Source organism: Bifidobacterium sp. UTCIF-38 (genome assembly GCF_006454495.1).
In the GTDB taxonomy this organism is placed as follows: domain Bacteria; phylum Actinomycetota; class Actinomycetes; order Actinomycetales; family Bifidobacteriaceae; genus Bifidobacterium; species Bifidobacterium callitrichos.
This window is the reverse complement of sequence record NZ_JFAL01000028.1, coordinates 1-57671: the sequence shown is the minus strand read 5'-3', so window position 1 is coordinate 57671 and position 57671 is coordinate 1. Positions and strand designations below refer to the sequence as shown.

Below are 57671 nucleotides of genomic sequence, written 5' to 3'. Positions count from 1 at the left end.
CCGCTTCGCCGCCGAGAACGCCGAGGCGATCTTCGTGACCGGGCCGACGCCGGAACTGGTGGCCCCGACCGTCAGGCAGATCCGCGATTCGCTCGAGGCCGCCGGTCGCGGCCGCTACGATGCGCGCATCTTCATGATGCTCACCGCGATCACCGCCAACACCGAGCAGGAGGCGTGGGACAAGTACCACGACTACGAGCGGTACGCCTCCACCGAGGGCGCGCTGACGCTGTACTCGGGCTGGATCGGCACCGACTTGTCGAAGTACGATCTCGACCAGCCGCTGGACGACATCGAATCGAATGCCATCCAGTCGACCGCCGCCAACATGCAGAAGGTGACCGGCGACGACGGCAAGCGATGGACGGTGCGAGACATCGCCATCAGGCGCGCCATCGGCGGCAACAGCCCGGTGGTGGTCGGCTCGGGCGAGCAGGTGGCCGACGAGCTGCAGCGCATCGTCGAACTCACCGACGTGGACGGGTTCAACCTCGCCTACGTGACCAATCCGGGCACGTTCGAGGACATCATCGACTACGTGGTGCCGATCCTGCAGGAGCGTGGCGTCTACCAGACCGAGTACGCGCCCGGCACGCTGCGCAACAAGCTGTTCGGCGCAGGCGATCATCTCAAGCCGACGCATCCGGGGTACCGGTACAAGGTTTCGAAGTGAGGCCGTAATCGGCTGAATTTCGGCTGAATTTCAAGGGCTGATAAGGGGTTCAAGATTTTAGGTCTAGTCAATCTCCCGATTTCGGCCCGTCATGGCAGTGCGGATGCGCGATACTGGAGGCTACACGCGGTCAGGTTGGGGTTTGACCGCGGCGTAATCCACATCTACGAAAAACAATCACGGGCCGTCACGGCTCGAACGCATAGAAACACCACATATCGGGGGAACAAGGGGAATGAACGCATCCACGAGATCATCTCTGGCAGGCAGAGTCATCAAGGCGGCGGCCACGGCGGTCGCTCTGGTCATGACGCTGGCCGCCTGCTCGAGTCCGAGCGCGCTGATCGCCAACGCGAGCGACAAGTCGAAGGGCAGCAACAGCGGCAGCACCACGACCGTGCGCATCGCCGCACAGCCGTACCCGCTGTATTCCGACATCTGGGTCGCCTACGAGGAGGGGTATCTGAAGGAGGAGCTTGCCAAGGCCAAGGCCAGCTTCACATGGGATTCGTTCAAGAGCGTCCCGCTGGTCAACGAGGCGGTCGCGGCCGGTAACGCGGACGTCGGCTACATGGCCGACCTGCCGGCGATCATCGCCAAGTCGACCGGCCAGGACATCAGTATCGTCTCCAACGTGGCCTACGGCGAGAAGGCGCTGGCCGTGCTGGTGCCGAAGGACTCTCCGATCAAGTCGGTCACCGACCTGAAGGGGAAGAAGGTCGGATACGCCGTCGGATCCTACGCCGAGCATCTGCTCGCCCTGCTGCTGAGCAAGGACGGCCTGACGCTGAACGACGTCACCTCCGCGAACCTGTCGGCCGACGATCAGGTCGCCGCCCTGCAGAACAAGAGCGTCGACGCGATCGTCATCTGGGAGCAGTACATCACCAAGCTCGAGGATGACGGTACGGCCCGCGTGCTGGCGGACGGCACCGGCATCAAGCGCGGCAACATGATCACGTACTTCACCACCGACTACGCCAAGCAGCATCCCGAGGTGGTCAAGGCGTACAACCGCGCCGTGCAGCGCGGCGCCGACCTCATCAACAAGGATCCGGACAAGGCCGCCGCCGCGGTTTCCAAGGACTTCGGCGTGAGCACCGATCAGCTCAAGAAGATCTGGACCCGTCTGACGTTCACGACCAAGCTCGAATCCGCGGACATCGACGCGATCAAGCAGGTCGAGGACTTCGCCTGGAAGAACGGCATTCTCAAGTCCGAGGTCGACGTCGACAAGCTGATCGACACCAGCTATCAGAACTGACTGCTCCTCCCCGCGAAGCGGGACTGAGGAACAGTCAACAGAGCGCAATGAACGAAAGGTGGAAGTGCAATGGTGGAGAAGGTAATCGCCGGGTTGCCGGCATGGGTGCACGGACGCTCCGGGCGTCCGGAGGCCGTCGGTGAGGTCGTGAGCGGCAAGACGGCACAGACCGGGACCATGGGGGCGAATGAAACGGCCGCAAAGACGGCCGCTCGCAGACGACGCAAGGCGTCGACGCTCGGACTGACCGGCGTGACGGGATGGCTGCTGTATCTGGTGCTGCCCATCGCCATCGTGGCCCTGTGGTCGCTGTACGGCTCGGCCGGTCAGACGCAGTCCTACTCCATGGCCACTCCCCAGCAGATCGTCGCGGCGGCGGTCGAATACGCCACCGACGGCGAACTGCTCATCAACATTCTGGTGAGCTTCACGCGTGTGCTCGAAGGATTCCTCGTGGCACTCGTCGCGGCCGCCGTACTGGGCGTCGCCGCCGGCATCTCCCGCAGGTTCGAGCGCTTCATCGACCTGGTCATGCAGGTTCTGCGCCCGATTCCGGGCATCGCGTGGATTCCGCTGGCGATCCTGTGGTTCGGCATCGGCGAGAACTCGAAGATCTACATCATCTTCATCGGCGCGTTCTTCCCGATGTTCGTCAACATCGTCGACGGCATCAAGGGCATCGACAAGCGCTACTTCGAACTGGGCGAGGTGTACGAGATCCCGAAGTGGCGGTTCATTCGTCAGGTGGTGATCCCCGCGGCCCTGCCGCAGATCCTCACCGGCATCCGCCTCGGCCTGTCCGGCGCGTGGATCTGCGTCGTCGCCGCCGAGATGATCGGCGCGACCTCCGGCGTGGGCTTCATGCTCTCCGACGGCCGTTCGATGTCCCGCCCCGACGTGGTGATCCTCGCCATGCTCCTCATCGGCGTGATCGGCAAGCTCATGGACGACGTCGTCGAATGGCAGCGTCGACGCATCGTCAAGTGGCTGTGAGCGTGTGTGCATGACTGACGACATCATCGACATCCGTCACCTCACCAAGGTGTTCCACACCGACAACGGTGACGTGGAGGCGCTGCACGACGTCACGCTCAACTTCCCGCGAGGCGGATTCACGTCGATCATCGGACCGTCCGGCTGCGGCAAATCCACGCTGCTGCGCATCATCGGCGGACTCGACACCGACTACGACGGCGAGGCGCTGATGGACGGCCAGCCGATCCCCGGACCGGGGCGCGACAAGGGCTTCGTGTTCCAGGATCACCGCCTTCTGCCATGGCTGTCGGTGCGCGAGAACATCCGCTTCGCACTGCCGCCCGAACACAAGAAGGACGACGAGCTGATCCAGTCGAACATCGATCTGGTGGGTCTGACCGGCTTCGAGGACGCGCTGCCCAAGCAGCTGTCCGGCGGTATGTCGCAGCGCGTCGCCATCGCGCGTGCGCTCGCCAACCGGCCGAAGATCCTGCTGCTCGACGAGCCGTTCGGCGCACTGGACGCGATCACCAAGATCAAGCTGCAGGATCAGCTGCTGCGCATCTGGCAGAGCGAGCACATCACGATGGTGATCGTCACCCACGATATCGATGAGGCCGTGTATCTGGGGCAGACCGTGGTCGTGATGAAGCCGCATCCCGGCGAGATCAAACGCGTCGAGCACATCGACCTGGGCTGGCCTCGCCAGCGCATCGGTGAGGCGTTCAACACCGCCAAGGATTCGATCTACCAGGAGTTCTTCGCCACCAACTGACTGTGTTCGTTATGCACACGGGCATGCCGCTATTGATTCCTTCGATAGCGACATGCCCGTTTTTGCTGTAATGGCGAGCTTGCCGGCGGCGGAATCGCCCGCTTAGAATCAAACCAACACGACGTAGTCAAGCGCATCGGAACCATGAAAAGGATGTCGGGGGACATCCGGAACCGATACAGGCGGTCGGCGAACCCAGCCGACCGACGGGGCAGACGCCGTGGAACGTCACCATTCGAAGTCAAGCAGAGGGGAAGAATATCGTGACCGCATCAACCGTACCGTCGACCGCTACAGCGGCGTCGACGAAGCAAACGCAGAAAACCAAAGTGAAGGAAGCCGTACCGGCCGCCGCCGAGGGCAACAAGATCCTCGGCAGCGAGGACTGGTGGGCCGTGTTCATCGGCCTCGGCATCGTCGTGCTCGGCTTCGTGCTGTGGGCGGCGGGCAGCTCGCTCAACCTGTTCGCGGCGAAGATCCCCGGTTGGGGAACCTGGTCGTTCCTGTTCGGCGGCGGCGACGTGACCAAGAACGGCGCCACCACGCACGCGGCCGGTCTCGCCGAACGCTGGCCGAACATCGTGCTGCTGTTCGTCCTGTTCGCGGCGGTCTTCGGCATCGCCGCCTACTTCCTCAAGCTCAAGGTCTCCGCCTTCCTCGGCGGATTCCTCGCGCTGTTCATCCTGAGCTTCGCGGTCAACGTGTTCAGCACCTCGAAGTTCGCCTCCTCGTACAACCTTGAGGCCCCGCTCGTCGCGCTGGTCATCGGCCTGATCATCGGCAATATCGTCAACGCGGAAGGCTTCTTCGGCGGCGCGCTGCGCACTGAACTGTATGTGAAGGTCGGCATCGTCCTGCTCGGCGCGACGCTGCCGTTCACCACGATCCTGTCGGCCGGCCCGGTCGCGTTCCTGCAGGCCACGTTCATCGCCGTCTCCACGTTCCTCGTCATCTACTTCGTCGCCTCGAAGGGCTTCGGCCTCGACAAGCGATTCGCCGCGACGCTCGGCGCGGGCGGCTCGATCTGCGGCGTCTCCGCCGGCATCGCCGTGGGTTCCGCCGTCAAGAGCCGCAAGGAACACGTCTCCGCGGTGATCTCGATCGTCGTGGTCTGGGCGATCATCTCCATCTTCCTGCTTACGGGCCTGTCCAAGGCGTTCGGTCTGCCCGACGGCGTGGCCGGCGCGTGGATCGGCACCTCCGAGTTCGCCGACGCGGCCGGCGTGACCGCCGCCTCCAGCTTCGGCGAGCAGGGCATCGCGGCCTTCACCCTGATGAAGGTCGTCGGCCGTGACATCTTCATCGGCGTGTGGTGCCTGATCCTGGCGTTCATCGCCATCACCTACTGGGATCGTCAGGATCGCGTCGCCGAGGCCAAGGCCGCCGGCAAGGACGTGAACGCGCTGCCCAAGCAGAAGCTCGACGTCTCCCAGATCTGGCACCGCTTCCCGAAGTTCGTCATCGGCTTCTTCGTCGCCTCGATCTTCCTGACCATCGTCATCGCCACGGCCGGTGCGGGCTCCTCCGCGAGCATCAGCAACGACCTGATCGCGCCGGTCAAGGAGCTGCGCACGTGGGCGTTCACGTTCACGTTCCTCTCCATCGGCCTGACGACCCGATTCAAGCAGCTGTCCTCGCTCGGTTGGAAGCCGATCGCCGCCTTCAGCATCGGCGCCGTGGTCAACATCATCCTCGGCTTCATCCTGTCCGCGGTGCTGCTGCCCGGCTTCTGGTCCACCATCTCCGTCGCCGCCTGACGTTCGGCCTCAATCAACCAACCAAACGGCACCGGGAGCTCCTCCGGATTCTTCCGGACAGTTCCCGGTGCCGTTTCCACATCTTCCCAATCCCGTAAGGAGCCCACATGTCCTTCACTGATCTGCTTGCCCGCCCGCGCGAGGCCGATACCTCCGGCACCACCTCCGACTCCGGTCTGCCCGTCGTGTGGCATGTGATCGTCGACATCCCGTTCGCGAACTGGACGCTGCGCCGCACCGGCGTCACGCTGGAGGACGCCGCCGAGGATCTACGCCTTCGATCGGTCCGACTGGCCCGCGCGCAGGCGGTGCTCGCCACGCTGCGCCGCGTCAGCGACTCCGACGACTGGCAGGTCTCGATCACACAGCACGGCATCCGCGCCGAACGTGACGGGGAGCCCTTCGAACAACTTGACCGGCAGCTTACCGACGCCGGATTCACCGCCGACGACTTCATCGTCCACGTCGAATACGCCCGCTCCTGGGGCATGCTCTAGTCCGCAAGCAGGCGTTCGATGGCCTCCTGGAGGACATCGTCACGCGAACCGGGAGACACCGCCGTTCCTCCGTCGGCTTCGACCGCCGCGGTGGTGCTCGGGCCGAGCGTGTAGTACGCGGGGTCTGCCGCAAAGCACTGCGGGATTCGCTGCATGATGGACCGAAGGCGTCGGTAGGCTGAGGGGCTCGTCACGAGGATCCGGTTGATGCGGCGGTTGGCGATCGGCGATTGCTGGGCGTTCTCGTCATTGAGATCTGCGTTGAGATCTGCGGTGTCCTCGGTGCGATTCGGGTCGGGTGCAATCGCCGCGTCAATCGCTTCGCATGCATGCGATGCGCATTCGTCATCCCAATGATTCTCGTAGATCCGCACGCGTTCGACGTCACCCGGCAGCGCGCTGTTCGCCACGGACAGCGAACCGCACAGATGCACCGCATGCCGGTATCGCATCCTCTTGAGCAGCGCTGCAACTCCGCGCTGGTTCTCCTCCGTCGGAGTGAGAATGGTTGCCTTCGTGCCGGCAGTGCCGGTGACCGTGCCGACGGCCCTTGCGGTCGCCGCCATGCGCTCGCTGAGTACGATCAGCGTGGGGGAAGGCGCATCTTCGCCAGTGCCATCTTCGCGCCACTCGGGGTGGGCGAGATAGATGTTGAGCGCGAAGCCGCTGGTGATCACGATGACGTCCGCATCGCGGATCGCACGCAGACCGGCGTCGCCCGGATCCGCGGCGCGCAGCTCCTTGAGCGGACAGTACACGGGTGCCGCGGTCGAGGCGGCCGCCAGTCGACGCTGCTGTTCCCGATCGACCCGCCGTTGTTCGATGGTGAGCAGGATCGATCCCGATGCCGATGAGTCATGCACAATGATGATGATACGTTTGCGGATGCGTCGATATATGTCGCATACGGCGATCGGTGAGACGGATGTTGAAGCGCGATGAGCCCGCCCAGACACGACTGGACACGACTAGACACGACAGAAAGAAGGGGTACACGGCAATGAGCGATGGATTGGTGTCGTTGGTGGGGGCCGGCCCGGGCAGCGTGGACCTGCTGACCCTGCGCGGCAAGGACCGCATCGAGAAGGCCGACGTGATCGTCTACGACCGCCTCGTCAACCCCGAACTGCTCGACCTCGCCAAGCCCGACGCGCAGCGCATCGACGTGGGCAAGTCCGCGCATCATCACCCGGTCAAGCAGCGTGAGATCAACGATCTGCTCGCGCGCCTCGCCAAGGAGGGCAAGCGCGTGGTTCGGCTCAAATCGGGCGATCCGTTCGTCTTCGGCCGCGGCGGCGAGGAGCGCGAATACCTCAAGGCGCAGGGCGTCGAGGTGGAGGTCGTACCCGGCATCACCAGCGCGATCGCCGGTCCGGCGGCGGTCGGCATTCCGGTCACGCATCGCGACTACGCGTCGAGCTTCCACGTGATCGCCGGACATCGCAAGCGCGAGGGGCACGAACTCGACTGGGACAACATCGCCCACATGGAGGGCACGCTCGTGTTCCTGATGGGCATGGAGTCGCTGGGGCGTATCGTCGAGAACCTCGTCGCCAACGGCATGCCGGCCACGACGCCGGTCGCCGTGATCCAGTGGGCCACGCGCGCGGACCAGCGCGCCGTGGGCGGCGACCTCGCGACCATCGAGCAGCAGGTCGAACAGGCCGGACTCGGCGCCCCCGCCCTCATCGTCGTCGGCGGAGTCGCCTCCCTCCTCGACGCGTGACTACACTTGGAAATCGTTGTGGGATGTATCGGAATGCAACGGAAACGAGTGTGGACAATGACTACTGTGAACGCGAACGATAACGCAACCATGAACGCGGCCAACGACGAGGACGAGCCGCTCACCGCTCCGGGCACGAGCCCGTATCCGGTCGACCTGCGCGTCGCCGGCGAGCCGGCCGTCGTGGTCGGCGGCGGCAGGGTCGCGACCCGCAAGGTCACGCACCTGCTCAACGCCGGCGCGAAGGTCACGGTGATCAGCCCAGAGCTGGACGAGGCGCTCGCCGAGCGTGCGAAGAACGGCGAGATCGCCTGGCAGGCCAAGGACTACGAGACCGGCGACCTGGCCGACGCCCGCGTGGTCATCGCCTGCACCGACGACCGGGACGTGAACCATCAGGTCGTGGCGGACGCGAAGCCCGGTCAGCTGGTCAACAACACCGCCGACCCGCAGGAATCGGACTTCTTCAACGTGGCGGTCATCGAGCAGGGCAAGCTGATCGTGACCGTCTCCAGCAAGGGCGTCGACCCGGCTCTGGTGCGCCGCGTCAAGCAGCGTCTGGCGGGTGTTCTGCCGGATCTGCTCGCCGGCGAGGAGTGATCGACCGGATCGGGCCAGATCACTCCCGCTCGAGCGACGGGTAGCGCAGCACGAAGTTCGTGTCCATCACCACGCCGCTGATGTCGCCACCGGTCACCGACTGCGACACGCTCTGCAGCAGCGGCAGGATCGGCAGGTCCTTCGCCGCCACCTGCTGCACCTGCTCGATCGTGTCGAGTCGCTGCGATTCGTCGGTCTGACCGGCCTGCGCCTTGAGCAGCGCGGCCACCTGAGGATTCTCATACCCGTTGCTCACGAACCCGTCCGGCGCGAAGTACGGGATCAGATAGTCGGACGGATCCGGGTAGTCGGGCGCCCAGCCGATCTGATAGGCGGGGAAGTCACCGTCCTGCGAATCGGTGACGACGCGCTGCTTCGAATACTGCACCCATTCGGTCTGCTGCACGTCCACGGAAAACAGTCCGCCGTCCTCCAGCTGCGTCTTGATCGCCGCGTACTCGTCGGCGGACGACGGTCCGTAATGATCCGTGTTGTACTGGATGGAGAGCTTGACCGGCGTCGTCACGCCCGCGTCAGCCAGCACCTTGCGCGCCTTGGCGACGTCCGGCTTGCCCGATCCGTCGCCGTACGCGCCGGTGAGCGTGTCGACGAATCCGGCCTGCCCTGCGGGGATGAACGAGTACAGCGGCTTGTACGTGCCCTGATACACGTTCTTCGCGAGCGCCGCGCGATCGACCAGATCGGCGACCGCCTGACGCACCGCCTTCGCCTTGTCCGCGTTGGCGTTCTGCTGCTTCGAGCCGTACGGCTGGGTGCGCAGGTTGAACACGAGATAGCGTCCGCCGCCGCCGTTGCCGGTGACGACCTTGAGCTTGCCGTCCTTCTTCAAATCGGTGATGTCCGTGGGCGTGAGCGAACGGTACGCCACGTCCACGTCGCCCTGTTGCACGGCCAGTTTGAGGTTCGACGAATCCGCGTAGTATCGGGTCGTCACCTGCTTGTTGTGCGCCGGTTCGATGCCCTGATAGTCGCCGTTGCGCGTGAACAGCGCATGGTCGTTGCTCTTGTACTCCTTGAGCGAGTAGGCGCCGCTGAATCCGTTGTCCTTGACGACCTCGTCGTCGGTGGCGAGCTTGTCCTTGGCGTACGACTGCTCGTCGACGATGCCGGCCGCGGTCATGCTGAGCACCGGTTTCAATGTCACGTCGTCCTTGACTGAGGTCGTGAAGACGACGGTGGTCGGGTCCGGCGCGTCCACCTTGGTGATGTTCGCGAACACGGACACCGGTCCGTTCTCGGAGTTGATCTCCTTGATGCGATCGATGCTGAACTTCACGTCGCTGCTGGTCAGCGCGTGGCCGTTGGTGAATTTGAGGCTCGGCTTGAGTTTGACGGTGAACTGCGTGCCGTCGGCGTTCCACGTGCCGTTGTCGGCCGCGAGGTTCGGCACGATGTCGGCTTTGCCGTCGTGTTGGGCGAACAGCGGCGCGTAGATCTGGTACGCGGTCTGGATCGACCCGAGTTCGGAGATGCCGGCAGGGTCGAGGCTGACGACCTTGTCGGTGGTGCCGACGGTGATTTCGGACGACTGCCCGGTGGCCTTCGATCCCGTGGTGATGTCGGCGTTCGCGCCGCCCGATCCCGTACCGTTCGTCGTCGTGCCCCCACACGCCGCGAGCCCCGTGACCAGCAACGCCGCGATCGCGCCGGTCGCATAGCGCCTGATGCGCCCTATGCGACGAATCGTGTTGGAATCATTGTGAGATGACATACTTCCCCCTACTCTTTGATTTGCTGTTGACCTCTCCATGCACGGGTATGAGCGCGGTCATACGCCCCCAACGCGCTCATACGTTCAACTCTACCCGTCTTCGATCGTCGAATGCCCCGGCCTCTATCGCAATCGCGCGGTTTTGGTCATTCCAAAAACCGATAACGGGCTCAAGTTCGGTTTGTGACCCATCCGGTTGCGTCCGATCCTATAGCGGGGATCCGGCGGCGTGGAGGTCGCGGATGACGGAGGCGATGAGCTCCTCAGGTGTGGCGCCGGTGTGCTGGGTGGCTGTCTCGACGGTATGGCTGGCGGACGAATCGGCGGTGGCGCGGTAGACGTGCGAGCCGTCGGGGGTGGCGATCATCGCGTCGAGTGTCAGGGGAGCGCCTGCGGCTCCTGACACGGCACGGCCATCCGCCGACGCCGCGAGACGTTCCGGATGCAACGGCGTCCGTCGCGCGTACGCGCCGATGGGCAGCGTGCAGTTGCCGCCGATCGCGCGCATGAATCTGCGTTCGAGCGTCACCGCCTCGCGCGTCGGCGCATCGTCGATCCGCGCGAGCAGTTCGAGCGTCCTCGCGTCGTCGGCGCGACATTCGACCGCCATCGCCCCCTGACCGGCGGCCGGCAGCAGCGTGCCACGCAATGAGAGGCGATTGAGCCCGGTCGTGTCCGGTTCGAGGCGATTGAGTCCCGCTTCGGCGAGGACGATCGCGTCAAGATGCTCCGACGTGATCTTGCGGATGCGGGTGTCGATGTTGCCGCGGATCGGCACGATCTCGAGATCAGGGCGCAGGTTGAGCAGCTGCGCCTGACGCCGCTGGCTGTTCGTGCCCACGCGCGCGCCGGTCGGCAGATCGTCGACCGATCGTAGCGGCAACGGGCTCAGCAGACAGTCGAACGGCGAATCGCGCACCGGCGTGCAGCCGATCGTCAGGCCTTCGGGCAGCTGGGGTTGCACGTCCTTGAGACTGTGCGCGGCGAAGTCGATGGTCCCGTCCTCCAGCTCGCGTTCGATCTCCTTGACGAACACGCCCTTGCCGCCGATGACGTGCAGGCTGGACGTACGATCGCGATCGCCCTGCGTGACGATCGGCACCACCTGGAACTCGACGTCGGGCACGCGTGCGCGCAGCATCCCGATGATGAGTTCGGTCTGGCGCATCGCCAGCAGACTTTTGCGGGTGCCTATCTTGAATGTTGTGGTCATGAGTGCGGGTTACTTGCCCTGCTTTCCGGCATTGCCGGCCCTGCGGGCCTTGCTGCGGTGACGGTGATCGACGAACGCCTTCGACCCGCGGTCGGACAGCTGCGAAACGATCGCGCCGAATGCGGCCGAGGCGGCGGCGAACGCGAGACTAGAGACGAAGCCCTGCGGGGCGTCGGCGGCGAGACCGCGCGCGAGGTTGCGTTTGCTGGTTCCCTGATCCCAGAGCATCTGGAACGCCTTGCCGGCGACGAGGCCGATGACGGACGGGAACGCCCACTTGAAGAGCTTGTCGAGCAGGGAATCGGGGTCGTTCAGTCTACGTTCGCGCATGTCGTTCACTTTCTCGTCGATGCGATGCAACGCCTCGACGGCCTCGTCGGCGGTCGAGGAGGAGTAGTTGGAACCTGTGCGGGCGGCGTGGGCGGCATGCCTGCCGGTGGTACCGGCGTCCCCCGTGCCGGTGCCGTGCGTCTCATCGTTCAACGTCTCGCTCATAGCGTCCAGTCTAGTGTCTCGGCTGCCGCACCGCTCGCATTCCGACGTGACGCGGGAAATCGGCGGATGTGACGGCGACTTGGCGAACCGCGGTGGAACCGAGAGCGTTCACGGGCTAGAGTGAAGGTATGAGCGAACACATTACTGACGGCACTGTGGCCGTCGACGCCCGTGGTGGCGCCGGCTTCCTAGTCCTGCTGCGTCACGGACAGACCGCCTGGAGCCAATCGGGCCAGCACACCGGACGTACGAACATCCCCCTGACCGATGCCGGACGCGAACAGGCGCGCGCCGCTGGCGAACGCCTTCGCGCCGCCTTCCCCGGCGGATTCGACGACTCGTGCGTCTTCTCCAGCCCGCTGATCCGCGCGCAGCAGACCGCGGAACTCGCCGGATACCCGAATCACGGCGTGCTGGACGGCATCGCCGAATGGGATTACGGCGGGGCCGAGGGCCGCACCCGCCAGCAGGTGAGCGACGAGAGCGGTTTCGCGTGGGACGTGTGGCGCGACGGCCCGCAGTCGCTGCCCAAGTCGCTGCAGGGCGATTGGACCGAGACGCTGCCGAGCGGCGAGACCGTGCCGGTGCACGCCGGTCCCGGCGAGACAGTCGAGGAGGCTGCCGCCCGCGCCCGAGGCGCGATCGAGGAGGTTACGCCGCTGCTTGAGGCCGGGCACAACGTGCTGCTCGTCGCCCACGCGCACATCCTGCGCATCCTCACCTCGCAGTGGCTCGGCGTCGACCCGCACTTCGCGAGGCTCCTGCGCCTCGACACGGCCCACTACTCGATCCTAAGCCGCTACAAGGGCGACAACGTCATCGAGCGCTGGAACTGCTAGCGGACGTATCGCAATTGCCTAAGTGACGGGGAGAGACCGGCTTTAGGCCATCACCGGCACCGCGACCGGCGTTGCGGCCGGCACTGCAAACGATAGGCACGGCGTGTCGCGCAATCGCGCGAAAACATGCCGTGCCTATCGTTTTTGGCGCCAAAATCGATGTGAGCGCTCTCATTGTTGCGAACGCTTGCATTGCTGACAATTCAAACAATCGCCGGAATCGCGCGGTTTTATAGACAGATGATGGCGATATGTCATTTCTGACGCGATGAAACACCCCGAATACTGCCATCGTTTGCAAAAACGGCGAACATGCGTCATAATGAATCGCGTCGGAACAAACTTCGGGGCGCCAAAGCCGACGCCACCAACCCCGGTCGGCCACACCGTCCGAGGAGCAACAAGGAAAGAGAAAGGTTCGATGATGAATCGCACACTGAAGTCGACGATTAGCATGGTTGCCATCGCAGCAATGTCCATCGGAGCGCTCGCCGCGTGCGGCTCCAGCACGTCGGGCGACGACGCCAAGGGCAAGGTCTACTACCTCAACTTCAAGCCGGAGGCGGCCGACCAGTGGACCGCGCTCGCCAAGGAGTACACCAAGGAGACCGGCACCGAGGTCAAGGTGCAGACCGCCGCGTCCAACACCTACGAGCAGACCCTGAAGTCGGAGATCGCCAAGACCGAGGCGCCGACCCTGTTCCAGGTCAACGGCCCGGTCGGCTACCAGAATTGGAAGCGCTACACCGCCGACCTGTCCGGCACCGACGTGTACAAGGAGCTCACCAACCAGGACGTGGCCCTGAAGGACGGCGACAAGGTCGTCGGCGTGCCGTACGTGATGGAGACCTACGGCATCATCTACAACAAGGACATCCTCAACAAGTACTTCGCGCTCGACGGCGCCAAGGCCAAGTCCGTCGACGAGATCGACAACTTCGACACCCTCAAGGCCGTCGCCGACGACATGCAGGCCCGCAAGGACGAGCTCGGCATCAAGGGCGCGTTCACCTCCGCCGGCTTCGACTCCAGCTCCGACTGGCGCTTCAAGACCCACCTCGCCAACCTGCCGCTCTACTACGAGTTCCAGAAGGACAAGGTCACCGAGCAGCCGGCCACGATCAAGGGCACGTACCTGCCGAACTACAAGAAGATCTTCGACCTGTACATCACCGACTCCACCACCGACCGCACGCAGCTGAGCGCCAAGACCGGCGACGACGCCAACTCCGAGTTCGCGCTCGGCGAGGCCGCCTTCTACCAGAACGGCACCTGGGCGTGGACCGACCTCGAGAAGGCCGGCATGAAGGCCGAGTCCGTGGGCATGATGCCGATCTACATCGGCGTCAAGGGCGAGGAGAACCAGGGCCTCGTCACCGGCTCCGAGAACTACTGGTGCATCAACGACAAGGCGTCCGACGCCGACAAGAAGGCCACCGAGGACTTCCTCAAGTGGGTCATCACCTCCGACACCGGCAAGAAGGCCCTCTCCGAGGACATGGGCTTCACCACCCCGTTCAAGACCTTCGATGACGTGAAGTCCGACAACCCGCTGACCGAGGCCGCCGTTGAGGACCAGAAGTCCGGCAAGACGCAGGTCAGCTGGAACTTCACGATGATGCCGTCCGAGGAGTGGAAGAACAAGCTCGGCCAGGCGCTGCTCGAGTACGCGCAGGGCACCGGCGACTGGAACGCCGTCAAGACCGCGTTCGTCGACGGCTGGGCCTCCGAGTACTCCGCGACCCACTGATCGTCTCTGATCCCTGATTCCCAACCTGATGCCCCGGTGACGGCCGTTCTCCTCCTCGGCCCGTCACCGGGGCATCGTCATGTCCGGGCTTGATGAGCCGGGCGTCGGGCGGGCCGCCGCACCGCCGGCTCAGCGCCGGCGCGCGGTGCTCGATCGCACCACCAGCTGCGCCGGCACCTTGCGCAGCGGCTCCCTCACCTCGCGCCCGTTGATGAGATCCATCGTCATGCGTGCGGCCGCGCGGGCCATCTCGACCGGGTCCTGACGGATCGTCGTCAGCCCGATGTCCGCGGTGTAGAAGCTGTCGTCATAGCCGATCAGCGTCACGTCGCCCGGCACGGACAGCCCGTTGCGTTCGAGCTGGAACATGAGCGGCAGGGCGATGCCGTCCTCCTGGCATGCGATCGCCGTCGGCATCGTGCCGAGGCTCATCAGCTGCGTCACCACATCGCCGATCTGGTAGTGTCCGTCGGCGTCGACCTTGCACACGATGACCTGCGGCTCGATGCCCTCGCGCCGGCAGCAGTCCATGAACACGTCGAATCGGCCCCGCACCGAGAAGCTCAGCGAGATGTCGCGGTCCGTGCTGATGTACGCGATGTCGCGATGCCCGAGGTTCATCAGGTGACGCGCAGCCAGCGTCGAACCCTGCTCGTCATCGATGTTGACCGCCGCCGCGAACCCGTGGGCCGACGACTTCGCCGTGTTGATGCCGATGATCGGCACGTCCACGCTGGCCAGCTGCCTGGTCTCCTCGTCGTCGATGTCAAACGAGACGACGATCACCGCGTCCGCGTTGCGGCGCACCGGCAGCATCTCGAAGAACTCGCGGCGCTCCTCGATCGAGGAGATCTGGAAGATCGAGATGTCATAGCCCTCCGCGTGGAAGACGTTGTTCAGTCCTTCGATCACGGATGCGGTGAACCACAGGCGGATGTGGCCGCTCATCAGCACGGCGACGCGCAGCGCGCGCCCGGACTTCAGCGCCGCGGCCGAACGGGAGAGCGAGAAGTTGAGCTGGCCGGCCATCGCCAGCACGCGCTCGCGGGTCTTCGCCGAGACCAGATCGGGCCGCGTGAAGACCCGCGACACCGTCGAGATGGAGACGCCCGCCGCCTTGGCGACGTCCTGGATGCTGCTGCTCATGAAACCACCTTGTCGTTCGGATGTGTGGGGCGTGCCGCGCCGGCCGGGGCGCCACGGCCGATGGGGCGTACCGGCCGATCGCGCCGGACGCCCGGTCGCCGCACTTACTGCACGTTTACTGCGCGCTTGCTGCGCTTACTGCAAAGACTTCCCGCGTAGGAAAACCGCGTATCGTTCAGCTTACACGGCGCAGACCGTCGACTCGCGATGACGACGATTGCATTACAAACGTTTGCAAAAACAGGTAAGAATAGGGAAAATCGCAAAAAATAGCCAATGCATAGCGATGAACGACTATTGCTGGGGTGATTGACGGGGCAATGCGAAACGCCGCAAATGACAACGTTTGACATCGCGGCGCCGTGCGGTTACGATGTCACTGCAACAACGGATTCGTTCGTCGGCCGTGGGTCGGCGGAAGTCGTGGCACGCAGCGGTGCACGGCGCTCAAGGAGGAGGATTATCCATCATGGTTAGCATGGCCGGCAAGGCGATACGGAAGTGGTGGGCGATATTCGCGCTACCCACGTTCGCCGCGTTCATCATCGGGTTCGTGGTGCCCTTCATCATGGGCGTCTACTTGAGCTTCTGCGAGTTCACCACCGTGACCGACGGCGAGTTCGTCGGCCTCAAGAACTACGTCAAGGCACTCGGCGACAAGGAGTTCCTGCACGCGCTCGGCTTCTCCACCGCGTTCACGATCGTCACCACGATCGTCATCAACGTGGTCGCGTTCTTCATCGCGTACATGCTCACGAAGGCGATCAAGGGGTCGACGATCTTCCGCTCGGTGTTCTTCATGCCGAACCTGATCGGCGGCATCATCCTGGGCTACATCTGGCTGCTGTTGCTCAACGGCATCCTCGCGCACTGGTCGCGCGCCCTGACCTACTCCGCCACGTACGGCTTCTGGGGCCTGGTCATCCTCGTGTGCTGGCAGCAGATCGGCTACATGATGATCATCTACATCGCCGGCATGCAGGCCCTGCCCACGGACGTGCTCGAAGCCGCGCAGGTGGACGGCGCGAGCGGCACGCAGACGATGTTCAAGATCATCATCCCGCTGATGATGCCCTCGATCACCGTGTGCTCCTTCCTGACCGTGACCAACGGCTTCAAGCTCTACGACCAGAACCTCGCCCTGACCAACGGCGCCCCGAGCAACATGTCCGAGGGCCTTGCGATGAACATCACCCGCACGTTCTACGGCCGCATGGGCTGGGAGGGCGTCGGCCAGGCGAAGGCCGTCCTGTTCTTCATCCTGGTGGCGCTCATCGCGCTCATCCAGAACAAGCTCACGACAAGCAAGGAGGTGGCGGCCTGATGAACGCCGACAAGGTCAAGCACGGAGGGCTCTGGACCGCCCTGTTCACCGTCGTCTCGCTGGCATGGGTCTTCCCGATCGTGCTGGTGGTCATCAACTCGTTCAAGCAGAAGGCGTACATCTCCAAGAACGCCTTCTCCCTGCCCGCCGGCAAGGCGTTCGTCGGATTCGAGAACTACGTGCGCGGCGTGGAGACCACCGACTTCTTCGCGAGCTTCGGATGGACGCTGCTCATCACCGTCGGATCGGTGCTGCTGATCCTCGTGTGCACGTCGATGTGCGCGTGGTGGATCGTGCGCGTCAACAACTGGGCCGCCAAGCTGCTGTACACGCTGTTCCTGTTCAACATGATCGTGCCGTTCCAGATGGTCATGTTCACGCTCTCCAAGATCGCCGACATGCTGAAGCTCAACACCCCGTGGGGCCTGTGCATCGTGTACCTCGGCTTCGGCGCCGGCCTCGCGGTGTTCATCTTCACCGGTGTGATCAAGGGCATCCCGGTCGAGCTGGAGGAGTCCGCGATGATCGACGGCGCGTCCGTGCCGCGTATCTTCTTCCAGATCGTCGTGCCGATCATGAAGCCGTCGATCGTGTCCGTCGCGATCCTCGAGGCCATGTGGATCTGGAACGACTACCTCCTGCCGTACCTGACCCTCGACCTCGGCAAGTACAAGACGATCTCGGTCGCCGTGCAGTACCTCAAGGGCGGCTACGGCTCGGTCGACATGGGCGCCATGATGGCCTGCCTGGTTCTCGCGATCATCCCCATCATCATCTTCTACCTCATCTGCCAAAAGTACATCGTCAAGGGGGTCATGGCTGGTGCCGTCAAGGGATGATGACTCGTGTCATCATCCCTTGGATGGAAGCCCGGTGGGCTTCCATCAGGCGCCAGGCCGAGGTGCGGTAGCGCCGAGGCTGGTGTTGGGTCTCGCCGTAAGGCGAGTCCGTTGTTCTGGAGGGAGCGGTGAAGGGGTGAGCTCATAACCTCCATTGGTCTGCCGTACGTCGATCGAGACTAATGGCGGGCAGCCCCCGGAGAACGTACTGTAGCCGTGCGTTAGCGTACGCTCCTCGTGGCTAAATCCGTGTTCGCCCGTGTTCTCGTACGCTGACCACAAGCAGGAGTACGAGAACACGGGCAAACACGATTATCATCCCGGGCGACGTACGCTGACAGTAGCCAGGCGTACGTCGCCCGTGTGCAGGTGCTTTTTCGCCACGCTTTTCGTACTCAGCACTTCATCGGGTTTCTATCGGCACTCCATCGGGTTCCCGGAATATGCAAGAACCGTGGCACACTCCCCGTCTCAATCACAATGGGCCTCCTTCGGGATCCGTTTCTTATCAGAACAGTCGGTGTTCTGGTACAGGACGAACTCCGAAAGAGGCCCATACGTCCATATGCCGTTAGTGTTCCTCGATTACCGTCGGGAAACTAACGAGTCGTTCGGGCGTCAGCGCTCGATGCCGTACTCCATGTACGCGTAGTTGTCGAAGAAACGGTCGTCGTCGCGATCGGTGCTGGAATGGTGGATGTTGTTCTCCTGCATGATGGGCTCCTTTCACCCGTATTGCACTGTTGACTATGGTCTACTGCTCTGTTGTGTCGTCTGTGTATGCCTCCGGAAAACGGCGGATGAACTCGTGCGAAACGCTTGTTGCGGCGTACGTTGCGGAGGATGGGGGCTTCCGCCGGGGCGGGGTGGGATCCGGAATCGTGATGACGAGGTGTGGCGTTGAGGACGGCACGTGAGCGCATGAGAGAGGGCCGTTGCAGTTTTCTGCATAGGTGACCGGGGACATGTCTGCGATGGATAGCATCGGCGTTGATGGCTGGACGCGACAGTCGATCCGGTCGTCTGATGCTCTATCGACAGAAAGGAAGATCATGAAGGTCAGGATGCGACGAGTGCATGTGCTATCCGCCGTTATGGCCGTGATGGCATTGCTGGTTGGAATGGTGCTGGCGGGGAACGCCCATGCGAGCACCGATGCAGATGAGTATATTCGCATCGGCAATGTGGAGGTTGCGCGCTCGCTGGGGGTGACTACTGAGGCTCAGCTTCAGCAGCGTTACAGCGAAGGCTATCTGAGCGTCGATTTCAACGAGAAGGCGGAAATCACTGCGATAAGGCCGCTGAACGCCGAAGAGATGAAGGAGATGCAGCTGACCGAGAACCAGCCTGGTGTAGTTAACGAGACACGTGTTCCCCTGCCGCGCTTCTTTCGCCGGTAGTGGCTCCACATACCAGAGGAGATCATAAGGGGAATACTATTTCGAAAGTTACTATTATACAATAACTGATGTATAATAGCGTGAATAGTTCTCGGGGATATTCTGGCATGGTCAAGTGTTAGGATATCCCAAATGTCCGAAAGTGGGTGTCAATGAGTTCGAATAAGAGGCGATTGGCAGGTTTGTTCATTCTGGCAATTGTATCTCTTATGGGTTCATGTCTATATAATTATATTGACAATACATCGTATATAGTCGTTGATAACGTAAAAGTTGCCCGATCGATGAAAATCAAGAGCAAAAATCAATTGGAATCAAGGATTAAATTAGGCTATATTGATGTTGTTTTTGATGAGCGGGCTGAAATAGTTGTTGTTCGTCCTTTGCCGTCTATAGAAAATGCTGGTCCACAAGGTTCTTGTTCCGTGTACTATCGCTGGATTTGTGGATAATATCGTCCGTGTTGTTATGCTGTTGTTTCAAGCATAAAAAGATGCATTATTGCTGTTTTGATGGTGCTGGTTCGTTGTTGTGACGTTGGGGAGTATGGGAAGAGCGTTTTTTGGTTGGGATTATCATTGACCTAGAAAAATAACAGAAAAGTTCCTGATGAATAGTTTACAGTTAAAAATTGTTGCTTGCTTGTTTATGGTAATTGACCATTGTGCGGTGTTTGCTTCGCCTTTCATTGCACTTCCGATGCATTGGATTGGTAGGCTTGCAGCTCCTGTATTTGTGTATTTGTGCGTGTGGAGTTGCAAGTACACGAGAAATATCTGGAAATATGTGTTCAGCTTATATTGCGCAAGTGTTATAATGATCGCTGTAGATGCGCTGATTAATAGCACGTCGAATGTGTTTAACATGCTGTTTCAAATTGCTTTAGTAATAGCGATTTTCTCACTTAGCAAAGTTATTTATAGGGTCTTTCTTTTATTATTCTACATAGTATGGCAGGTTTTGTCATCTCTGTTAGTTATATCGATTTTGCCTGTTTGGGGAGATGCTGCTCAGTATGTTCTCTCTATTGTCCTTGGTAACTTAGTGGATGGAGGCTATTTTTGGGTTTTGTTTGGGGTTGCTTTATTTTACTGCCGTGGAAATGATGTTGTCGTCTCAATGTGTGTTATGACGTTCTCAATTATTGCTTTCTTTACTCAGAATCTAGGATTCGAACTTATGTCTTTAGTGGGGCAAAATTCTCCTGTGATTGGTGTTGTTCAAACTTTTGGATATTTTGGACATTGGGGGCCTTTGGTCAGTAATCAGTGGATGATGGTTTTTTCATGTCCTCTGTTATGTCTATATAACAATGAGAGGGGATTATATTCAAAGTTTGTGTTTTACTTCTTCTACCCAATTCATTTGATTATTATTCACGCGTTCATGGTTATGTATAATGTATCTCTTGGAGCATAAATATTAAAGTTGACTAGAATGGAATTGAGGCTTGTATTGACCAAATGCCTTTGGTTCGAACTTCTAGTGTTCCGTTCATCGCGGTAATGATTTCGCTGTATCTTTTCAGTCCTGAATTCATCCCTTTCATATGCATCTTCTCAATAGGTTCATGTGCGGGATGATCACTCAATTCAAGTATTACTTGATTGTTGGTGGTTGAGATGATCAATGTGTATTCATATTTTGGATCTGAGTGTTTTGTAATATTGCCAAATAGTTCATGAATAAAATCGATAAGGAACCGTTGTATATGTTCAGGTAATGTGTCCATATTTCCTATGGTGATAATTTCGCCATGATAACCCACGTTCTCGATACGGTTTTTCTGTTCCTCGATCTCTTCTTCAATAAGTTTTTCTTTTTTGTCATTATTTTGAGAAGTATGTATCTGAGTTGATTTGGTATCTGACAAAGTAAATGTGCTGTCTAAAGTTGTTATCGATTGACGTGTATGTTGTAATGCATTCGCTGCTAGATCGCGAATTGTCAGTAAATCTTTTGTCCGGTTACTTATGTTATCCAGCGTTTTGTCTGTTATTGGGATATTATTGTCTTCAAGTCGTTTATTGATGATCATGATAATGTTTGTTAAATCATTCGTCGTATGATCATGTAACTCTCTTGCGATTTGCATGTTGTGCTGTAAAGTTATGTTTTTCTGATGCTCTTTAATGTGTTGTGCATTGATTCTAAAGCCGTGGCCGATTCCTGCGCCTATTATAATAAACGCAACAAAGGTGTATGCACTTCCTGCTCCCATTATCCCTGTCGGACGTATGATGCCGTCAAGAATCATTATGAATGCGTATAATATCGCCATTGCATAACCCATTAATGGTTTGCTGTAAGTGGAAACCGCTATTGCGGATATTCCTAGTACAAGCAAGGATAACGGCGCAGGATCGAGAATAGTTTCTCCTAGTGCTGTAATCCAAAGTACTGCGTATGAAGCAGAAATAGGGTATCTAATATAATAAACTATTATTATCGTTGTTGTGATCAATAGAGCTGTAGTGAATACCAGTTCTTTTGTTGAAGGTTCCGTTGCTTGCAGTAGAATCTGATAATTTATGAATTCTACAATTGCTGTTGTTCCTATAATAAATGCTATTAGTGAAAGATATGGGTGTGCAAATTGTTTTACTACCTTCTTAATCATCTATCTGACCCTTTACACGATATGCATGGATCGACAGTAATCCATTGCTTCCAGCCAGGTATCAACGCCGAGCTTGCGTTTGATGTTTCTTCTGTGTGATGAGACCGTGTCCGCGGTGATGCCCATGCGTGCGCCGATCTGCTTGCTGCTGAGCGCGCCTAGACTGAGAGCGACGATGGAGCGTTCGATGTCGCTCAGTGGCTTCGTGACGTGGCCGTGGACGTTGACTGTTGGTGACATTTCTGCTGCGGTCTGTTGTTTATCGGCTATCTTCTCGATGGTGTCAAGGAGTCCATGCCCGAAGGTCGCCTTGTCAAGTAGCGTGACAATGCCGGCGTGTGCCGCGGCCTGTCGGTAGGTGTCGAGATTGTACGAGGTCATGCCGATGATCACGGTATGTGGCGATCGACTGAGTATCAGCGAGGCGATCTGAGGTCCTGTCACACCGTTCAACGCCATGTCGATAAGCAGTATGTCGGTCTTATCCTGGCCATTTCCGGTCATGCGACATTCCTGGATCGCATAGGCGGGGGACGTGGTTGACCAGATCGTCACTCTACGGCGCAACCTACGACTCTGTGACTCCAGCATTCGCGTGATACTGTCCAAAGCGAGCGCATCGTTGTCCAGTATTCCGATGCGAAGCGGCGAATCCGTAACTGCCGCGGCTGTCGTCGAAGTGGTGTCTGCTCCCGTGCTTGCGGCTTGGCTGGCGTAACCCATGATCTGAGTATATGCAGTGCGGGGAAAGGGCGAGGAGGGCCTTTGCAGTTTTCTGCAAAGACCCTCCTGTTGGTTGTTAAAGCCGCTTGGTAGCCTGCCGGCGACTGCCGCCTGTCAGCGCACGAGCCAGGCGGTGGCGTCCTGCGGGAGACGGTCGTCGTCGGTGAGCGGAGCGGAGGCGAGAATCACCGCGCCGTCGGGCAGGGCGACCGGCTCGGTGCCGAAGTTGGTCACCGAGGTGAGCGTGCGGCCTTCGGTCGCCGGGCGCGCGTAGGCGATGACGTCGTCGTAGCCCTCATCGCCGTCCAGCCAGTCGACCGTCGAAGTGTCACCGGTCGCGGTGAGCAGCTTCGCGCGCAACGCCAGCGCGCGGCGGTAGAGGTTGAGCATCGACCCCTCGTCGGCGGCTTCGACGTCGGCCGCGAAATCCTTGAACCACAACGGCTGCGGCAGGTGCGGCTCGGCCGCGGGCGTGCCGTCGGCGCGAGTCGCGGGGGAGAAGCCGAACGACGTTCCGGCAGCGAAGTCGGCCGACCACGAGGCCGAGGCCATCGCATCATCCGCACGGTCATCCGAGACCCACGGCAGCGGCACGCGGCAGCCGTCGCGGCCCTTGTCGGTGAAGTTGCGACGCGTGTTGAACGGCGCCGGGTCCTCGAGGCGATCCCACGGAATGTTCGCGACCTCGAACAGGCCCAGCTCCTCGCCCTGATAGACGTACACGGCGCCGGGCAGCGCCAGCTCCATCAGCGCGGCGGCGCGGGCACGACGCGTGCCGAGCTCGCGATCCTCGGTGTACGAGGTGCCGTCGCGCAGCAGCCAGTCGTGTGCGAGCTGATGGTAGACGGGGCCCTTCACCTGCGGTAGGCCGTAGCGCGACGGGCTGCGCGGCACATCGTGGTTGTTCATCACCCACGTCGTGGTCGATCCATCGGTTTCGGCGGCCGCCTCGAGACCGTGGCGGATCGCGGAACGGAACTCGTCGACATCCCAGTTCGCCTCGGCGAACTCGAAGTTGAACACCTGACCGAGCTCGGCGGTGTCGGCGTACAGGTGCTGATGCTCCGGCACCACCCACGCCTCGCCGACCGCGAAGCGCGGCGGGTTGTACTCGTCGAACACTTCACGCCACTCGCGGTAGGTCTCGTGCACCTCGCGGCGGTCCCACAACGGGCTGGTGAAGTCGTGGCACAGCACCTGCTGCACGGTGTCGGCGGGCATGTCCTCGAGCGGCGTGCTTTCGAGATCCTTGGCCAGGCCGTGGGCCACGTCGATGCGGAATCCGTCCGCGCCGTGATCGGACCAGAATCGCAGCGTCTTCTTGAACTCCTCGTGCACGTCCGGATTCTTCCAGTTGAGGTCCGGCTGCTCCTTGGCGAAGATGTGCAGGTACCACTGGCCGTCGTCGACCTGCTGCCAGGCCGGCCCGCCGAACAGCGACTGCCAGTCGTTCGGCGGCAGCTCGCCGTGCTCGCCGCGGCCCTCGCGGAAGATGTAGCGGTCGCGTGCGGCCGATCCGCGGCCGGCGGCCAGCGCCTCCTGGAACATGACGTGCTTGTCGGCCGTGTGGTTCGGCACGATGTCGACGATCACCTTGATCCCGGCCCCATGCGCGGCGGCGACCATCCGGTCGAAATCGTCCATCGTGCCGAGACGCGGGTCGACGTTGCGGTAGTCGATCACGTCGTATCCGCCGTCGGCGAGATCCGACGGATAGAACGGCGACAGCCAGATCGCGTCCACGCCGAGATCCTTAAGGTAATCCATCTTCTCGGTGACGCCGGCGATGTCGCCGAGTCCGTCACCGTTCACGTCCTTGAAGCTGCGCGGGTAGACCTGATAGACGACGGCCTGCTTCCACCAGTCGTCGCGTTCGTTGTTCGCGGTCATGCTGTTCCTTTCCTTTTTCGTGATGACAACGATATCATTGAGAACGTATGCAATAAGATGTGATGTCCGCGGCGAAGCGGGCGCGCGAGTGATCGACGGAGGTTCGACGATGCGATTCCTGTCACCCGATTCCGGACTCATGCGAGGTCTTGGCGACCTCGTCGACGCGATCTGGATCAACATCCTGATGCTGGTCACCAGCCTGCCGCTGGTCACGATCGGTGCCGCGCTGTCCGCGGGATTCAACACGGCGCGGCGGTCGCTGGCAGGCGAGGGCGGCGGCGTCACCCGCAACTATTTCCGCGCGTTCCGTGCGAACTTTGTCAAGGCGACCGCCCTGTGGCTGCCGTTCCTCGTCATCGGCGCCGGAGTCGTCTACTCGTGGGTCGTGCTGCGGATCACGCCACTGCTCGTGCCGAAATTCGGCCTGACCGTGCTGTGGGTCATCGGCTTCGAATGGACGTTCGCGCTGCAGTCGCGATTCGAGAACTCGGTCGGCCGGACCCTCGCCAACGCGTACGTGTTCGGTGTGACCCGATTCGGCTACACGCTGGCGATGGTCGCGATCGACGCGGTGTGGATCGCCCTGCTCGTCGCCTGCTGGTTCTACCTGCCGCAGGGGCTGTTCCTGCTCGTCGTGATGGGGTACGGCACGGCGACGATGCTGCACGTGCCGGTGTTCGAGCGGGCGATGAAGGCGTTTCTCTCTAGATGAATGACTACCCCTCAGACCCGCTTCGCGGGCCAGCTCGTCCCGCAACTGCGGACGCGCTGCGCGCGCAGCTGACTGGCTCGCATGTCGGCTCGCACGTTGCCTACAAACAGCATTGCTGTTTGTTTTCACGGCAACGTCCTGACAAGGGGAACCGAGATGGGCTAGTTGTTCATCACCCGGGCCAGCGAGAGCACGCGCGGATCGGCGAAGACCTCGTCGGTGTGCACCACACGCCCCGAGGCGTCCCGCAGCGGGATGCGCCAGTTCGGGTACTGGTCCGACGTGCCCGGCTGGTTGACGGTCGCGTGCTGGCCGGTGCCGTCGACCAGCGCCGCCTGACGCAGCAGGGAGGGCGTGGCGGTCAGCATCGCGTGCATCGCCTCGACGATCTCCTGCTCATGGCCCGGCACATCCGCGGCGGCCTCGGCGCCGAGCCGGCCGTCCTCGACCAGACGATCCAGCATCGCCTGACGTTCCGCGCGCGCCGAGGCGGCGAACACCTCGACCGGTTCGGTCAGCAGATGCAGACGTTCGCGCAGCTGGACGTGCTCGAATTCCAGATAGCCCGCGGTCGGCGGCAGATCGTGCGTTGTGACCGACGCCAGCGCCTGACGACGGTAATCGGTCGGAGGCTTGTACGGGTCGCCCGCGTTCGGCGAATCGTCGACGCGCGCGAACCACTCCACATCGGTGCCGAGCACGCCGCGATCGGCCAGGATGCGACGCACGTAATCAGGAACCGTGCCCAGATCCTCGCCGATGACCATGCCATTCGCGCGCGTCGCCTCGATCGCGAGCACGGCCAGCATCGCCTCGTGATCGTACATGACGTACGCGCCGCCCTTCGCACCCCTGCCGCGCGGAATCCACCACAGACGGAACAGGCCGAGCACATGGTCGATGCGCACCGCGCCGGCGTGCGCGAAGATCGACTGGACCATCTCGCGGTACACGCGGTATCCGGTGCGCTCGAGATAGCGCGGGTTGAACGGCGGCTGACCCCAGTCCTGACCCTGCTGGTTGTAGAAGTCCGGCGGGCAGCCGACCGTCACCGAACCGACCGCGAACCGCTCCGGGCTCCACCACACGTCCGCGCCGAGCGCGTGCACGCCGACCGCCATGTCGAGCATCAGCCCCAGCGCCATGCCCGCGTCCTTCGCGGCCGACTGCGCGGCGGTGAGCTGCTCGTCGGCGATCCACTGCAGCCAGCGGTTGAACTCGAACAGGTCGCGATGCTCCTCGACGAGGGCCGTGACCTCGGGCGATTCGCGGTTCGTGCGGCCGAACCACGAATCCGGCTCCCACGGCGCGCCCCACACCTCGAAGGCGACGCACCACGTCGCGAACGCATCGAGGTCCGGGCCGGCGTGACGCTTGAACTCCTCGAACGCCTGCTCGCGCTCCGGCGTGCGCGGCGCGTCGAAGATCAGACGCAGCGCCTCGCGCTTCGCGGCCCACGAGGCGTTGAGATCCATCGGATTCGGGTCGTCGTTGCGGTCGGCGACCCGCGCGTGCAGGGCGTCGATGCGCTCGCGGTCGGCGGGGGTGAGGTCGGCGTACTCCGGCACGTCCTGCGGGCGGATGTACGTGACGTTGAGGAATCGGCGCGATTCCGGCAGGTACGGCGACGGCTCGAGCGGCGGGATCGGCGCGCCCGCGTGCACCGGGTTGATGAGCATGAAGTCGGCGCCGGATTTCGCGGCGGCGTCGGCGGCGAGGCGCTTCAGATCGCCGTAGTCGCCTACGCCCCACGAGTCGCGCGAGCGGACCGAGTACAGCTGCGTCATCCAGCCCCAGCGCTGGCGGGTCCTGACAGCCTCGGGTAGGGCGATGCGCCTCGGGGCGACGATGAGCGTGGCGTCGGCTGTCTGCCCGGCCATCTCGACGTGCAGGGTGTGGTAGCCGATCGGCAGGTCGACCGGCAGCGTCAGGATGCGGTCGCCGCTGTTGAAATCGGGCAGGATATCGGCGGGGTCGCTGTGGAGTTCGCTGCCGTCCTCGAGGGTGATGGTGACGGTCGGCTCCTCGTCGGCGTCGGTGTCCGGGTTGGTGCCGGCGGTTTCCGGACGATGCAGACGGATGGTGGCGGGGCTGAGCGTGGGGGCGCCTGAGCCACCGTCCGAGTCATCGTCCGAGTCGCCGACCGGCCCGTCGACCGTGACGACGATGGTCGACGACGGGAGCAAACGTTTGCTGTTTTCCTCCGCGATTGCCGCCTGTGACCGCGCGATCGCCTCGTCCGACGTGGCGTCGACGCCAAGCGCGCCGAGCACGTTGACGAGCACGTCATCGTCGATCTCGACGTAGGTGCCGAGCTGGTCGATGTACGAGGTTGCCACCCCGCTCGCCTTCGCGAGCCGGATCAGCGGGCGGGCCAGCCGCTCGGCGCTTTCAGTGCGCTGGTTGCCTGTTGATTCCTTGCGGTTGGCGGTGTCGACCGTGGTCTGCGTGTCATCGAACGGCGGGGTTGATGGATCGATGATCGTCTGTTCGCTCATTGGACGTGCTCCTTCTGGGTGCGGCCCCGGACACGCTGCGTCGCGCGTCGGCCGTCGTGCCGCGGCTTCGCGACACGACGGCATCCGGGGGTGGATTGCTGCTGTTGTATACGACCATACCGCGTATTGACATCGTTTGCAATACGGCGGGTGTGGCACGGGCGAAGGCACGGGGTGCGCAAACAGTTATCGCAGGATCGCGAGGGATTGGGGCGGCAGAACCAGCTCGTCCGCCTCGATCGTCGGCTCGCCAACCGCCAGTTGGATGATGCGGGTGCGGTCAGAGTCGTCGAGATGCAGGCGCAACGTGTCCCGACCGGGGTTCATTGCCACGATGACGCAGTTCGCGGTGTCGGCTGCCGTGCGGCGGTAGGCGAAGAGCCTCCCGTCGCCAGACAGCACCTCGAAACCGGCGTCGGAGGTCAGGGCTGGCGTGGTGTGGCGGAACCGAAGCACGGTCTGCATCCAGTGCCACAGCGAATCCGTATCGGCCATGCGATCCGCGACCGTCACCGGCACGGACGGGCCGTCCTCGACCGGCAGATACAGGTTGGCTGGATCGCCCGCCTCGGAGAACCCGAGGTTCGCCATCCTCGCGTCCCACTGCATCGGCGTGCGGCTGCCGGTGCGCACGTAGCCGCCCTCCTTGGTGGGCAGCGGGCGGTAGCGCATCGCGATCTCGTCGCCGTAGTAGACGAACGGGCATCCGGGCATCGTCAGCAGCATGCCGTACGCGATCTTGAGCTCGCGCTCGGTCAGGCGCTGGCCGACGCGCAGGGTGTCGTGGTTCGACGTGATGAGGTCGAAGCGGCCGCCCGCGCGTTCGCAGTCGCGCAGCTGCGGCTCGTACTGCTCGAGGAAGGCGCGGATCGACTCGCCCGAATCGGCGTTGAAGTAGCTGTGGTCGCCCTCGCGCACGAGCGGCGTATTGGTGTTGCGCAGCAGCATGTTGTAGCCGTTCGGATTGCCATCCCAACGCCAGTCGAGGTAGAAGTCCATGTCGAACCCGGCCTGCATCGACTCGTTGGGTCGGCCCCATTCGGAGACGAACGCGGCTTCGGGGAATTCGGGGCGGATCTTCGAGAACATGTACTGCCAGGTGCGGATCGTGAGGGGCTTGCCCCAGTCGTCATGCTTGACGAGGCTGTCGGCCATGTCGACGCGGAAACCGTCGGCCCCGCGGGAGAGCCAGAAACGCATCACGTCGACCATCGCGTCGCAGGTGGCGAGCGCGTCGGGGCCGAGCGCGGGCTTCTGCCAGCCCTGCTTCGGATGCGCGAAGCCGTAGTTCAGGGCCGGCTGGCATTTGAAGAAGTTGAGGATGTACGTGCCGTCGCGTTCGGTCTCGCCGCCGATGAACGGCAGGCCGTCGCCGCCGGAGATCCAGCAGTCGGTCCAGATGTAGCGTTCGGAGACGTTCTCGCCGGCCGCTTCGTCGGCTCCACCCGCAACGATGCGATCGGCGGGATCGGGCTGCGCGCTCGCGCGGAACCACGCGTGCTCCTCGCTGGTGTGGCCGGGTACGAGGTCGAGCAGGACGTGCATGTTGCATTCGTGCGCGGCGTCGAACAGGGCAATGAGGTCGTCGTTCGTGCCGTAGCGCTCCGCGACCTTGCGATAGTCGCGCACGTCGTAGCCGGCGTCCTTGAACGGGGAGTCGTAGCAGGGGTTGATCCACAGCGCGTTGCAGCCGAGGTCCCTGATGTAGTCGAGTTTCGCGGTGATGCCGGGGATGTCGCCGATGCCGTCGCCGTTCGAGTCGTTGAATGACTGCGGGTAGACCTCGTAGAAGCAGGCGTCCGCAAGCCATGCGGGGTGGCCGTGCTCGCCGCCGTCGGGGTGATCGTCGTGCTGATTGGTGATGTCGCTCATCGTGCCCTCCTCATTGAACAAGCCGTTTGGCGAGTTGCCGTGCCTGCGCCCGTCGCCGTCTCCAGTGTCTCGCGGCTTCCTGAGACGACTGTCAGGATACGCAAGTAATGCGAACCTTGTCAATACGGCAAGAAACGCCGTAAAACGTTGAAAAATCAACATAAACACACCGACACGCGCGAAAGAAACGCAAGAAGTTTGCATACGTATGCAAAAACTCGTACACTAGTCCTCAACACGATGCAAGGTCCGGCAAGGTCGGAGCCGACGTGGGGAGTCGCATGGTGGGCGGCTCCGAAGGAAAGGAATCAACGATGATTGCACGATGGAAGAAAACCCTTGCGGCCGTCACAGCGTGCGTGCTGTCGTTCGGCATGCTGGCCGCATGCGGTAGCGGCACGGCCGGCGCCGGCGCGAACGGCGGCGAGGTCGAGCGCATGACGCTCGTCGTCTGGGCCTCGCAGGAGGACCAGGTCGACTCCGACTCGTGGCTGCAGACCATGGAGAGCGAGTTCGAGAAGCGTCACCCCGAATACGACATCACATGGAAGAACCAGGTCGTCGCCTCGGCCGACGCGGCCACGATCGCCGAGCAGGACCCGACCGTCGCCGCGGACGTGTACACGTTCGCCTCCGACCAGTTCGGCACCCTGATCGACGCCGGCGCGGTCGGCCAGGTCAGCGATCCGACCATGAAGCAGCTCAAGAAGCAGACCGCCGGCAACGAGACGATGCTCAACACCGTCACCGCGCCCGACGGCAACGTGTACGGCGTGCCGCTGGCCGGCAACACCTGGTTCATGTACTACCGCAAGAGCAAGTTCACCGAGCAGGACCTCACCTCGCTCGACGCGATGCTCGCCAAGGGCAAGGTCTCCTTCCCGCTGACCAACTCGTGGTACCTGCCCGCCTTCTACATCGGCGCCGGCGGCACCCTGTTCGGCGAGGACGGCACCGACGCCGAGTCCGGCGTCCAGTTCGGCGGCGAGATCGGCGCGGCGGTCACCAACTACCTGGTCGACCTGCGCAACAACAAGAACTTCGTCAACGACAAGAACTGCTCCGGTCTGGCCGGCCTCAAGTCCGGCAAGGTCGACGTGGTCTTCACCGGCAACTGGGACGCCGCCACCGTGCGCGAGAACCTCGGCGACGACTGGGGGGTCGCCAAGCTGCCGAGCTTCAACCTCAACGGCAAGCAGGTGCAGATGCGCGCGTTCGCCGGCTCCACCGTCTACGCGTGGAACCCGTACACCAAGCACCCCAAGGCCGCCGACCAGTTCTCCGCGTTCCTGTCGAGCACCTACTCGCAGAAGCGCCACTACGAGATGCGATCGGTCATCCCCTCCGACGTCGAACTCGCCTCCGAGTCGGACATCAAGAAGGACGCCGTCGCCCAGGCCCAGATGGACACCATCGCCGACACGTCCGTCGTGCAGCCGTCCATCGCCCCGATGAACAACTTCTGGGGTCCGTGCGAGAACTTCGGCAACTCCATCTACAACAAGGAAGTCACCCACGACAACGCGGCCAAGCTGACCGAACAGTGGATGAAGTCCTACGAGAACACGCTCTGACGCCGCGGACGGCCCAGCCCGCAGCAACCCTAAGTCAAGGTAGACAAGGACAAGACAAGGACAACAATCATGGAAGCAACCGTTTCCCCAACCAAGAGCGGCAGGCGCGCCCGCCGCAGGCCGGCGGACTACATTCCGCCGTCCCGCTACACCATCCGCGGCGCGGCCGGGCAGGGCGACGCCCTGACCCGACTCTCGTTCCTCGTGCTCGGCGCCGGCAACATCGCCCGTAGGCAGATCGCCAAGGGCGTCCTGTTCCTCGCCGTCGAGATCGCGTACATCGCGTACATGGCCGTCTCCGGCGTGCCGGCGCTCGCGAACCTCGTCACGCTCGGCTCGCGCACGCAGACCAAGCAGAAGATCGACGGCTATTGGTACTACGATCCGGGCGACAACTCGGTGCTGCTCATGGTCTACGGCATCGCCGCCGTGTTCATCACCGTGCTGTTCGTCGTGTTCTGGTCGTACGCCGTGCGCAGCGCGTACAAGGCGCAGCTGCTGGCCGCCGAGACCGGTTCGGCCCCGACGTTCGGCGACGATCTGCGCAACATCACCGACCGCAACGGTCAGGTGGCGTTCATGGCGCTGCCGGTGGCGGGCATCCTCGTGTTCACCGTGCTGCCGACGCTCATCATGATGTGCATCGCGTTCACGAACTACGACTCCGACCACGTCCTGCTGTTCGACTGGGTCGGCTTCAAGAACTTCGGCCAGCTGTTCAGCGCGACCGGCGAGGTCAACGCCACGCAGTTCACCTCCGTGCTCATCTGGACGCTGGTGTGGGCGTTCTTCGCGACGTTCCTCAACTTCTTCCTCGGCCTGTTCCTCGCGATGGTCATCAACCGCAAGACCACCCGGTTCAAGGGATTCTGGCGCGCGGTGTTCTCCCTGTCGATCGCCGTGCCGCAGTTCGTCTCCATGCTGGTCATCAACCAGATGCTCCAGCCCGAGGGTGCGATCAACCGTCTGCTCATCGAATGGGGATGGATCGATCAGGCGCTGCCGTTCTTCACCGACACCACATGGGCGCGCGTGACCGTCATCGTCGTGAACCTGTGGATCGGCATCCCGTTCACGATCATGCAGATCACCGGCATCCTGCAGAACATCCCGGCCGGGCAGTACGAGGCCGCGAGGCTCGACGGCGCGAACTGGTGGCAGGCGTTCACGCAGATCACCATGCCGTACCTCGTGTTCGTGCTCACCCCGTACCTGATCACTACGTTCACCGGCAACGTGAACAACTTCAACGTGATCTACCTGCTCTCCGGCGGCAACCCCACGCCCGTGGGCGACACGGCCGGCAAAACCGACCTGCTGATCACGTGGCTGTACAAGCTCACCGTCGATCGCGGCGACTACAACCTCGGTGCCGTCATCGGCATCTTCACATTCATCACGCTTGCGGTGGTCTCGCTGATCACCTACCGTTCCAGCGCTTCCTACAAGGATGAGGGAGGATTCCGATGAGCAGCAACATGAGCGGCAACCGTTCCGATATCACCGTTACCAAGCCGGCAGGCAACCCGTTCTGGCACGACCAGCGCAAGCGTCGCATCGTCGGCGACGTGCTGAGCCATCTGCTCCTCGCCGTGCTCGCCGTGATCTGGGTCATCCCGATCGTGTGGGTGTTCCTCGAGAGCTTCAACAAGAACCCGGGACCGTACAACGAGACGTTCTTCCCGACCGAGTACACGCTCGACAACTACGTCAAGCTGTTCACCGACAACCACGTGCTCAACTTCCCGCGCATGTTCATGCACACGTTCGTGATCTCCGTGTTCACCTGCGCGATCAGCGTGTTCTTCGTGCTGTGCGTCGCGTTCTGCATGAGCCGCATGCGCTTCCGCTTCCGCAAGTCGTTCATGAACATCGTGCTGGTGCTGGGCATGTTCCCGGGCATCATGTCCGTCGTCGTGATCTACTTCATCCTGAAGTCCCTGGGACTGACGCAAGGCGTGGGCGTGACGATCGCGCTGATCCTCGTCTACTCCGCCGGCGCCGGCGCGGGCTTCTACGTGATGAAGGGCTATATGGACACGATCCCGATGTCCCTCGACGAGGCCGCGTACCTCGACGGATGCACCCGCTGGCAGGTGTTCACCAAGATCATCATCCCCGTGTGCAAGCCGATGCTCGTCTACCAGGCCCTGACCTCGTTCCTCGGCCCGTGGCTCGACTTCGTCATGGCCAAGGCGATCGCCCGCACGCAGGACAACTACACGGTGGCCCTCGGCCTGTACCAGATGCTCTCCCGCGAGTACCTCAACGACTGGTTCGCCCGCTTCGCCGCGGCCGCCGTGGTCATCTCCGTCCCGATCGCGATCCTCTTCATCATCATGCAGCGCTTCTACCAGGAGTCGATGACTGGAGCGGTGAAGGGATGACACCCGTGTCACTGCCGCTGGCCGTGGTCGATGCGACGAGCGCCGAGCCGGCGATGCCCTGCCCTGATTACCCCGTGTACACCGGCGACGACCTCGGTGCGATTCCCGACGCGCACGGCACCACCTTCCGCGTGTGGGCGCCGAGCGCCTCCGGCGTCACCCTGCGACTGTTCGCCGCCGGATCGGACGGGGAGGCGGTCGAATCCGCCGAACCGTTCGAGACCCACGAACTGACCCCCGGCGCGGACGGCACATGGCTCGTACGCTGCGACGGCGTCGGCCACGGCGACTACTACGACTACCTCGTGCGCTTCCCGAACGGCGAGACGCATCGCACCGCCGATCCGTGGGCGCGCGCCGCCGGCGTGAACGGCCGGCGCAGCATGGTCGTCGACCTCGCGCGAACCGACCCGGAAGGCTGGGCCGACGATCGTCGCCCGCACGTCGCCGCCAAGGATCTCGTCATCTGGGAGACGCACATCGGCGACTTCAGCGCCGACCCGGCGAGCGGCATCCCGGCCGAACACCGCGGCACGTACCTCGCGTTCACGCACGAGGACACGAGCGTCGAGAGCGAGGGCGACTTCCCGACGTGCGTCGCGTACCTGAAGCACCTCGGCGTCACCGCAGTGCAGCTCATGCCGTTCTACGACTACGGTTCGATCGACGAGTCGATTCCCCGCGACGACCCGAACCGCGGCTTCAACTGGGGCTACGATCCGCTCAACTACAACGTTCCCGAAGGCTCATACTCGACCGACCCGTTCCACGGCGAGGTGCGCATCGAGGAATGCAAGCGCATGATTCAGGCGCTGCACGCGGCCGGCATCAAGGTGATCATGGACGTGGTCTACAACCATCTGTACTCGCCGGACAACTGGTTCGAGCGCATGATCCCCGGCTACGCGCTGCGCCGCCTGGCCGACGGCACCTTCGCCGACGGCTCCGGCTGCTCGAATGACGTGGCCAGCGAACACCCGATGATGCGCAGGTACATCGTCGACTCGGTCGTCCATTGGGCGCGCGAATACCACGTCGACGGCTTCCGCTTCGACCTGATGGGCCTGATCGACGTGGACACGATGAACGCGGTCCGCACCGCGCTCGACGCCCTGCCCGACGGCGCGTCGATCCTCATGCACGGCGAGCCGTGGTCGGCCCGCGAGACCGCGCTCGACCCGAACCCGGATCACCCGGTCATCCTCGCCGACAAGCGCGGCCTGCCGTACCTCGACCCGCGCATCGGCGCGTTCTGCGACTCGACGCGCGACGCGGTCCGCGGTCACGTCTTCTACCAGAAGGAGCCCGGGTATCTGACCGGCGCCGCCGACGACTTCGCCGACGACATCCGCCGCGCGGTCGACGCGTGGCGCGGTACGTCGCGTGAAGGCGCGAGCGTGGGTCGGGTGATCCAGTACGTCTCCGCGCATGACGATCTGACCCTGTGGGACAAGCTGTGCGCGGCGATGCGCCGCATGCCGGGGGAGCGCGACTACGCGGCCGGCGGCTCGGCCGCCTGCCCGGCCGGCTCGTGCGACGATCTGATGCGCGCCAACCGTCTCGCCGCCGGCATCGTCTTCTCCTCGGCCGGCGTGCCGTTCCTGCTCGGCGGCGAGGAGTTCGCACGCACCAAGCACGGCGTCTCCGACTCGTACAAGAGTCCGGTCGAGCTCAATCGGCTCGACTGGCGTCGCGCGCGGCGCCTATCCGGACTGGTCGACCACTATCGCACGCTCATCGCCCTGCGACACGGCAACCCCGCGTACTTCGGCGGCGCGCGCATGGTCGTCGAGCGCGACGACGCGGCCGTCGTCTTCCGCGTCGGCGACGACTGCATCGCCATCAACCCGACCGGCAGGGCCCTGACCCAGCCGACCGTCGATCTGGAGACCCCCGGGCCGTACGATGAGGTCACACGGATCGCCCCCGACGAATGGGCGTGCATCTACGCCTCGATCGGCGCGGACGGCGATGCGGGATCCCGCCCCGCGCTCGCCGGCAGAGCCATGCCCCTGCCGCCCTACAGCTTCGCCGTCTGGCGCCGCCGCAAGTGATGTAAGGAGAGATGACGATGAATCAGCCGAACCGGTCGCGTGCGTCGCGCGGACTGACCTCGTTCCGACTCAAGGTGATCGGTGCGGTGTTCATGGCGTTGTCGATCGCCTCGACCACGCTCATGCCCGCGATCCTCGGCGTCTCACTCGACCCCGGCGCCGGCATGGCGTCGATCTCCTCCGCCGACATGGTCTCCCTGACCGAAATCGTCCTGTGCGAGATCATCTCCTGGTGCGCCGTCCCGATCTACGCATGGCTGCTCGTCGACGGCTATCGTCACACGCGCGGCGCGTGGGCGTACGTCGGTCGCCTCGCCGCGCTCGCCGTCGTATGCGAGGTGCCCTACGACCTCGCGACCTCCGGCAAGGCGTTCGACATGTCGTCGCAGAACCCGGTGTGGGGATTGGTCATCGCCCTGATCGTGCTCGTCCTGCTCGACTGGACGGCGACGCGATTCGGCCGTGCGACCGGCGCGGCCGCGCGCCTCCTCATCTGCCTGGCGATCGTGCTGGCCGGCATCATGTGGAATCTGCTGATGAACGTCGGTCTGCGCCAGCACGTCATGTACGCGGGCGCGTTGACGCTCGGCTTCGCACTGATCTTCCGATATCTCGCCGCCCGCGAGAACACGATGATGATCACCGCCGGATTGCTCGGCGCGATGATGCTCATCGTGCCGGCCGTCGGCGTCATGTTCCTGCACTGGCGCAACGGCGAGGCCGGCTATGCGCGGCCGTGGACCAAGTGGGTGTTCTATGCCCTGTATCCGATCATGCTGCTGGTCGGATGCGTGTTCACCGTGCTGTAGCCGGGCGCCTAGTGTCCTCCGTCATTAATTCGTTTATTATGTCTGGTATGATGGGCGCATGGCGAGAACGGGTCGGCCAAGGGCCGAGTTGACATTGACCGACGACGAGCGCGACCAGCTGGAACGCTGGGCCAGACGCCGCAGGTCGTCGCAGGCGCTGGCGCTGCGTTGCCGGATCGTGCTGGCGTGCGCGGAGGGCCTGTCGAACAAGGAGGTGGCCGGACGGGTCGGCGCGAGCCTGCCGACGGTGGGCAAGTGGCGCCGGCGGTTCCTTGAGTCGAGGCTGGACGGCCTGTCGGACGAGCCACGGCCGGGCAGGCCTGCGACGATCACGGACCGGATGGTCGAGGACCTGCTGGTCGCGACCCTCGAGGAGACTCCGAGGAACGCGACGCATTGGAGCCGCAGGCTGATGGCCGAGCGCACGGGGATCAGCGAGTCGAGCGTGGGCAGGATCTGGCGGGCGTTCAACCTCAGGCCCCATCGCGAGGACGGGTTCAGGCTGTCGAACGACCCGCTGTTCGTGGACAAGGTGCACGACGTGGTCGGCCTGTACCTCGACCCGCCCGAGAGCGCGGTCGTGCTGTGCGTGGACGAGAAGAGCCAGATCCAGGCGCTCCAGCGCTCACAGCCGGCGCTGCCGATGATGCCGGGCATGCCCGAGCGGCGCACGCACGACTACGTGCGGCACGGCACCACGAGCCTGTTCGCCGCGATGAACGTGGCCGACGGGACCGTCATCAGCGCCACGCACCGCCGGCACCGGGCCGCCGAGTTCGTCTCGTTCCTCGGGAAGATCGACGCGGAGGTCCCCGACGGGCTCGACGTGCACGTGGTGTGCGACAACTACGGGACCCACAAGACCCCGAGCGTGAACGCGTGGCTGGAACGCCACCCGAGGTTCCGCATGCACTTCACCCCGACCTATTCGAGCTGGCTGAACCAGGTCGAGCGGCTGTTCGCCGAGATCACCCGGCAGATGCTCCAGCGCGGCGACCACCGCAGCGTCCAGGCGCTGGAGAGGGACGTGCGCGAATGGGTCAGGATATGGAACGAGAACCCCCGGCCCTTCAAATGGAACAAGACCGCCGATCAGATCCTCTCATCCCTGGCCCGTTTCCTCCAACGCACCACCGGCATCTAACCAACAACCGAATTCAACAACGAACTTCCAACACAGGACACTAGTATCCTGCGCAGTAAATTCATTGTTGAATTGACCACTCCTCAGACCTGCTTCAGGCCTGCTTCGCGGTCTGGCTCGTCCCGCGATTACGGACGCGCTGCGCGCGTCATGCTGGCTCGCCTGTCGGCCCCGCACGTTGCCTGCAAACGGCGAAACTGTTTTCTTCACGGTGACGTTTTGGCCAACGGCGACGCCCCGACAAGGGGAGATGGGATGAGACCAACGAATTTCCGGTGGAGGTACTAGACACTCGGCCGCGCCATCGCAGACTGACTCAATTGTGTGTGTCGCCCGGCCACGCCACCTCAGTCATGCCGTTCGGCCACGCCTCAGCTGTGCCGCCCAACCATACTGTCCAGCTGTGCTGCAGCTGTGCCGTCCGGCCGCACCCCTCCTGTGCCGTTCAACGCATTTTTCAGTGTTTTTGGCGTTGAGCGGCACGACGATGCGTCATTGCTGCCTCGCCAACTTTTTGACATGTTGTCAAAATGGCTATTTTCCAACGATTCCGCAATGGCCGGTATCGCAAGGACCGCCCCCGCCGCCGATGTGTCTGCCGCTCAACGTGAAAAATCGCCGAAATTGCGTTGAGCGGCACGGTTTTCTGCCGCTCAACGAACATCAACCGATTGACATGCACTGAGTGGCAGCCCCATCGCGACTCATCGCGCATTCATCCTCGATTCACCCCGATCGACGTATCGGGCCCTACGGAATCAAACGTTTTTGCCACTTCCCACCACCCACTCAACGTCGGATCCTACAGGATCGGCCGAAATGTGTGTGTTCAATAGAAAGTGGGCCGTATGGGCGTGTGGAAAGACTCCGAAGCGGGCCCGAGGGGATGGCCAATTCAACAACGAACTTCCAACGGAGGATACTAGGAGGCGGTGTAGGGGGCGTCGGTGTCGCGCAGCACGAGCTGGGCTTCGACGGTCTCGTGGGCCTTGCCTGCGTCCAGCTCCTCGCCGTTGATCAGCCTGAGGGCCTTGCGAGCCGCGGACCGGCCCATCGCGCGCGGATCCTGACGCATCGTGGTCAGGCCCATCTCTCGCGCGTAGATGCTGTCGTCGAAGCCGATGATCGAGTAGTCGCGCGGTGTGCGTCGACCGTATCGCTCGAGTTTGATGATCATCGGGATCGCCATCATGTCCATCTGGCAGCAGATCGCGTCGGGGAACTCATCGAGCGCAAGCAGCGCGGAAAGCGCCGAATCGACGAACTCCGGACCACGCGGCACGCTGAGCACGCGCCAGTCGAGATCCCCGCGACGGGCGGCCGCCCCCTCGCACGCACGGATGAAGCCCCGTCCGCGGGCGTCGATCGAGGCGTCCATATCCGTCGCCTCGGAGCAGGGGGACACGATGTGGCGATGCCCCAGTCCGATCAGATGCTGCGTGGCCCTGTACATGCCCTCCTCGTCGTCGATGCTGATCGAGGCGTCGAATCCGGTGGTCGAGGGGATGTTGATGCCGATGATCGGCACGTGGATGCGCTTGAGCTGCTCCACCTCGGGCGGGTCGATCGCGAACGACGCGACGAACACCGCGTCCACGTTGCGCCTGATCGGCAGGTCCGTGAAGAACTCACGCCGATTCTCCGCCGTATCGATGTGCTGGAACAGGGAGATGTCGTAGCCTGCGGGATGCATCACCGATTCCAGACCGGCGAACACCTCCGTGTTGAACCAGCTGGTGATCTCCTCGTTCATCAGCAGCGCCACACGGTTCGTGCGTCCGGATTTGAGTGCCGTGGCCGAGCGGGAGATATTGAAGTCGAGGCGATCGGCGATGTCGAGCACCCTGCGCCGCGTCTTCTCGGAGACGAGATCGGGGCGTGTGAACGCGCGGGAGACCGTCGAGATGGAGACACCCGCCGCCTTGGCGACGTCATGGATATCGGCTTTGGTCATATGCTGCTTCTCCCATCATCGCCGGAGTCAAAGAACGGTACACCATCTTACTGCGAACGTTGGCATGGCGATTCGCTGCAAGCCCCCTCTCTCGGCGACCGGTCGCCGAGAGAGGGCCCCGTCTAAAACTTGAGCAATCCCCACTCAACTTTTTGTGTGGAATATGGGAATAAAACTTGCAGGTCGGAAGTTGAGTGGTGTAGGCTCAAGTTTTGGAAGGTCCGAGGAATGATCATCCGGAACTCGGGCGAAGAACGTAAGAACATGGCGTGCGCCGCCTCGGCGACGCACGCAAGGACAAAAGGAGCACACATTATGGCACGTGCAGTTGGTATCGATCTGGGCACCACGAATTCCTGCATCGCTACTCTTGAAGGCGGCGAGCCCACCGTCATCGTCAACGCCGAGGGCATGCGCACCACCCCGTCCGTGGTGGCGTTCAGCAAGTCCGGCGAGATCCTCGTCGGCGAGGTCGCCAAGCGTCAGGCCGTGACGAACGTCGACCGCACCATCTCCTCCGTGAAGCGTCACATGGGCACTGACTGGACCGTCGAGATCGACGGCAAGAAGTGGACCCCGCAGGAGATCTCCGCGCAGATCCTGATGAAGCTCAAGAGGGACGCCGAGGCGTACCTCGGCGAGCCGGTCACCGACGCCGTCATCACCTGCCCGGCGTACTTCAACGACGCCCAGCGTCAGGCCACCAAGGACGCCGGCAAGATCGCAGGCCTGAACGTCCTGCGCATCATCAACGAGCCGACGGCCGCGGCCCTCGCCTACGGCCTCGAGAAGGGCAAGGAGGACGAGCGCATCCTGGTCTTCGATCTCGGCGGCGGCACCTTCGATGTCTCCCTGCTGGAGATCGGCAAGGACGACGACGGCTTCTCCACCATTCAGGTCCAGGCCACGAACGGCGATAACCACCTCGGTGGCGACGACTGGGATCAGAAGATCATCGACTGGCTGGTCTCCGAGGTCAAGAACAAGTACGGCGTCGACCTGTCCAAGGACAAGATCGCGCTGCAGCGTCTGAAGGAAGCCGCCGAGCAGGCCAAGAAGGAGCTGTCCTCCTCGACCTCGACGAGCATCTCCATGCAGTACCTGGCCATGACCCCCGACGGCACGCCGGTCCACCTCGACGAGACGCTGACCCGCGCCCACTTCGAGGAGATGACCTCCGATCTGCTCGGTCGCTGCCGTGCGCCGTTCAACAACGTGCTGCGCGATGCGAACATCTCCGTCGGCGACATCGACCACGTCGTGCTCGTCGGTGGTTCCACCCGTATGCCGGCCGTCAAGGAGCTCGTCAAGGAGCTCACCGGCGGCAAGGAAGCGAACCAGTCCGTCAACCCGGATGAGGTCGTCGCCGTCGGCGCGTCCATCCAGTCCGGCGTCATCAAGGGCGACAAGAAGGACGTCCTGCTGATCGACGTGACCCCGCTGTCGCTGGGCATCGAGACCAAGGGCGGCATCATGACCAAGCTCATCGACCGCAACACCGCCATCCCGACCAAGCGTTCCGAGGTCTTCTCCACGGCCGAGGACAACCAGCCGTCCGTGCTGATCCAGGTCTACCAGGGCGAGCGTGAGTTCGCCCGCGACAACAAGCCGCTGGGCACCTTCGAGCTGACCGGCATCGCGCCGGCTCCGCGTGGCGTCCCGCAGATCGAGGTCACCTTCGACATCGACGCCAACGGCATCGTGCACGTGTCCGCCAAGGACAAGGGCACCGGCAAGGAGCAGTCGATGACCATCACCGGTGGCTCCGGCCTGCCGAAGGACGAGATCGACCGCATGGTCAAGGAGGCCGAGGCTCACGAGGCCGAGGACAAGAAGCGCAAGGAGGATGCCGAGACCCGCAACCAGGCCGAGGCGTTCGCCTACTCCACCGAGAAGCTCGTCAACGACAACAAGGAGAAGCTGTCCGACGAGGTGGCCAACGAGGTCACCGAGAAGGTCAACGCCTTGAAGGAGGCCCTGAAGGGCGACGACATCGAGAAGGTCAAGACCGCGCAGAGCGAGCTGATGACCTCCGCCCAGAAGATCGGCCAGGCCCTCTACGCCCAGCAGGGCGCCGAAGGTGCGGCCGGTGCCGCGGGTGCCGCGGGTGCCGGTGCCGCGTCGGGCTCCGCCTCCAACGGCGGTGACGACGACGTGGTGGACGCCGAAGTCGTGGATGACGACGACAAGGACAACAAGTAAGGTTCCGTCCGATGGCTGAATTCAACAAGGACGACTACCTGAAGGATCTGCCGGACCCCGACGACGCGCGCGACACCGCCGCGTCGTCGGCCCCGGCCGACACCCCCGCCGACGCCGCTGCCGCCAAGACCTCGGCCCCCTCTGAGGAGGGAGCCGGCGCGGCGGATGGCGCGACTGAGGCAGAGACCTCCAACCAGGCCGATGCCGCGGCCGCCGACAAGGACTCCGACAACACCCTGACCCCGCTGGGTCAGGCCAAGAAGGAGGCCGCCAACTACCTCGAGGCCCTGCAGCGCGAGCGTGCGGAGTTCATCAACTACCGCAATCGCGCGAAGAAGGAGCAGGAGCGCTTCCGCCAGCACGGCATCATCGACGTGCTGACCGCCCTGCTGCCCGCCCTCGACGACATCGATCGCATCCGCGCCAACAGCGAGATGGACGAGTCCTTCAAGGCCGTCGCCGCGAAGATCGACAAGGCCTTCGAGAAGTTCGGCGTCGAGAAGTTCGGCGAGGCCGGCGAGGACTTCGACCCGACCAAGCACGACGCGATCCTGCACAAGCCGGACGCATCGGCCGAGAAGGAGACCGTCGACACCGTAGTGGAGGCCGGATACCGCATCGGCGACCGCGTAATCCGCGCCGCCCGAGTAGTGGTAGCCTCCCCCCAGAACTGATCCCTCGGCTCCCACCCTCTAAAAGGGGTTTGTAGAAGTCGACTAGATTTCTGCAAACTCACCGGTGGGCCGGGGGTATGTCGGCGTGGGACAAACGTAACGCAAGTTACGCACCCAAGTGAGCGTGGGCGGGCGGTTTGCGCATTGTGACCGTAAAGACTTGGCCAGAGCGGCCCGGAGCGTGTCTCAGTGCGCAAACCGCCCGCCCACGCGGCAACGCACTTACCCATACTTACTTATTTACTTATTTGCAAGAAAAACAAAACAGCACGAAAGGAGACATGAATGGCTGAGAACGAATGGCTGAGCAAAGACTTCTACAAAGTCCTTGGTGTCTCCAAGGACGCCACCCCCGAGCAGATCACCAAAGCCTACCGCAAGCTGGCGCGCAAGTACCACCCCGACCTCAACAAGACCAAGGAGGCGGAGGAGAAGTTCAAGGACATCTCCGAGGCCTATGACGTGTTGAGCAACAAGGATCAGCGCCAGAAGTACGATGCCATCCGCCAGTTCGGCATGGGCGGCGCCCGCTTCGCCGGCGGTTCCGGTCAGGGCGGCTTCGACGCCTCCGGATTTTCCGACATCTTCGGTTCGATGTTCGGACAGGGTTCCGGCATGGGCGGCAACGGGAACATCCGCTTCACCACGTCCGGCGGCGGCAATCCGAACCTCAACGACATCTTCTCGATGTTCGGCGGTGCGGCCGGTGCCGGATCGCAGGGCGCGTACGGTGCTGGCCCCGGCGGCTACTCGTATGAGGAGCCTCCGACCCCTACCAAGGGCAAGGACCGCAACTCGAAGATCACCCTGACGCTTCGTCAGGCCGCCAAGGGCGCGACCGTCTCGCTGTCCGTGGACGGCTCGAAGTTCAAGACGCACATCCCCGCGGGCGTGCGCGACGGCCAGAAGATCCGTCTGGCCGGCAAGGGCCACGCGGGTTTGAACGGCGGTGCGCACGGTGACCTGTACCTGCAGGTCAGCGTCAAGCCGGATTCCAAGTTCGCGATGCGCGGCCATGATCTGGTGATGGATCTGCCCGTGAGCGTGGGCGAGGCCGTGGCCGGCGCGAAGGTCGAGGCCACCGACATCGACGGCGAGACCGTCACGTTCAAGGTGCCCGCCGGCTCGTCCAGCGGCACCGAGGTGAAGGTCGCCGGCAAGGGCGTGCAGGTCGGCAACACGCCGGGCGATCTCATCGGCCGCGTGATGATCCAGGTGCCGGTCAAGCCGGGTCTGGGCGTCAAGCACGCCGCCAAGGAGTTCGACAAGGCCGCGGGCGACTACATCCCGCGCTGAGCGACAAGTGGCACAAGTGGTTTGGAGGTGAATGATGGTGAGGGTCGCGCGTGAACTGCGCCAGCTGTACGCGATGTGCGCGACGGCGATCGTGCTCGGTCGCGCAGATCTCGACGGCGCCGACGAGGCCGGTTTCGATCTCGAACTGCCGGTGTTCACGATCGGGCAGGCCGCCGAAGTTGCCAACATCCACCCTCAGACGCTCCGCCAGTACGATCGCGTCGGGCTGGTCGTCCCGCAGCGTACGGAGGGCGGTGCCCGCCGCTACTGCCTGCGTGACATCGACCGCCTCGTCCAGGCGCAGCGGATGATCCAGAGCGAGGGCATCAACCTGTCCGGCGTGACGCGCATCCTCACGTTGCAGGAGGAGAACCGGCAGCTGCGCCGTCAGGTGCGTCGCCTGCAGACGGCCGGCGAGGAGAGCGTGTTCGCCGCCGGGCGCGATGGTGACATCGTCGAGATGCAGCGGTCGAACAGCGCGCGCATGTGGCGTCGCGCGATCCGCACGCAGATGCGCGAGCTGCCGGGCCGTCCGACGCCACGCCCGTCGCGTGGCGGGGCGGACGCCGGCGACGCGTTCGGCTACGGCGATTCGCCCGACGACAAGTCGCTGGTCATCTGGCGCTGAATCGCAGATCTTTGCTGTCATCCCGTACGCGAGGGCCGTTATTGCCGGTCATCCCGCGTACGGTTTTTCTATTCCTCCGCACGATTCCGGCACGTCGCGCGCGGCGACTGTCGGGCTGGTTTGGTGTGATGGAACCGATGGAAGGCCGCAAGCGTTCGCGGCCTGCACGCGACGGACGGAGGAATCATGCTGCTCAAGGCGGTGTTCTGGGATCTCGACGGCACTTTGATCGATTCGGAGCCGCTGTGGCATAACGGCGAGTTCGAGATCGCCGCGGCCAACAACGGTACGTGGAGCGAGGATCTCGGCTGGGAGTGCTCCGGCACGCCGGTGCCCGATGTGGCTCGGCGCATGATCGAGCACGGCTGCACGCTGTCGGTCGAGGAGATCGACAGGCAGCTCAAGCAGTACGTGTTCGATCAGGAGAAGATCCACATGCCGTGGATCGACGGCGTGACCGACGTGCTGCGCGCGCTCAAGGAGGCCGGCATCCCGTCGATGCTGGTGAGCACCTCCCCGCGTCCGATCGTCGAGAACGTGCTCGACGCCGCCCCCGGCCTCTTCGCGGGCTATGTGTGCGGCGACGACGACGCCAAACACAAGCCGGATCCGGCGCCGTACCTGCTGGCCGCCTCCAAGCTCGGCATCGCACGCGAGGACATGGCCAAGTGCGTGGTGCTCGAGGACACGCTCGTGGGTCTTACCGCGGGCGCCGCGTCCGGTGCGACGACGATCGCGCAGACCTGCACGATCCGCACCGACACGTCCGCCGGTCCGCAGTTCGCCTCGATCAACGGCTACGCGGGCATCGACCCGGCCGCGCTCGACGGTTTCGTGCGCCGGCGTCTGGAGGCGTGAGACAGTCCCGGCGTGACGCCCGCGACTGATAGAGTGACAGCGCTATGGCTTTTATCAATTTCATTCTTGAACTCCTGAAGGATCCGCGCGCGGCGATCGCCGGGTGGATCGCGATGGGTGTGGCGCCCACGCTGGGCTTCATCTTCCTGATCGTCTTCATCGAGACGGGTGTGGTGTTCTTCCCGTTCCTGCCCGGCGACTCCCTGCTGTTCGCGGCGGGCGTGTTCGCCGCCCCCGACGCCGTGACCGGCAAGGCCGCGCTGCCGTTGCACTTCCTGCTGCCGGTCGTGTGGCTCGCCCCGATCGTCGGCGACCAGTGCAACTACTTCATCGGCCACTTCTTCGGCCGCCGCATCATCCAGTCCGGCAAGGTCAAGGCGATGACCCCCGAGCGCATCGCCAAGACCGAGAAGATGATCGAGAAGTGGGGCCCTCTGGCCGTGTTCTTGGGACGCTTCTTCCCGTTCATCCGCACGTTCATGCCGTTCATCTCCGGCATCTCCGGCATGCGATGGAGCCGTTTCGCGCCGTTCTCGGTGCTCGGCGGCCTCGTGTGGTCGTCGCTGTTCACGCTTCTCGGCTACTTCTTCGGCAACATTCCGGCCGTGCAGGATCACTTCGAGCTGGTGATCGTCCTCATCCTGCTGGTCTCGCTCGCCCCGACGATCATCGGCCTGTTCAAGGCCAAGTTCGGCAAGAAGAAGCCCGCCGCCCACGCCGCCCAGTGACGTTCGCCAGCCCGCGGTTGCGGCTTCGGTTCGACGTTCCGATCCAGGTCCGGTCCTCGTCCTCGCAGGACCGGACCTTGTCGTATCAGCCGAGTCCCGCATTCGGTATCATTCGGATTTTGGTAGTTGGAGAATTCGGATTATTGTAGTTGTGAGATTCGGATTTTGGAAGTTGAAAAATTCGGATTTTGGCGGTTGATGTGCATGACATTGGTGTGGTTGGCAACAGGAAGGCTGGAATTTGGCGGATTCTGAGATGTTGAGTGAGGACGTGGAGCGGCGTCGATCTGGCGGCATCATGCCGACGGGATATCGCTCGCGGATCGTCGATGCGCAAATCGAAAGATATATGCGCATCTTTGGTGCCGTGGAGATCGCCGGTACCAAATGGTGCGGCAAGACGTGGTCGGCACGTGCGCACGCGTCCAGCATCACGTATGTTGATCGCGGTAGCAATCTGGACGTAGCGCGTGCCGATCCGTCATTGATGTTGATCGGAGAACGTCCCCACGTCATCGACGAATGGCAGCTTGTGCCGGATATCTGGGACGAGGTGCGCCATAGTGTCGATGACGAACCCGGGGAAAAGGGGCGATGGCTTCTCACTGGATCGTCCACTCCACTAGGGCAGCAAACTCCGCACCATAGCGGTGCCGGACGTATCGGACGTATCCGGATGAACCCCATGACGCTTGCGGAATCCGGTGTATCCAGCGGCGAGGTCAGTCTTGCCGGTCTGTTTGATCATCGATTTGCTGCTGCCAGATCATCGGTCGATACTCGGTCCTTGCTGGATGCGGCGTGCCGTGGCGGATGGCCGGAGGCGGCGGGAATGCCGGTCGCGGATGCCCAGATCCTGATTCGTGAATATATTCGATTGACGCTGTCGGAAAGCGTGCCGAAACAAGGCAAGGATCCGGATAACGCACGCAGGCTACTTGACTCGCTTGCTCGAAACATCAGTCAGGCGGTCACGTTCAAGACGCTGCGCAAGGATATGTATGGGACGGAAGAGAATCTGGATGACTTCATCTCCGAACGTACGGTGTCCGAATACGTGACGATGTTCGAGAACATGTTCGTCATTGATCCGGTCCGCGGGTGGGTGCCTCCGGCGCGTGACCCGAAGCGGTTGCAGACGAAGCCTCGCCGCTATTTCGCCGATCCATCCATCGCGGCCGCGGTGCTCGGCATGAGTCCTGCGGCCCTGCTGGACGATTGGCAGACATTCGGATTCCTGTTCGAGAACCTTTGCGTCCGTGATCTGCTGGTGTATGCGCGTGCGTTGCCGAACATCGGTATGGAGCCAGTGCGTTATTACCATGATGATTCGGGGCTGGAATGCGACGTCGTCATTGAGCTGGCCGATGGACGATGGGCCGGAATCGAGATCAAGTCCAGTGAGGACAAGGTTCCCGGTGCCGTGGCTAACTTGGTTCGTATGCGCGAGAAACTGCTGAAGAATCCAAGCGCCAGAACGCGTGAACCGGAGTTTTTGGCCGTGCTCGTTGGCGTGGGGAGGTTTGCGTACCGGCGCAAGGAGGACGGCATCTATGTGATTCCGGTCGGCGTGCTCGGGGCGTGACGTACATTGGCGTGATTGGGGATTCTTCCGCGTGTCGAGTTGCGAACGCGTGAGAATCGACTATATTGAAGCGAGTTGTCCTGCGGAGCAAGACAACACACCAAGGGGCTGTAGCTCAGTTGGTAGAGCGCTTCGTTCGCATCGAAGAGGTCGTGGTTTCGATTACCATCAGCTCCACAAACCCTCCGGAATTCCACCTCCGGAGGGTTTTTCATTTCCTTTCGTAGGTGCCAATGCCGGTGGTGGCGGTTTGCCGACTCTCGCGTCTGTTGCCACAAGTGCTCGAAAGGGCGGGGTTGGCTGTGGTGTGGCGGGTGACCGGAATCTCTCGCTGGAGTGGCGCTTGGGGAGAGGTTGGTGCTAGGGGCTGTCAGGAATCTCTCGCTTATGCGGTGCAGGAGAGAGATCTGTGCCGGGCAGTGGTGGAAACCTCTCGCTAAGCGGGGTGTTAGCGAGAGATTGGTGTCAGGTGCGTGCGGCGAGCTCTCGCTGAGGGATCATGGGGAGAGATCCACGGTATGTAGAGTGACGCGGGTGTCTCGCTGGAGGTGGATGGAGGGGGCGACGGCAGCGTGACTGCCATCCGGCTTCGTGCGGCCCGTGATCCGGTGCCGCCCATCCAAGCCACGTCCGTGCGCGGCTCATATCCGCGAATCATCCCTGAGCATGATTTGCCCGGGCGCATCGACCCTCCTAGAGTAGGGCGGCATGTCATGCACCACCATTCTTGTTGGAAAAGCAGCCAGCTACGACGGTTCGACCATCATCGCGCGCGACGATGACTCCGGTTCGGGCCGCTACGATCCCAAGCGCTTCATCGCCGTCGACCCGAAGGACCAGCCACGCCACTACCTCAGCGTCCTGAGCCACGTCGAGATCGACCTGCCGGACAACCCGTGCCGGTACTCGATCGTGCCGAACGTGCTCGATAATCGCGGCATCCTCGCCGAGGCGGGCGCGAACGAATACAATGTCGCGATGAGCGCGACCGAGACCATCGCGGTCAACGAGCGTGTGGCCGCCGCCGATCCGTTCGTCGAACTGATCCCCGCGGGCGAGAACACGGGCGAGAACACGGGCGAGAACTCCGCCGAAGTCCCCGGCGGCATCGGCGAGGAGGACATCATCACCCTCGTCCTGCCGTACGTCAGGACCGCGCGCGAGGGCGTCGCCCGCCTCGGCGAACTGCTCGAACAGTACGGCACGTACGAGTCGAACGGCGTGATCATCTCCGATGTGGACGAGATCTGGTACGTCGAGACGATCGGCGGCCATCACTGGATCGCCCGCCGCGTGCCCGACGACTGCTACGCGACGATCCCCAACCAGCTCGGCATCGACGACTTCGACCTGTCCGACGCGTTCGGCGATCAGCGCGAGTACATGTGCAGCGCCGACCTGCGCGAGTTCATCGTCGATCATCGCCTCGATCGCACGATGCGCGCGCACACCTCCCGCCGCGCCGTCTCCACCCACCGTCGCGACCGATTCAACCCGCGCGCGGTGTTCGGCGACTCCACGCCGAGGGACCACATCTACAACACGCCGCGCGCCTGGTACATGCAGCGTCACCTGAACCCGAGCGAGGACTGGGATTCTCCCAACGCGCGATTCACGCCGATCTCCGATGACATCCCGTGGTGCCGCGTGCCCGAGCGCAAGGTGTCGATCGAGGACATCGACTTCCTGCTCGGATCGCACTTCGAGGACACGCCCTACGATCCGTACGGCACGCTCGGTACGCCCGAATCGCGCCACCGTTACCGTCCGATCGGCGTCAATCGCACCGGACACATGGTCGCGATCCAGCTGCGCCCGTACGCGCCGGAGGCCTCCCGTGCGGTGATGTGGATCTCGTACGGTTCCGGCCCGTTCACGACCGCGGCCCCGTTCTATGCGAACGTCGACGATACGCCCGCGTATCTGCGCGATACGACGCCGGAGGTGTCGACCGCGAACCTGTACTGGACGAACCGTCTGATCGCGGTGATCGCGGACGCGCACTGGTTCGAGACGCAGAACCTGATCGGCCGGTACGTCGAGCAGGTGCGCGTGTTCGGGCACCGCCTGGTCGAGGCGACCGATGCCGAGGTCGAGGATGCGATCGCGGCGGCATCGACGTCGGAGCGGTCGAACGCCGACGCGCCGGCCGGGGTGCACGATGATCCGACCGACGTGCCGTCGGCGCTTGCAAAGGCCAACGAACGCATGGCCGCCTTCCTCGAGACCCACGCGCACACGCTGCTGAACGACGTGCTCTACACGTCCAGCAACCTGATGCACAACAGCTTCGCGATGTCCGACCGCTGGATCTGAGCCGGTAACTGCAGGAAGGCCCTACATCACCTTGGTGCTTTCGAGGTTGCGGATGATCCAGTCGTTGAGGCGGATCACGGGCTTGCGCAGCATGAGACCGAGCAGCAGCGAAGGCACCAGGAACAGGGCCAGCTTGCCCATCGAGATCCAGTACTCCATGCCGTAGTAGCCGGCCATCGCCGAGTGCATCGCGTCGACGCCGTACGGGAACAGCAGCCATTTGGCGATCACCTGGAAGAACGGCGGCAGGGTCTCCACCGGGAACGTGCCGCCGGAGCCGGCCACCTGCATGACGAGCAGCACGACGGCGATCGCCTTGCCGATGTCGCCGAACGACACCGTGAGCGTGTACACGAGGTTCGAGAACACCAGCGAGGCGAGCCATCCGGTCATGAGGAACAGGAACGGATGCTTGCACTGCACGCCGAGGTAGAACAGGTCTCCGAGGCACACGAGCGTGCCCTGCAACAGCGCGAGCAGACCGAAGATCATGTATCGGCCGAAATACTCCTGATGCAGTTTGAGCCCGAACTGCCGCGCGTTGCCGGGCGATTCGGAGTGCGGCTTGCGCAGCACGTCGAGCATCGCGCCCGGCCCGGCCGCGCGTCCGATCCTCACCGCCTCGCGCAATCCCACGTCGGAGCCGAGCGGCAGGTTGTTGCCGAGCCCCAGGATCACGGCCTTCTCATGGTCGGAGATCGATACCTTCATCATCGCGGCGAGCACGATCGCGCCCACCCAGATCGACAGGATCGTGTAGAACGGCGTCATCGCGGAACCGTAGTTCGCAATCGGATAGATCGCCTTGCGATCCACCTGAACCGGAGCGGACAGCAGCGAGGCGATCTCCTCCGGGTCCGCCGACATGATCGCCGACAGGCCGTTCGCCCCCGCGTCGGACCCGCCTGACCCGCCTGACCCGTCGGACCCGCCCGACAGTCCGCTCGTCAGCGTCGCGAACTTCGCGTTGAGATCGTCCAGCTTCGCCGCCGAATCGGTGAGCGCCTTCGACACATCGCCCAACGCGCCGCGCGCCTCCTTGAGGCCGCCGCCGACACCGTCCGTGAGCGAGGCCATGCCGTCCGTCGCGCCGGACAGGCGGTCGATCACGGTGCCGGTCTGCGCGGTCAGCTCGTCGATCGACGACTCCAGCGCCTCGAGCTGCGGCTTCAACGTCGTGCGATACGTGTTCGCCGCCTTGTCGACCGCCGCGCGTGCGTCGGCGACCTGCGCCTTCAGGTCCGCGCGCGTCTGCTCCGCGTCCGCCATGTCATCGTCGATCCGCTGCGCCGCCTCTCCCAGCGCCTTGGCTGCGGACGCGAGCTTCGCCTGCGTGTCCGCCGCCTGATCGGCCGCCGCGTCGAGCGCGTCCCTCACCGCCGGCAGCGTCGCCGATTCGGCGAGCGCGCGCAGCGACTCGGCGTACTGTCCGTACGCGTCGGCGTGCGCCTGCACCTTGCCCTGCAATGTGCGCAGTGCGGCCGACGTCTGCCCGGTCTGCACCTTCACGTCGTCGAACGCCGCGTCGATCTCGCTGCTGACTTCCGCGTACGCCTTGTCGGCGCGTTTGAGCGCGGCCTCGGCCTGCGCGCTCGCGCTCGACATCACGTTCTTGAGCCCGTCGGCGCTCGATTTCGCCTGCGTCATCGCCTTCCTGGCGTCCGCGGCGGCCGATCCGGTCGAGCCGAGCAGCTTGTCGGTCGACGCGACGAGGCTTTCGGTCGATTTGATGAGGTTTGCGTACGCGCCGACCTGCGCGGAGGCTGATTTGAGCTGCGAGGACATCGCCTTGATGTGTCCGGTGGCGTTGGTCACGTACTGCTTCATCTGCGGCGTGTCCGCGTATTTCGCGACGTTCGACGCCAGTCCGATCGCGACCTGGCCGATCGTCGTGACGAACGTCTGGTCGATGGTCGTGGCGACGGTGGAGGCGCCCTCATCGGTGATGTGCGGGGCGATCGGGTTGATCTTCTCGTTGAGGTAGTAGTCGAGTTCCGCGTGCTTGACCTTCGTGGAGAACAGGGTCATCATGTCGGCGCTGAAGCTGGAGGGGATGACGAGCGCCGCGTAGTATTCGCCGGAGTGCACGCCGTCGATCGCCTTGTCCTTGCCGACGAACTGCCAGTCGAGCTGGTGGTTGGCGCGCAGGGCGCTGACCACGGTCTCGCCCACGTTGATCGTCACCGGCATGAGGTCGGACTTGTAGCCCTTGTCGGTGTTCGCGACGGCGACCTTGAGTGCCTTCGTGTTGCCGTACGGGTCCCAGCTGGCCGCGATGTTGTACCACGCGTACAGGGCGGGCACGATGACCAGTCCGATCGCCACGATGATCGCGATCACGTTGCGCGTGGCCTGTTGGACGTCCCGTGCGAAGATGCGCCAGATGTTCCTCATCGCGTGCCTCCCTTGATGCCGTTACCGTTGCCGCCCTTGCCCTTGCGTCCGCGCCGCCAGATGTACCCGTTGAGCATCACGTCGCGGAACTGTTCGGCGGTCATCGCGCCCGTGCCCAGCTGGCGCGAGTAGCTTTCGCGCGTGTATTCGACGATGATCAGGTAGGCGTCGATCACGATGATCGACACGATCCATGCGGTGAGCATCGCGATCTTCGCCTGCGTGGCGAACAGCAGTACGAGGAAGACGATCGGCAGCACGGTCAGCATCACCAGACCGGAGACGATGAGCTTCGGGTAGCGTGTGAAGAACCGGTGCGCGCGGCGCGTGAGCAGCTCGTGCAGATCCTTGGAGTCGGAGGCCTCGCGGAATACGGAGGTCAGGCTCATCCGCTCGTTGACCATCGTGTTGTGTTCGGTGATCATCAGGTCGGTGTCGCTCAGACGACTGTCGAACAGGGCGTTCAGGTTCATCGCGTAGCGGCGTACGACCAGTCCGATGAACAGGGCGACCGGCAGATAGTAGGCGAGGTGCATCATGTCGAGCCAGTAGTGGTTCTCGTACAGGCCGCCGATCGGCCCGCGCATCGCGTTGATGCCGTACGTGAACGGCAGCCAGGGGTGCAGCTCGCGGAAGAAGTCCGGCATCATCTCGATCGGGTAGAGGCCCGATGCGCCCGGGATCTGCATGATCACGAGGATCACCGCGACCGCCTTGCCGATGTGCCGGAACGCGACCGCCAGCGCGTAGATGATGTTGATGTACACGGACGAGCAGAAGATGCCGGCGAGCAGGAACAGCAGCGGATGATCGCATTGGATGCCGAGCAGCAGGTCGCCGGTGCAGGCGATGACCGCCTGCATGAAGCCGATCACGACGAGCAGCAGCCAGCGGCCGAGATAGGCCTGCGTGGCGGTGAGCTGGATCAGCCCCTCGCGGTCCACCTCGAGCTTGTAGATCGCGATGAGCACGAATCCGCCTACCCACAGCGCGAGGTTCGTGTAGAACGGGGTGACCGCCGAACCGTAGTTCGCGATCGGGTAGACGGTCTTCGTGGTGAGCGTGACCGGGCTGCCCATGAACGCGCCGAACTCCTTGTCGTTGAGCTTGAGCCGGTCACGCAGCTTGGTGTACGTCTCGGAGCTTTCGATCGCGGCGACGTCGTTCCTCACGGTCGTTACGTCCTGCTGAAGGGTCTTCAGCGAGTCGCGCGTGCCGCCGATCGTCGTCGACGCCTCGGCGAGCGTGCCGTCGAGCTGGGAGAACAGGCCGTCCGCCTGCGTGATGGTCGTGTCGAGCGAGGTGAGCGTGCCCGCGAGCGTGCCGTTGAGCGCGGCGAAGCTGCCGAGCGACGCGTTGAGGTTCGGCATGATCGAGGTCGTGAGGTTCTGGCGTGCCGCGTTGAGTCCGGCGATGCCGCCGCTTGTGGTCGTGCCCGCCACGTTCGACAGATGCGTCGTGACGTCTTTGCCGGCCGTGATGAACGTCGTCGCGTTGTTGCGGAAGTCGCTGACCTGCTGCTGTTGCGTCTTGACCGCCGTGTCGATCACGTTGATCTGGCTCCAGATGTGCCGGCCCAGCGGGTCGGTGGTGTCCTGCGTGATGCCGGCCTTGGTTAGCGCGGCCTTCACGTCGGCGACCGTCTGGGCCGTGGCGTCGAGCGGGACCGAGATCGTCGTCGTGATGCGGTCGACCGACGCCTGCGCGTCGTTGAGTGATCCGGTGATCGCGCCGGCCGCGATGTTCGACTGCACGCCCACGCCGGACAGCTGCGCCGATCCGAGATCGAACGCGCCGGTCAGCACGCCGCCGAAGCGCTGCGCGTCGTTTTGAGCGGTGTTCAGCAGCGTGCCCGCGTTGTTCGACACCTTGCGCGCCGCGTCGAGCTCCTTTTTCAGCTCGACGAGCGTCCGCCGCGCCTCGGCGACGGAATTGCGCGACTGGTCGAGGCTCGCTCGCGTACGTCCGAGCGTGTCCGACGCCTTGCGGATGCGCTCGTTCGTCCTGTCGAGATCCGCGATGATGTCGTCGGTTGTCGTGCCCGCCTTGTCCGCGATGTCGTCGCTTGCCTTCGTGACGGCCTTGGCGACGACCTCGCCTACGGTCGACACGAACGTCTGGTTGATCTGCTCGTCGATCGTGCTCGCGCCGGTATCGGTGATCTTCGGCGCGATCGCGTTCTTCTTCTCGTTGACGTAGTACGTGATCTTCGGGCGCTCAGCCGAGCCGGTGACCACGCCCGCGAGGCTCTCGCTGAAATCGTCGTCCAGCACGATCGCCGCGTAGTACTCGCCCTTCTGCATGCCGTCCATCGCCTGCGCGCGGCTGACGAAGCGCCATCCGAGCTGGGTGTTCTTCTTCAACTGCGCGACGACCTGCGCGCCGGCGTCCAGCTTGCCCGCGATCGGCGAATCGGTGCCCTTGTCGTCGTTGACGACGGCGACCTGGATGTTGCCGGTGGCGGAGTACGGGTCCCAGTTGGCGAGGATGTTGAACCACGCGTACAGTGACGGGATGATCGCCACGCCGAGCGTGACCACCAGCGCCACCGGATTGCGCAGGATCCGCATGAGATCGCGCGTAAACACCTGCCAGATCGTGCTCATGCCGTTGCCGTCCCTCTTTCGCCGCGATATCGATATCCGAGATGCAGATTACTCAGGGTGGGCGTCGCGCCGCTATATCGTGGACGAAAAACAGCCGTGCAGATGAACCGATGCTGTCCAGATAGTGATTGCGTGCGATTGCGTGCGATTGCATCGGCGGACATGGGTCATCGCCGGTCATCGCCGGTGGACCTGGGCGCGCAATTTAAGAGGGAATTTACGTAGCCTGCGGCATCCGTCACGCGCGAATGGGGGATACTGGAACCATGACTATGACTAGTGCAGACGACGTTATCGAGATCACGGATCCCCAGCCTCACGACGAGTCCCGGCCCCTTGCGGCCGTGCGCATCCCCGTCGGGACCGTGGTGCTCGCGGCCACCCCGATCGGCAATGTGTTCGACGCCTCCGAGCGTCTGAAGGCGCTCATCGAGCACGCCGACATCATCGCCGCCGAGGACACGCGTCGCCTGTACGATCTGGCGAACCGCCTCGGCGTGCACGTCAACGGCCGCGTCATCGCCTACCACGACCACAACGAGCGCAACAAGGCCGACGGGCTGCTCGACAACGTCGAGACGGGCGCGACCGTCCTCGTCGTCTCCGACGCCGGCATGCCGACGATCAACGATCCGGGGCTCGCGATCGTGCGACGCGCCATCGAACGCGGACTACCGGTCACCTGCGCGCCCGGACCGTCCGCCGTGCTCGACGCGCTCGCCCTGTCAGGACTGCCCACCGACCGCTTCTGCTACGAGGGATTCCTGCCGCGCAAGCACTCCGAACGCATGCAACACCTGCGCACGCTCCTGCCCGAACGGCGCACGATGGTCTTCTACGAGACGCTGCATCGCATCGACGATTCGATGGACGACCTGCTGGAGGCGTTCGGGCCGAACCGCCGCATGGCCCTGTGCCGCGAACTGACCAAGGACTACGAGGAGGTGCGCCGCGGCACGATCATCGAGATCCGCGACGGCGTGCGTTCCGATCCGCCGCGCGGCGAGATGGTGCTCGTCGTCGCCGGTGCGTCCGACGAGGAGGCGACCGCCGCGGCTCCCAGCACGCTGTCGATCGAGGATCTGGCCCGACTGGCCATCGACCGCGCACTCGAGGACGGGCTGCGCATCAAGGAGGCGATCAGCCAGGTCGCCGAGGAGCACCCACTGCCCGACGGCACCCTGCCCAATCGCAAGCAGATCTATACCGCCGTCCTCAAGCTCAAGCAGGACTGATTTCGTTCTTGGCCTCCTCTGACGAGGGGGCCGAATTATTCCCTGCCCGCCGCTGGGCGTAGATGCGGCTGACCGACCGCAGGAGGGTGCGCGCCTGCGGGACCGTGGGCATGCACGGGTTCTCGTCGAGGATCGTCATGCAGTCGCCCGGGGAGAAGTCGTAGACGTCCATGCAGTCGGCGATCGGCTCGATGAGCAGCATGTCCTCCGTGCGATCGCCGAATATCGTGACGATATCGCACACCGTGCGCGCCGGACGCGTGACCCGCAAGGGTCCGATGCGCGCCAGATCGCGGTGTTCCACCTTGCGGTCGAACGCGCGCACGCGGCGCCCGTGATGCGTCTTGCGGAAGTGCGAGCGCGACATCACGTCCAACGTGTCGGGGAACGTGCCGCCCATCCACACCCACAGGGCGGTGAACGCGCAGGCGATCGTCGCGAACGGGATGATGCGCTCGGTGATCATCGCCCGCCCGTACAGGGTGTCGGCGTGCTCGATCCAGTATCCGCTGCGCGAGTCCAGTCCGCCGACCGAACCGAGGATCGTCAGGCGTTTGAGACTCAGTGGACCCGGCAGATCGCGGTCGATGAGAATCGGCGGAATGATCGGCTTCGGCCGGGGCGCGAGCGGCATGCCCGGCGTCACCGGCTCGGCCGGCGCGGGAATCGTGTCGCGTGGCGCGTCCGGCGAGGTGTTCCGCGTGGTCGCTGGGGGATTGGGCGGTGATGCGTCCTGCGCGGCGTCCGATGGCATCTCCGTATCCGAAGCATGGTTCGATATGAGGTTCGTCGTTGAACTGTCCATGCACCTACGATACCGGTCGGTCGGCCGGCCGCGTTTCCGTCAGACGGCTCCCGTGGATGACGGTGGATGAGCCGGTGGATAAGCGGCAGTGCCGGACGGCTTGATTGGCGTATCGATCGGCGTCTGCCTATCGTGTTTGTTGTCATAACGTGATCATTCTGACCGTTTTGGCGTGTTGTGGCGAAATCCGTTGCCACAAGTGTCCGGGAAGGGGATTCTGGGTGCGTTGTGTCGATGCGCGTCTGGGGTGCTGTGGATGCGATTGTCGTGGAATGGCGGAATTCCAAGGATCCGGTCGTGGAGGGGCGTGCCACAACTCTTGCGTTGCCTTGATTTCGTCGTGTTGTGGCGGGGCCTGTTGCCATAAGTGTTCGAAAGGGCGGGGTTGGCTGTGGTGTGGCGGGGATTGCTGCCACAAGATCGCGAAGATGCGGTTCTGGTCGCGTTGTGGGCGGGTAGTGGGGCACGACGGTGTGGAATCGGCGCGTTGTGCGGGTTGTGGCGGGAACGTCCATCGGCATGGGCGTCGGACCGGATGACGTCGGACCGGCCGACATCGGACCGAACGTCTGGGTGTCGGGCCTCCTGCCTGTCGGCACGGCGGATGAGGTGGATGGCGGATGACGATGCGGCGTATGGTGGCACGGCCGACGGCAATACAGCTGACGACAGAATCAGGCGTTCAACCGCCAAGCCAATTGCACACTTACTGAGGCCGTCCCGTTTGGTCTATCATAATTGCAAGGGAATCGATGGAGATTCCGGCGTAAGGAGAAAGATGTCAATGAAAAAGATTTTTCCCCCAAAAGACGATGGCGATTGATGAATAAATGCTCTGTGCTGTCGATCGTGGGTTTGCTGTTTCTCGCGATTGCCTTATATCTCACTGCCGTTGGTTCCATTCTGCTTATTATGTGGTGTCTTGTTGTGGCTTTTGCGTGTTCGTTGCTCTCGTCTGTGTTGTGTGTTGTTGCTCTATGCTGTTCGCGGCGAATGAATAAGGCATCCATCGGTCGAAAGATATCCTGTTATGCGATTCCCGTTTCGCTGATGGTTCTTGGATATGCCGGTGTGGTTGTCGTACCGATGATTTTTCATT

At 63.1% G+C, this 57671-nt stretch carries 47 protein-coding genes and 1 tRNA gene (1 of these 48 running past the window's edge); 34 read left to right on the top strand and 14 right to left on the bottom strand.

Annotated elements, in window-relative coordinates; genetic code table 11:
- The 6 genes from BW11_RS09990 to BW11_RS09965 form a co-directional block, all read left to right on the top strand.
- On the top strand, window positions 1-673 hold the 3' portion of the coding sequence (locus BW11_RS09990; protein WP_219846752.1) for an LLM class flavin-dependent oxidoreductase. It extends 731 nt beyond the left edge of the window; 673 of the gene's 1404 nt are visible here — the last part of the coding sequence; its start codon lies beyond the left edge, outside the window; the stop codon is at window positions 671-673.
- 235 nt (window positions 674-908) lie between these two features.
- Window positions 909-1937, top strand: coding sequence for an aliphatic sulfonate ABC transporter substrate-binding protein (locus BW11_RS09985; RefSeq protein WP_140445597.1), 1029 nt, complete (start codon window positions 909-911; stop codon window positions 1935-1937).
- Between the two features lie 69 nt (window positions 1938-2006).
- Window positions 2007-2930: an ABC transporter permease gene (locus BW11_RS09980; protein ID WP_219846751.1), complete on the top strand. Its 924-nt coding sequence runs from the start codon at window positions 2007-2009 to the stop codon at window positions 2928-2930.
- Between the two features lie 10 nt (window positions 2931-2940).
- Window positions 2941-3687: an ABC transporter ATP-binding protein gene (locus BW11_RS09975; RefSeq protein ID WP_107044828.1), complete on the top strand. Its 747-nt coding sequence runs from the start codon at window positions 2941-2943 to the stop codon at window positions 3685-3687.
- Between the two features lie 329 nt (window positions 3688-4016).
- Entirely contained in the window at window positions 4017-5444 is a 1428-nt protein-coding gene (locus tag BW11_RS09970; RefSeq protein ID WP_219846750.1) for a YeiH family protein, read from the top strand.
- 107 nt (window positions 5445-5551) lie between these two features.
- A complete protein-coding gene (locus BW11_RS09965; RefSeq protein WP_140445596.1) occupies window positions 5552-5941 on the top strand; it encodes a hypothetical protein in 390 nt (129 codons plus the stop codon).
- Here the strand turns inward: BW11_RS09965 and BW11_RS09960 are convergent.
- Window positions 5938-6804 (bottom strand): uroporphyrinogen-III synthase, encoded by an 867-nt coding sequence (locus BW11_RS09960; protein ID WP_181162589.1) that lies wholly within the window; start codon window positions 6802-6804, stop codon window positions 5938-5940. The genes BW11_RS09965 and BW11_RS09960 overlap by 4 nt on opposite strands.
- A 137-nt stretch (window positions 6805-6941) precedes the next feature.
- Between BW11_RS09960 and cobA the strand changes: the two genes are divergently transcribed.
- A complete protein-coding gene (gene cobA / locus BW11_RS09955) occupies window positions 6942-7667 on the top strand; it encodes a uroporphyrinogen-III C-methyltransferase (protein WP_140445594.1) in 726 nt (241 codons plus the stop codon).
- Between the two features lie 57 nt (window positions 7668-7724).
- Entirely contained in the window at window positions 7725-8267 is a 543-nt protein-coding gene (locus tag BW11_RS09950; protein WP_160268291.1) for a bifunctional precorrin-2 dehydrogenase/sirohydrochlorin ferrochelatase, read from the top strand.
- Between the two features lie 19 nt (window positions 8268-8286).
- Here the strand turns inward: BW11_RS09950 and BW11_RS09945 are convergent, their stop codons facing one another.
- The 3 genes from BW11_RS09945 to BW11_RS09935 form a co-directional block, all read right to left on the bottom strand.
- Entirely contained in the window at window positions 8287-9999 is a 1713-nt protein-coding gene (locus BW11_RS09945; protein WP_140445593.1) for an ABC transporter substrate-binding protein, read from the bottom strand.
- 208 nt (window positions 10000-10207) lie between these two features.
- Window positions 10208-11212, bottom strand: a complete 1005-nt coding sequence (gene hemC, locus BW11_RS09940) for a hydroxymethylbilane synthase (RefSeq protein ID WP_140445592.1) — start codon at window positions 11210-11212, stop codon at window positions 10208-10210.
- Window positions 11213-11221: 9 nt separating this feature from the next.
- Window positions 11222-11707, bottom strand: a complete 486-nt coding sequence (locus BW11_RS09935; RefSeq protein ID WP_140445591.1) for a DUF4235 domain-containing protein — start codon at window positions 11705-11707, stop codon at window positions 11222-11224.
- Between the two features lie 128 nt (window positions 11708-11835).
- Between BW11_RS09935 and BW11_RS09930 the strand changes: the two genes are divergently transcribed.
- Window positions 11836-12546 (top strand): histidine phosphatase family protein, encoded by a 711-nt coding sequence (locus BW11_RS09930; protein WP_140476367.1) that lies wholly within the window; start codon window positions 11836-11838, stop codon window positions 12544-12546.
- A gap of 421 nt (window positions 12547-12967) precedes the next feature.
- Entirely contained in the window at window positions 12968-14296 is a 1329-nt protein-coding gene (locus BW11_RS09925) for an ABC transporter substrate-binding protein (protein ID WP_140445588.1), read from the top strand.
- A 129-nt stretch (window positions 14297-14425) separates the two neighbouring features.
- On the opposite strand, the gene BW11_RS09920 is transcribed toward BW11_RS09925, so the two are convergent.
- Window positions 14426-15442: a LacI family DNA-binding transcriptional regulator gene (locus BW11_RS09920; protein WP_140445587.1), complete on the bottom strand. Its 1017-nt coding sequence runs from the start codon at window positions 15440-15442 to the stop codon at window positions 14426-14428.
- Between the two features lie 469 nt (window positions 15443-15911).
- Between BW11_RS09920 and BW11_RS09915 the strand changes: the two genes are divergently transcribed.
- The 5 genes from BW11_RS09915 (at window position 15912) to BW11_RS09895 (ending at window position 20424) form a co-directional block, all read left to right on the top strand.
- Window positions 15912-16766: a carbohydrate ABC transporter permease gene (locus BW11_RS09915; RefSeq protein WP_181162586.1), complete on the top strand. Its 855-nt coding sequence runs from the start codon at window positions 15912-15914 to the stop codon at window positions 16764-16766.
- On the top strand, window positions 16766-17605 hold the full coding sequence (locus BW11_RS09910; RefSeq protein WP_043166062.1) for a carbohydrate ABC transporter permease: 840 nt from the start codon (window positions 16766-16768) through the stop codon (window positions 17603-17605). The genes BW11_RS09915 and BW11_RS09910 overlap by 1 nt, the downstream gene beginning before the upstream one ends.
- Before the next feature lie 1052 nt (window positions 17606-18657).
- Window positions 18658-19005, top strand: coding sequence for a hypothetical protein (locus tag BW11_RS09905; protein ID WP_140445585.1), 348 nt, complete (start codon window positions 18658-18660; stop codon window positions 19003-19005).
- A gap of 284 nt (window positions 19006-19289) precedes the next feature.
- Window positions 19290-19457: a hypothetical protein gene (locus BW11_RS11685; RefSeq protein ID WP_181162585.1), complete on the top strand. Its 168-nt coding sequence runs from the start codon at window positions 19290-19292 to the stop codon at window positions 19455-19457.
- A 157-nt stretch (window positions 19458-19614) separates the two neighbouring features.
- A complete protein-coding gene (locus BW11_RS09895) occupies window positions 19615-20424 on the top strand; it encodes a TraX family protein (protein ID WP_140445584.1) in 810 nt (269 codons plus the stop codon).
- Between the two features lie 13 nt (window positions 20425-20437).
- Here the strand turns inward: BW11_RS09895 and BW11_RS09890 are convergent, their stop codons facing one another.
- From BW11_RS09890 to BW11_RS09880, 3 genes are all read right to left on the bottom strand, one after another.
- A complete protein-coding gene (locus BW11_RS09890; protein WP_140445583.1) occupies window positions 20438-21625 on the bottom strand; it encodes a hypothetical protein in 1188 nt (395 codons plus the stop codon).
- A 12-nt stretch (window positions 21626-21637) separates the two neighbouring features.
- Window positions 21638-22348 carry a LuxR C-terminal-related transcriptional regulator gene (locus tag BW11_RS09885; protein WP_140445582.1) on the bottom strand — a complete coding sequence of 237 codons (711 nt, stop codon included), beginning with the start codon at window positions 22346-22348 and terminating at the stop codon, window positions 21638-21640.
- A gap of 114 nt (window positions 22349-22462) precedes the next feature.
- Window positions 22463-24238 carry a glycoside hydrolase family 13 protein gene (locus BW11_RS09880; protein ID WP_140445581.1) on the bottom strand — a complete coding sequence of 592 codons (1776 nt, stop codon included), beginning with the start codon at window positions 24236-24238 and terminating at the stop codon, window positions 22463-22465.
- A gap of 109 nt (window positions 24239-24347) precedes the next feature.
- Here BW11_RS09880 and BW11_RS09875 point away from each other — a divergent pair, with 109 nt between their 5' ends.
- Window positions 24348-24953: a YesL family protein gene (locus BW11_RS09875; protein ID WP_140445580.1), complete on the top strand. Its 606-nt coding sequence runs from the start codon at window positions 24348-24350 to the stop codon at window positions 24951-24953.
- A gap of 161 nt (window positions 24954-25114) precedes the next feature.
- Here BW11_RS09875 and malQ read toward each other — a convergent pair whose 3' ends face one another.
- Entirely contained in the window at window positions 25115-27451 is a 2337-nt protein-coding gene (gene malQ / locus BW11_RS09870) for a 4-alpha-glucanotransferase (RefSeq protein ID WP_140445579.1), read from the bottom strand.
- 186 nt (window positions 27452-27637) lie between these two features.
- Window positions 27638-29323: an alpha-amylase family glycosyl hydrolase gene (locus BW11_RS09865; RefSeq protein WP_140445578.1), complete on the bottom strand. Its 1686-nt coding sequence runs from the start codon at window positions 29321-29323 to the stop codon at window positions 27638-27640.
- A gap of 314 nt (window positions 29324-29637) precedes the next feature.
- Here BW11_RS09865 and BW11_RS09860 point away from each other — a divergent pair, with 314 nt between their 5' ends.
- The 7 genes from BW11_RS09860 (at window position 29638) to BW11_RS09830 (ending at window position 37924) form a co-directional block, all read left to right on the top strand.
- Window positions 29638-30897 (top strand): extracellular solute-binding protein, encoded by a 1260-nt coding sequence (locus BW11_RS09860; protein ID WP_140445577.1) that lies wholly within the window; start codon window positions 29638-29640, stop codon window positions 30895-30897.
- Between the two features lie 69 nt (window positions 30898-30966).
- Window positions 30967-32367: a carbohydrate ABC transporter permease gene (locus tag BW11_RS09855; protein ID WP_140445576.1), complete on the top strand. Its 1401-nt coding sequence runs from the start codon at window positions 30967-30969 to the stop codon at window positions 32365-32367.
- A gap of 8 nt (window positions 32368-32375) precedes the next feature.
- Window positions 32376-33284, top strand: coding sequence for a sugar ABC transporter permease (locus BW11_RS09850; RefSeq protein ID WP_107044911.1), 909 nt, complete (start codon window positions 32376-32378; stop codon window positions 33282-33284).
- Between the two features lie 5 nt (window positions 33285-33289).
- The gene (gene pulA / locus BW11_RS09845; protein ID WP_258184655.1) at window positions 33290-35338 is read left to right on the top strand and encodes a type I pullulanase; all 2049 of its coding nucleotides are present in this window, start codon (window positions 33290-33292) and stop codon (window positions 35336-35338) included.
- Between the two features lie 11 nt (window positions 35339-35349).
- Window positions 35350-36147: a TraX family protein gene (locus tag BW11_RS09840; protein ID WP_140445574.1), complete on the top strand. Its 798-nt coding sequence runs from the start codon at window positions 35350-35352 to the stop codon at window positions 36145-36147.
- Window positions 36148-36205: 58 nt separating this feature from the next.
- Window positions 36206-37291, top strand: coding sequence for an IS630 family transposase (locus BW11_RS09835; protein WP_140445573.1), 1086 nt, complete (start codon window positions 36206-36208; stop codon window positions 37289-37291).
- Window positions 37292-37729: 438 nt separating this feature from the next.
- Entirely contained in the window at window positions 37730-37924 is a 195-nt protein-coding gene (locus BW11_RS09830) for a hypothetical protein (protein ID WP_140445572.1), read from the top strand.
- Window positions 37925-38213: 289 nt separating this feature from the next.
- Here the strand turns inward: BW11_RS09830 and BW11_RS09825 are convergent, their stop codons facing one another.
- A complete protein-coding gene (locus BW11_RS09825) occupies window positions 38214-39245 on the bottom strand; it encodes a LacI family DNA-binding transcriptional regulator (RefSeq protein WP_140445571.1) in 1032 nt (343 codons plus the stop codon).
- A gap of 315 nt (window positions 39246-39560) precedes the next feature.
- Here BW11_RS09825 and dnaK point away from each other — a divergent pair, with 315 nt between their 5' ends.
- From dnaK to BW11_RS09780, 9 genes are all read left to right on the top strand, one after another.
- Window positions 39561-41447, top strand: a complete 1887-nt coding sequence (dnaK, locus tag BW11_RS09820; protein ID WP_043166074.1) for a molecular chaperone DnaK — start codon at window positions 39561-39563, stop codon at window positions 41445-41447.
- Between the two features lie 11 nt (window positions 41448-41458).
- On the top strand, window positions 41459-42121 hold the full coding sequence (gene grpE, locus BW11_RS09815; protein WP_140445570.1) for a nucleotide exchange factor GrpE: 663 nt from the start codon (window positions 41459-41461) through the stop codon (window positions 42119-42121).
- Between the two features lie 285 nt (window positions 42122-42406).
- Window positions 42407-43417 (top strand): DnaJ C-terminal domain-containing protein, encoded by a 1011-nt coding sequence (locus BW11_RS09810; protein ID WP_140445569.1) that lies wholly within the window; start codon window positions 42407-42409, stop codon window positions 43415-43417.
- A gap of 34 nt (window positions 43418-43451) precedes the next feature.
- A complete protein-coding gene (locus BW11_RS09805; RefSeq protein WP_181162587.1) occupies window positions 43452-44045 on the top strand; it encodes a heat shock protein transcriptional repressor HspR in 594 nt (197 codons plus the stop codon).
- Between the two features lie 186 nt (window positions 44046-44231).
- Window positions 44232-44903 carry an HAD family phosphatase gene (locus BW11_RS09800; RefSeq protein ID WP_043166077.1) on the top strand — a complete coding sequence of 224 codons (672 nt, stop codon included), beginning with the start codon at window positions 44232-44234 and terminating at the stop codon, window positions 44901-44903.
- A 44-nt stretch (window positions 44904-44947) separates the two neighbouring features.
- Complete coding sequence (locus tag BW11_RS09795) at window positions 44948-45631, top strand: DedA family protein (RefSeq protein WP_043166078.1); 684 nt, start codon at window positions 44948-44950, stop codon at window positions 45629-45631.
- Window positions 45632-45887: 256 nt separating this feature from the next.
- Window positions 45888-47216, top strand: coding sequence for an ATP-binding protein (locus BW11_RS09790; protein WP_140445568.1), 1329 nt, complete (start codon window positions 45888-45890; stop codon window positions 47214-47216).
- 104 nt (window positions 47217-47320) lie between these two features.
- Window positions 47321-47393: transfer RNA gene (locus BW11_RS09785), tRNA-Ala, on the top strand.
- Between the two features lie 531 nt (window positions 47394-47924).
- A complete protein-coding gene (locus BW11_RS09780) occupies window positions 47925-49532 on the top strand; it encodes a C69 family dipeptidase (protein WP_140445567.1) in 1608 nt (535 codons plus the stop codon).
- A 21-nt stretch (window positions 49533-49553) separates the two neighbouring features.
- Here BW11_RS09780 and BW11_RS09775 read toward each other — a convergent pair whose 3' ends face one another.
- A complete protein-coding gene (locus BW11_RS09775) occupies window positions 49554-51926 on the bottom strand; it encodes a YhgE/Pip domain-containing protein (protein WP_140445566.1) in 2373 nt (790 codons plus the stop codon).
- Window positions 51923-54532 carry a YhgE/Pip domain-containing protein gene (locus BW11_RS09770; RefSeq protein WP_140445565.1) on the bottom strand — a complete coding sequence of 870 codons (2610 nt, stop codon included), beginning with the start codon at window positions 54530-54532 and terminating at the stop codon, window positions 51923-51925. The genes BW11_RS09775 and BW11_RS09770 overlap by 4 nt, the downstream gene beginning before the upstream one ends.
- 272 nt (window positions 54533-54804) lie before the next feature.
- Here BW11_RS09770 and rsmI point away from each other — a divergent pair, with 272 nt between their 5' ends.
- Window positions 54805-55767, top strand: a complete 963-nt coding sequence (gene rsmI / locus BW11_RS09765) for a 16S rRNA (cytidine(1402)-2'-O)-methyltransferase (protein WP_043167764.1) — start codon at window positions 54805-54807, stop codon at window positions 55765-55767.
- Here rsmI and BW11_RS09760 read toward each other — a convergent pair.
- Entirely contained in the window at window positions 55754-56572 is an 819-nt protein-coding gene (locus BW11_RS09760) for a hypothetical protein (RefSeq protein WP_140445564.1), read from the bottom strand. The genes rsmI and BW11_RS09760 overlap by 14 nt on opposite strands.
- Before the next feature lie 498 nt (window positions 56573-57070).
- Between BW11_RS09760 and BW11_RS11905 the strand changes: the two genes are divergently transcribed.
- The gene (locus tag BW11_RS11905; protein WP_258184653.1) at window positions 57071-57196 is read left to right on the top strand and encodes a hypothetical protein; all 126 of its coding nucleotides are present in this window, start codon (window positions 57071-57073) and stop codon (window positions 57194-57196) included.
- Window positions 57197-57671 lie beyond the last annotated feature (475 nt).

Bases quoted from the DNA above. Each gene is read 5' to 3' on its own strand.
- BW11_RS09910 (WP_043166062.1), top strand. From the start codon at position 16,766: ATGAACGCCGACAAGGTCAAGCACGGAGGGCTCTGGACCGCCCTGTTC.
- BW11_RS09985 (WP_140445597.1), top strand. From the start codon at position 909: ATGAACGCATCCACGAGATCATCTCTGGCAGGCAGAGTCATCAAGGCG.
- BW11_RS09875 (WP_140445580.1), top strand. From the start codon at position 24,348: ATGCGATTCCTGTCACCCGATTCCGGACTCATGCGAGGTCTTGGCGAC.
- BW11_RS09925 (WP_140445588.1), top strand. From the start codon at position 12,968: ATGATGAATCGCACACTGAAGTCGACGATTAGCATGGTTGCCATCGCA.
- BW11_RS09865 (WP_140445578.1), bottom strand. From the start codon at position 29,323: ATGAGCGACATCACCAATCAGCACGACGATCACCCCGACGGCGGCGAG.
- BW11_RS09950 (WP_160268291.1), top strand. From the start codon at position 7,725: ATGACTACTGTGAACGCGAACGATAACGCAACCATGAACGCGGCCAAC.
- BW11_RS09800 (WP_043166077.1), top strand. From the start codon at position 44,232: ATGCTGCTCAAGGCGGTGTTCTGGGATCTCGACGGCACTTTGATCGAT.
- BW11_RS09980 (WP_219846751.1), top strand. From the start codon at position 2,007: ATGGTGGAGAAGGTAATCGCCGGGTTGCCGGCATGGGTGCACGGACGC.
- BW11_RS09840 (WP_140445574.1), top strand. From the start codon at position 35,350: ATGACGATGAATCAGCCGAACCGGTCGCGTGCGTCGCGCGGACTGACC.
- grpE (WP_140445570.1), top strand. From the start codon at position 41,459: ATGGCTGAATTCAACAAGGACGACTACCTGAAGGATCTGCCGGACCCC.
- cobA (WP_140445594.1), top strand. From the start codon at position 6,942: ATGAGCGATGGATTGGTGTCGTTGGTGGGGGCCGGCCCGGGCAGCGTG.
- BW11_RS09770 (WP_140445565.1), bottom strand. From the start codon at position 54,532: ATGAGCACGATCTGGCAGGTGTTTACGCGCGATCTCATGCGGATCCTG.
- BW11_RS09930 (WP_140476367.1), top strand. From the start codon at position 11,836: ATGAGCGAACACATTACTGACGGCACTGTGGCCGTCGACGCCCGTGGT.
- BW11_RS09790 (WP_140445568.1), top strand. From the start codon at position 45,888: ATGTTGAGTGAGGACGTGGAGCGGCGTCGATCTGGCGGCATCATGCCG.
- BW11_RS09880 (WP_140445581.1), bottom strand. From the start codon at position 24,238: ATGACCGCGAACAACGAACGCGACGACTGGTGGAAGCAGGCCGTCGTC.
- hemC (WP_140445592.1), bottom strand. From the start codon at position 11,212: ATGACCACAACATTCAAGATAGGCACCCGCAAAAGTCTGCTGGCGATG.
- BW11_RS11685 (WP_181162585.1), top strand. From the start codon at position 19,290: ATGAAAATCAAGAGCAAAAATCAATTGGAATCAAGGATTAAATTAGGC.
- BW11_RS09890 (WP_140445583.1), bottom strand. From the start codon at position 21,625: ATGATTAAGAAGGTAGTAAAACAATTTGCACACCCATATCTTTCACTA.
- BW11_RS09850 (WP_107044911.1), top strand. From the start codon at position 32,376: ATGAGCGGCAACCGTTCCGATATCACCGTTACCAAGCCGGCAGGCAAC.
- BW11_RS09805 (WP_181162587.1), top strand. From the start codon at position 43,452: ATGGTGAGGGTCGCGCGTGAACTGCGCCAGCTGTACGCGATGTGCGCG.
- BW11_RS09935 (WP_140445591.1), bottom strand. From the start codon at position 11,707: ATGAGCGAGACGTTGAACGATGAGACGCACGGCACCGGCACGGGGGAC.
- BW11_RS09855 (WP_140445576.1), top strand. From the start codon at position 30,967: ATGGAAGCAACCGTTTCCCCAACCAAGAGCGGCAGGCGCGCCCGCCGC.
- BW11_RS09825 (WP_140445571.1), bottom strand. From the start codon at position 39,245: ATGACCAAAGCCGATATCCATGACGTCGCCAAGGCGGCGGGTGTCTCC.
- BW11_RS09895 (WP_140445584.1), top strand. From the start codon at position 19,615: ATGAATAGTTTACAGTTAAAAATTGTTGCTTGCTTGTTTATGGTAATT.
- BW11_RS09920 (WP_140445587.1), bottom strand. From the start codon at position 15,442: ATGAGCAGCAGCATCCAGGACGTCGCCAAGGCGGCGGGCGTCTCCATC.
- BW11_RS09885 (WP_140445582.1), bottom strand. From the start codon at position 22,348: ATGGGTTACGCCAGCCAAGCCGCAAGCACGGGAGCAGACACCACTTCG.
- BW11_RS09945 (WP_140445593.1), bottom strand. From the start codon at position 9,999: ATGTCATCTCACAATGATTCCAACACGATTCGTCGCATAGGGCGCATC.
- BW11_RS09975 (WP_107044828.1), top strand. From the start codon at position 2,941: ATGACTGACGACATCATCGACATCCGTCACCTCACCAAGGTGTTCCAC.
- BW11_RS09835 (WP_140445573.1), top strand. From the start codon at position 36,206: ATGGCGAGAACGGGTCGGCCAAGGGCCGAGTTGACATTGACCGACGAC.
- rsmI (WP_043167764.1), top strand. From the start codon at position 54,805: ATGACTAGTGCAGACGACGTTATCGAGATCACGGATCCCCAGCCTCAC.
- BW11_RS09780 (WP_140445567.1), top strand. From the start codon at position 47,925: ATGTCATGCACCACCATTCTTGTTGGAAAAGCAGCCAGCTACGACGGT.
- BW11_RS09905 (WP_140445585.1), top strand. From the start codon at position 18,658: ATGAAGGTCAGGATGCGACGAGTGCATGTGCTATCCGCCGTTATGGCC.
- BW11_RS09810 (WP_140445569.1), top strand. From the start codon at position 42,407: ATGGCTGAGAACGAATGGCTGAGCAAAGACTTCTACAAAGTCCTTGGT.
- BW11_RS09915 (WP_181162586.1), top strand. From the start codon at position 15,912: ATGGTTAGCATGGCCGGCAAGGCGATACGGAAGTGGTGGGCGATATTC.
- BW11_RS09860 (WP_140445577.1), top strand. From the start codon at position 29,638: ATGATTGCACGATGGAAGAAAACCCTTGCGGCCGTCACAGCGTGCGTG.
- BW11_RS09760 (WP_140445564.1), bottom strand. From the start codon at position 56,572: ATGGACAGTTCAACGACGAACCTCATATCGAACCATGCTTCGGATACG.
- BW11_RS09775 (WP_140445566.1), bottom strand. From the start codon at position 51,926: ATGAGGAACATCTGGCGCATCTTCGCACGGGACGTCCAACAGGCCACG.
- malQ (WP_140445579.1), bottom strand. From the start codon at position 27,451: ATGAGCGAACAGACGATCATCGATCCATCAACCCCGCCGTTCGATGAC.
- dnaK (WP_043166074.1), top strand. From the start codon at position 39,561: ATGGCACGTGCAGTTGGTATCGATCTGGGCACCACGAATTCCTGCATC.
- BW11_RS09795 (WP_043166078.1), top strand. From the start codon at position 44,948: ATGGCTTTTATCAATTTCATTCTTGAACTCCTGAAGGATCCGCGCGCG.
- BW11_RS09965 (WP_140445596.1), top strand. From the start codon at position 5,552: ATGTCCTTCACTGATCTGCTTGCCCGCCCGCGCGAGGCCGATACCTCC.